Below are 54,989 nucleotides of genomic sequence, written 5' to 3' on the forward strand. Positions count from 1 at the left end.
TCCTCGGGAACGCCGTCGAGGATGGCCGTCTCGACGCGCGCGCCGTCGGCGACGAGGGATTCGACGGCGTCGACGGCCTCCCGTGCGGCGTCGCGGCGCTCCTCGCTCCCGTCGTCGACGACGGAGACGACGTGGACCGCGGCGTCGAACGCGTCCGCGAGGAGGGCGGCGTGTTCGGCCGCGCGGGCGGCGTGCTCGCTGCCGTCCGTCGGCACCAGGATGACGTCGTACATGGTCGTGACCCGACTGGACGTTCGCGCCGGAGCGGCTTATAAGCCGCCGGCGCGTCCCGCGAGCGCACACCACCGGCGCCGCCGACCGCACGCGCCGCCGCCCTGTCGGGTCGACGGCTACCTCGCGAGTCGCGCGACGGTCTCCTCGCCGCGGTCCTCGACCTCCACGAGGCCGTCGTCGGCGAGGTCGCCGAGCAGGCCGCGCAGCCACTCGCGGCCGAACTCGCCGTCGGGCGCGTAGTCGACGCGCACGATGGGGCCGAGGTCGTCGAGCGCCAGTTCGCCGTGCTCGCGGAGCGCGCCGACCGCGCGGCCGCGCTTCTGGCGGCGGCTCCCCTCGAAGGCGGGCTGCTCGGGGACGTCCGGCGCCGAGAAGTCCCCCGACGCGTACGCCGCACACCACTCGCGCCACGGGCAGTCCGCGTCGTCGCAGTCCGGGGTCTTCCCGCAGGCGACGCCGCCGAGCTCCATCACGGCGTTGTTCCAGACCTCGGACTCCCCCTCGGGCATGAGCTCGTTCGCCGCCGCTTCGAACGCGTCGTCGTCGTCCGGCACGTCGAACGCGCGGTAGAGCACGCGCTTGACGTTCGTGTCCACGACGGCGTCCCCGTTGTCGAAGGCGAAGGACGCGACCGCGTTCGCCGTGTACGGGCCGACGCCCATCAGCTCGGAGAGCTCCCCGGGCGACTCCGGGAACTCGCCGCCGTACTCCTCCTCGACCTGCCGGGCGGCCTCGTGGAGGTACTTCGCGCGGTTGTTGTACCCGAGGCTGTGCGCCGACCAGAACCCGACGACGTCGGCGCGGTCGGCGGCGGCGAGGGCGGCCGTCGTCGGCCACTCGTCGAGGAACGCGTGGAAGGCGTCCGCCACCCTGGCGAGCTGGGTCTGCTGGCTCATCACCTCGGAGACGAGGATCTCGTAGGGGTCGTCGGTCCGCCGCCACGGGAAGTCGCGGTGGCCGGCCTCGTACCACGCCACGAGCGCGTCCCGGACGGCGTCGACGTCGTCGGGGAGCGTCCACGCGGACCGTTCGTCCCCGTCAACGGCGCCGTCGGTCATGGACGCGGCTTCGCGGCGAGCGCGCTTAGGGGTGGTGATTCGGCGCCCCAAAGCCGACGTGGGCGGCGTTCACAGCGGCCGCGAAGACCCGAGGGCGTTAAGGTCCCGGGGGCGGAATCCCGGGCACATGCGAGTGACAGCCCTCCGAGCGGCCGCGGTCGCGGCGCTCCTCGTCACGGCGGGGTGCGCCGGCCTGCCCGGCGGCGACGCCGGCGACGGCGACCGCTCCGCCGAACAGTTCGCCGAGGACGTACAGGCAGCGATGAGCGACGTGGACACGTACCGGATGACCATGCAGATGAACGTCTCCGCGGACGGCCAGTCCCTCGAGATGCGCCAGACCGGGGCGTTCGACCGCGAGGCCGAACGGGCCCGCGTGAACGCGACGGCGATGGGCGAGGAGACGACGACGTACATCGACGGCACGACGCTGTACGTGCAGTTCGGCGGCGAGTGGCAGTCCCAGAACCTCTCCGAGACCGACGTCTGGAACGGCAGCGACAGCGCCGCGCGCCAGGGCCAGGTCCTGGCGTCCGGGGACGTCACCGTCGAGGGCGGCGCGACGGTCGACGGCACGGAGACGACGGTGCTGCGGGTCGACGCCGACCCCGAGGAGCTGAAGGAAGCGATCCAGCAGCAGTCGACGAGTCCGGGCGTGGGCAGCCTCGGCATCGAGGAGGCGACCTACCGGATGTACGTCGCGAACGAGACCGACCGCGTGCGGCAGGTCGACCTGTCGATGACGATGTCGGCGAACGACCAGACGATGCGGGCGAACGCGACGATGACGTTCTCGGACTACGGCGCTGACGTCGACGTCGCGGTCCCGGACGCCGCGACGGACGAGAGCGCGCGCGTCGCCGCCCCCGATTCTTCGTCCGTCGCCGCCAGCGCTTCGCCCGTCGTGGCGGCGTAGTGGCCCTCGGCGGCGTGCGGCGAACGGAAAGGCGTATGCCGCCGCCACGGCTTCCAGCAGGTATGAGCCTCGACGACCTGCAGACCGACGTGGAACTGGCCTTCGACGACCTCGAGGGCTACGACTTCCTCGACCGCGAGAGCCGCCAGGAGCTAGCGATGCTGGCCGCGGCGCTGGACGCCGACACGGACGAACTGCTGCGGCGCGCGGTCCACCTGCTGTTCCAGTCGACGACGGACACCGGCCGGCTGGACTTCCACCTGCGGTCGACGTACGACGTCACCTACGACGAGTACCTCTCCGGGATGACCTACGACGAGATGGCCGGCGGCACCGGCTTCCAGCAGGGCGGCGACGACGACCGCCGCTACCAGTTCTGAGCGTCCGGTGTTGTCGGTCCGGTTCTGAGCGTCCGGTGTTGTCGGTTCAGTTCAGTTCGCCCGATTCCGGCGGGGCGCGCGGAAGCCGACCGAGTTAAACCGGTGACGCCCTGACCCCCACGTATGCACCACCGAACGCGACGAGCGGTGCTGTCCGGCACGGCGACTGCGGCGACGCTGGCGCTCGCCGGCTGTCTCGGCGGCGGCGACGGCGACGGCGACGAGGCCGACGACGTCCCCGAGGGAACAGAGGTCGTCCGCGTCGGCCCGGACGGCGACTACGTCTTCGAACCGGAGGAGCTCACCGTCGAGACCGGGACGACGGTGCGGTTCGTCTGGGAGTCCAGCACGCACAACGTCGCGGTGACCAGCCAGCCCGACGACGCCGACTGGGAGGGCCACGAGCCCATCGAGGACGAGGGGTTCTCCTTCGAGCACACCTTCGAGGTGGCGGGCCGCTACGAGTACGTCTGCACGCCCCACCGCGCGCAGGGGATGCGGGGAGCCGTCGTCGTCGAGGAAGCCTGAACCGTCCGCGAGAAAGCCCGCGCTGTTCTCTGGCGCTCCGGCCGCCGTTCAGATGACGTCGTCGCTCGACGTGACCGACGGGCCGGCGTGGCGGACCTTCCGGTCGTCGAGTGCGTCGAGGAAGACGTCCATCGCGACGTCGATCTCGCGCTCCGTGACGTCCAGCGGCGGCAGCAGTCGAACCGTCTTGTAGCCGCAGCCGAGCACGAGCAGGCCGCGCTCGAGGCACGCCTTCACGACGGCCTCGCGGCGGTCCCTCGCGTCGAACTCGACGCCGAGCATCAGGCCGCGGCCGCGCACGTCGACGACGAACTCGGGGGCGTCGTCGGCGAGCACTTCCTTCACCTGGCGGCCGCGCTCGGTGACGTTCTCGAGGAGGCCGTCGCTCGTGATGGCGTCGATGGTGGCGACGCCCTGCGCGGCGGCGACGAGGTCGCCGGCGCCCCACGTCGAGGACAGGCGGCCGGTCTCCTCGGGGAAGAGGTCCTCGCTCGCGACGGTGGCGCCGACGCGCAGGCCCTTCGCGGACGTGATGACGTCCGGGTCGAGGCTGGTGTGGTCGACGCCCCAGAGTTCGCCGGTGCGGCCGAGCCCGGACTGGATCTCGTCGGCGACGACGGGGACGTCGTACTCCTGCTGGATGTCGACGACGTCGTCGACGAAGTCCTCGCTGGGAACGCGGTAGCCGCCCTCGCCCTGCTGTGGTTCGAGGATGATGTACGCGACCTCCTCGGGGTCGACGACGCCGCGCTTGGGGTGGAGTTTGTCTGCGATCACGTTCCCGCCGGGGCCGTTCGTCTTCCAGCCGCAGTCGCAGTCGCCCTCGCAGGCGCAGTAGGGGACGGAGACGACGCCGCCGATCTCGGGGTAGCCCTTCCGGTGGACGGTCTTCGAGCGGTTCAGGGAGAGCGCGCCGAGCGTGCGGCCGTGGAATGCGCCGTCGAACGTGAACGCGCGGTGGCCGCCGTTCGCGTAACAGATCTTGATGGCGTTCTCGACCGCTTCGGCGCCCGTGTTCGAGAGGAAGACCGTGTCGAGTCCGTAGTGTTCGGTGATGTCCGTGAGCCGGTGGAGGAGCTGGCTGGACGTGGGGACGTCCGCGTCCTCGGGCGGCCAGCCGCCGCTCGCGTAGAAGTCCTGGCCGGCGATCTTCGAGGGGTCGACGAGGTCGAACTCCTCGAGTCGGTCCATGATCTTGGGGTTGTTGTACCCGAACGGCGCGGCGGCGACGTGGCTCGTGAAGTCCATGAGGACGTTGCCGTCGACGTCCCGGCAGAACGGGCCGGCGGCGTCCTCGGTGATGTCCCAGACGAACTCGTAGACGTACGTGCTCGGCGCGGCGTGCTCGTGGTGGTACTCGACCCACTGCTCGGCCTTCTCGCCGGGCATCGACCGGACGCTCGGCTCGGCGGTCTCCCTGTCCATGGTAGTAGGTGCCGGGTCGGGCGACAAAAGCGGTTCGTTACGGTCCCGGAAAGACTCGCGGCGCGCGACAGGAATGGTGGGACGGGGGTCCGGTCGGGCCGAGACGGGAGTGGTTGGACGGCCGTCCGGTCAGGCCGAGACGACCGCGGTCGCGACGCCGCCGGCGACGAGCAGCGCGAGGCTGTACGCGGCGACCCGCCGCGCGAACTCGCGGTTCGAGCTCGTCGCTGTGAGCGCGACCTTCACGCCGATGGAACTGGCCGTCGCAAGCAGGACGGCGACCGTCGCGGCCGTCGGCGAGATGCCGCCCGTGCGGTAGAGCACGATGGCCGACGTGGTCGCGCCCGCACTCGACACCAGCCCGGAGACGACCGCCGTGGCGTACAGGCCCGCGGACCCCCACTGGGTCTGCGCGAGGCCGCCGGCGACGACGACCACGAGGAACATCGCGCCGAACCCGAGCGCGTTCCGCATCGAGAACGGGCTCTCGAGGTCCATCTCGACGCGCGTCCCCCAGTCGGCCGTGAGCCCGGCGACGACGACGGAGCCGACGACGATGACCGCCAGCGGCAGGGTCGCCGCGACCAGGACGCCCGCGGACAGCGTGAACACGACGACGATGAGGAGGTTCCGGAGCGCCATCGCGGCGTTCGCCAGCAGCACGCCCGCGACCGCGTACGACGCGGCCTCCGCGCGCTGGCCGACGTGGTCGAGCATCGTCCCGACGACCGCGGTCGAGGACGCCAGCCCGCCGAAGAAGCCCGTGACGGCGACGCCGCGGCCGCCGTACGTCTTCACGATGACGTAGTTCAGGATGCCGATGCCCGCGACGAACACCACCATCAGCCACACCACGCGGGGCTCGATCTCGACGGCGTACTCGCCGGTGCCGAGCGCGACGTTCCCCGGCGGGAGCAGCGGGTAGACGACGAACGCGAGGATGGCGAACTCGAAGGTCGACCGGAGCTCCTCGCGTGACAGCCCCCACGCGAACCCGTGGAGCTCGCGCTTGAACACGAGCAGGAGGCTGCTGGTCACCGCGACGACGGTCGCCGGCAGCACCGCGCCCTCCGCGACGAGCACGCCGACGCCGTACGCGACGAGCATGCTCACCGCGGTCGTGAGGTGGAGGCCCTCGTCCTCGTCGCGCATCCCCGAGACCATCAGCACGCCGGCGACGACGACGACGAACGCGGCGCCGACGCCCGCGAGGTACGGCGGACAGCCGCCGCCCGCCGCGGCGCAGCGCTCCGTGTCCACGATGGTGAACATCGTGCCGAGGACGCTGACGAGCGCGAACGTCCGGATGCCGGCGGCCTTCTGCGACCACTCTCGCTCCAGGCCGAGGAACAGCCCGAGCGCCACCGACAGCGCGAGCTGGACGACGCGGCTGTCCACGGGGGCGTCCACGAGGGAGTCCGCTGGTGGGACCACTCCAGCGGGTTCACCGGCGGCGGTAAAAAAAGGACCGGGCGCACCGTTATGTGGCCGGTGCCCGTTCGTCGAGGTATGCCGAACGTCAGGCGACTCGTCGTCGACCTCATGAAGCCCTACGAGCCCGACGTCGTCGAGTTCGCGCGGGAACTGGCCACGCTGGACGGCGTCGCCGGCGTGAACGCCGCCGTCGTCGAGAACGACCAGGAGGTCCAGACCGTGAAGGTCACCGCGGAGGGCGACGACGTCGACCCGGACGCCCTCGCCGACGTCGTCGGCGACCTCGGCGGGTCCGTGCACTCCGTCGACGAGGTGGTCTGCGGGGACCGGCTGGTCGAGGAGCGACGCACGCCACAGGACTGATGCCCGGCCGGCTCCAGCGGTTCGCGCGCGTCCTCGCCGACCCGCAGACGCGGTCTATCGCCCGCCGGTACTTCGTCTCGAACGGCTTCGACGGCACGCTGACGAGCATCGGGGTCGTGGTCGGCGCGTACCTCTCCGGGGTGACCGACCCGGCGACGGTCGTGAAGATCGGCGTCGGCGCGGCGGTCGGGCTCGCGACGTCCGCGGTCTGGTCGGTCTGGGAGATCGAGCGCGCGGAGACCCGGATGGACGTGTTGCGCCTGGAGCGCGCGATGCTCACCGACCTCGACGACACGCGCATCGAGCGGGCGAAGCGCGGCGAGCGCGTCGCCCACGCGGCGCTCAGCGGCCTCGGTCCGGTCGTCGGCGTGCTCCTCCCGCTGGCGCCGTTCGCGCTGGCGGCCGGCGTCCTCTCGAACCTGGAGGCGACCGTCGCCGGCGTGCTGCTCGGCTCCGGGCTGCTGTTCGGGTTCGGCGCGTACCTCGGGCGGCTCTCCGAGCAGTCGTGGGTCGTCGCGGGCGCCCGGATGGGGCTGGCCGGGCTGGTCGTCGCGGTCGTCAACGTCGCCGTCGGGTGACGCGTCGCTCGCGCGGTCGCCGGCCGGGACGCACCGCCACGTGGTTTTTTGGTGAGCGACGCGACGGAAGACGTAATGTCGCCCTTCGAGTCGATCGAACGGTCGCGGGCAGCGTGGTGGGTCCTCGCCGCGGCGCTGGCGGGCGCCGTCGCGTTCACCGTCTACACGTACGTCGGGACGTTCGTGCTCGGCGTGTTCCTCTACTACGCGACGCGGCCCGTCTACCGTCGGCTGCGGCGGTGGGTGCGGCCGCCGACGGTCGCGGCGCTCGTCGCGTTGCTGACGCTGGCGGTCCCCGCGCTGCTACTGGTCGGGTACACGACGGCCGTCGGCCTCCAGGAGCTGGACGCGGCGCTGGCGGCCCAGGACGTCGACCTCGGGCAGCTCGGCTCGCTGCTGGAGCCGTACATCGACGTCTCCTCGGCCGTCCAGGACCCCGAGTCGCTGCTGAACGAACCGTCGTTCCAGGCCGCCGTCCAGGACTCGCTGTCGAGCGCCATCGGCTACGCGGGCTTCCTCGGCAACCTCCTCGTCCACCTGGTCGCGGTGGTCATCATCGCGTTCTACCTGCTGCGGGACGACCACCGGCTGGCGGCGTGGTTCCGCCGGCGGTTCGCGGACGGGAACGGCGTCACGGTCTCGTACGCGCGGGCCGTCGACCGCGACTTCTCCAGCATCTTCTTCGGGAACATCCTGTTCGCGTTCGCTACCGCCGTCATCGCCGCCGTCTCGTACGGCACGCTGGACGCGTTCGCGCCCGCCGCGGTCGCCATCCCGTACCCCGTCCTGCTCGGGCTGCTGACCGGCGCGGCGAGCCTGATTCCGGTCGTCGGCATCAAGCTCGTGTGGATGCCGCTGGCGGCGTGGCTCGCGTACGGCGCCGTCCAGGCCGGCGACGGCTACGCGTTCGTCGTGCTGTTCGTGGCGGTGGCCGCCGTGGTCGTGGACTTCATCCCGGACTTCCTGCTGCGGCCGTACGTCTCCGGCCGCGACCTCCACCTCGGGCTCGTGATCCTCGCGTACGTGTTCGGGCCACTGCTGTGGGGCTGGTACGGGCTGTTCCTCGGGCCGCTCGTGCTCGTGCTGGTCGTGCACTTCGCGCGGCTCGTGCTGCCGGAGCTGCTGGCGGGCGAACGCATCGCGCCGGACGCTCTGGGCACCGACGTCTGGACGAACGGCCGTCACCGGACGGTCCAGACGTCCGTGGCGTCGTTCGCCGACGGCGAGGCCGGTGGCGGCGTGGATGGCGACGAAGACAGTGACGCGGAGGGCGAGGACCGTGACGGCGTGGCGGGCGACGAGGACAGCAGGGCCGAGTAGCGGTGGTCAGCGGCGGCGCCGTTCGAGCGGCGCGCCGTCCCGCGGACAGTACGCGAACTCGGGGTTCCGCGTCCGGAAGTCGCACTCGGGGCACGCGTAGACGTCCGGTTCGGTTTCGTCGCCGCGCCGCCGGAACAGCAGCGGGACGAAGGGGACGGCGAGGAAGAACAGCGCGACGCCGGTGACTCTCCAGACGACGTAACTGACGAGGAGGCTCGCGACGACCCCCACGGCGGCGGTGGCGACGCGCGAGGAGACCACGCTCAGTCGAGGTCGACGTACTGTTTTTCCCACTCGCGGCGGGCGGCGATCTCGCGGCGGCCGCGTCGGGTCAGCGTGTAGTAGTTGGTGCGCTGGTCGAGCTGGCCCTTGTCGACGAGGCCCTTGTCGACGAGCGTGTCGAGGTTGGGGTAGAGCCGGCCGTGGTGGATCTCGGACTCGTAGTACTGTTCGAGTTCCTCCTTGATGGCGAGGCCGTGCGGTTCGTCCAGTCCGGCGACGACGTAGAGGAGGTCGCGCTGAAAGCCTGTCAGGTCGTACATATGTACTGCACTCGGTACAAGTTCCGTCTCCGAAAGCATAAGTATGGGGGATTGGGGTGTCTGGCTGCCGATTTTAGGCGCTCCTTTATCGATGTGACATGTCCGGTCGGCAACTCCGGGCCCGACTGGACAACGCGCTTATACTGGTGGCGCGCGAACTCCGAGGTATGCCAGAGGAAGTCCTCTTCGAGACCGAACTCCGCCGCTCGCGGGCCGAGGTCGCCGACTACCTGCGCGCCGTCGCAGACAAACTCGACGCGGACGAGCCGGTGACCCTGACCAGCGGGGACGAGTCCGTCACGATGGACCCGCCGGCGTCCGTCGACTTCGAGGTGAAGGCCGAGCGCGAGACGTCCGCGGGCGGCGGCAACGAGGAGCTCAGCATCGAACTCGAACTGGAGTGGAGCGACGCCGACCGGCCGGACGAACTCGACGTCTCGTAGCGGTCCGCGAACTTTTATCAGGGCCGGCGGGAATCACCGCACGATGACGAGCGTCGACGCCCACGACCCGGCCGACGTCTCGCCGCGGGCGTGGCGCCTGCTCCGGGTCGCGGCCGGCTACGGGCAGCGGGACGTCGAGCGCGAACTCGCCGACATCCGCCAGGCCCACGTCTCGATGCTGGAGGGCGGGAGCCGCGGGCTCTCGCGCGGGCGCCGCCGCGAGCTGTTCGCGCTGTACGCCGCCGAGCTCAGCGACGACCAGGTGCGCGTCATCGTCGAACACTTCTAGCCCCGGACACGTCTGGGCGCGTTCCGTTAATCATTAAAGATAGGGCGCGAGACCACCGCGTATCAATGATACAGCTCAACATGCGGTCGCCGCGCGGGCGCCTCGGCGTCTTCGCCGTCGCAATCGCCGTCACTGCCGCCATCGCGCTCGCGCCGACGCCCGCCGGACTGTCCCTCGAAGGCCAGTACGCCATCGCCACCATGGCGTTCGCCGCCATCCTCTGGGTGACCGGCGCGCTCCCGCTCGCGGTCACCGCGCTCTCGATCCCCGTGCTCCTCACGGGTCTCGGCGTGTTCGGCAGCCTCGACGACGCGCTCGCGCCGTTCGCCGACCACCTCATCTTCCTGTTCGTCGCGGGGTTCATGCTCGCGAACGCGCTCCAGAAGTACGACATCGACCGCCGCATCGCGCTGTGGATCATGGCGCGCCTCGGGTCCTCGCCGCGGAAGCTCATCCTCGCCGTGATGCTGGCGACCGCGTTCCTCTCGATGTGGGTCTCGAACACCGCCACGAGCGCGATGATGACTCCCATCGCGGTCGGCGTGCTCGCGCAGGTCGTCGGCCGCGAGGACCTCGCCGAGGCCGGCGACGGCGACCCGACGACGAACATCCAGATCGCCACCCTGCTCGGCACCGCGTACGGCGCCAGCGTCGGCGGCGTCGGAACGCTCATCGGCACGCCCCCGAACGCGGTCGTCGCGGGCGTCCTCAACGACCAGCTCGGCTACGAGATCGGGTTCGCCGACTGGCTGCTCATCGGCCTCCCCATCGTCGCCGTCACGCTCCCCATCGTCTGGTACGTGCTCACCTTCCGCCTGTTCCCCCCGGAGGTCGACGACGTCAGCGACGCGCGCGAGGAGGCCCGCGAGTACCTCCGGCAGGAGGGCGACCTCGGCGCTCGCGGTCGCCGCGTCGCGTACATCTTCGCCACGACCGCGGGGCTGTGGGTGCTCGGCGGCCTCGGCGGCCCCGTCTGGTGGCTGTTCGAGACGGTCGGCCTCGGCGCCGACACCGCGAACGTCCTCCACACCACGCTGTTCGGCGGCGACGGCCGGACGCTGTTCGGCGCCCACGGCGGCTACCAGGGCCTCCTCTACTACGTCATGGTCGGCCTGTACGCCGTCCCGGCCCTCGTGCTCGCCGACACCGCGGAGTGGGAGGACCTCGTGGACATCGACTGGGGGACGATCCTCCTGTTCGGCGGCGGCCTCTCGCTGGCGTCCGCGTTCGCCTCCAGCGGCGCGACGCGGTGGGTCGCGGAGACCGTCTTCGACGGGCTCACCGGGATGCCCATCGTGGTCGTCGTCGCGGCCGTCGTCCTGCTCGTCATCTTCCTCACGGAGATGACCTCGAACACCGCCACCGCCACCATCATCGTGCCCGTGCTCGTCTCTATCGGGAGCGTGCTCGCGGCGACGCTCGGCCTCGCCGAGGAGTCCGCCGCCGTCTTCCTCTCCGTGAGCGGCGCCATCGCCGCCAGCTTCGCGTTCGCGCTCCCCGTCGCGACGCCGCCGAACGCCATCGTGTTCGGCTCGGGCTACCTCGAACAGCGCGACATGATGCGCGCCGGCGTCGTCCTCAACCTCCTGATGACCGCGGTGCTCACCGGCTTCATCTGGCTGCTGTTCCAGTTCGTCTGGCCGACGTTCCTCTGGTAAGCACCGACTAGAGGCGACGCCCGGCGGCGTCGCTGGCCGGCCGTTCGGTGATATTGCTCGGCCGGCCGTTCGCGCCGTCGCCCGCGTCGCTCGGTCTCGAACGCGAGTGACGACTGTCGTCCGGGGAACACCCTGTCGTCGGGACAGCGGCTGCTGTCGCGCGCACTCCGGGTTCTGTTCCGCGTACCCAGTATCTGCGGACGTCGGGGTCTGACGGCGTCGTCTCGGGCCCGGACGCAGCGGTCGCTGGTCGGCTTAGTGCAACGGAAAAGGATGCGAGGCCGGAAAATCCGGCCCCGCAGCCGCCCTGAATTGGTCCCCGCTGACGCTTCGGCCCTCCAAAGCGAAGCGTCACCTGATGCAAAACGCGGCACGATAATAAATCTATCCCCCTCCGAAACGCCTGCCGCTACATGTGTTCCTCTTCGAGCACCCAGCCGAGGGCGCGCCGGTAGTACGTGAACATCTGGCGGACGCCCTCGTGGTTCATCTCCTCGGACTCCAGCTGTTCGACGAGGAACTCGTACTGCTCGCGGACCTCCTCCTCGCTGCGCATGCCCCGCCGTAGTGCCGCCAGCCGTATCAATCACCGCCACCGGCCGCACTTGCCGCCGCCGGCCGCGGGCGCCGCCGACCCACCCGTGCGGCGACGTTCCGGAAGCCGTCGCGGAGACGCGTACTTTCAAGCACCGCCCGTCGGAACCTCCGGGCATGTCCGAGGAACTCCAGCGCGGCCTCGAGGGCGTCACCGTCGCCGAGACGCGGCTCTCCCGGGTCGACGGCGACGCCGGCGAACTCACCATCGCGGGCTTCCCGCTCGCGGAGCTCGCGCCGAACGCGACCTACGAGGAGACGCTGTTCCTGCTCTACGAGGACCGCCTCCCCGACGGGGACGAGCTCGCGTCGTTCCGCGCGGCCCTCGCCGACGAGCGGGCGGCCGCGCCGGAGGCCATCGAGGCGGTCGTCGCGGCCGCCGAACGCGGGCTCCCGCCGATGGACGCCGTCCGGATGGGCGTCGCCGCGGCGTCGCTGGCGCGCGACGGCGACGAGGACCCCCGGACGGACGCCCGCCTCGCGGTCGCACAGCTCCCGACGGTCGCCGCCGCGTACTGGCGCGCCCGCGAGGGCGAGGACCCCGTCGAGCCGCGCCAGGACCTCCGGCACGCCGCCAACTACCTCTACATGCTCGACGGCGAGGAGCCCAGCGCCGAGCGCGTGCGCGGCCTGGAGACCTACCTGAACGCGGTCGTCGACCACGGCCTGAACGCGTCGACGTTCACCGCGCGCACCATCGTCTCCACGGAGTCCGACGTGATCTCCGGGGTCACCGGCGCGGTCGGCGCGCTCAAGGGGCCGCTGCACGGCGGCGCGCCCGGGCCCGTCCTCGACATGCTCCGCGAGGCCGCCGACCGCGACGACCCCGCCGAGCTCGTCCGCGAGAAGCTCGACGCCGGCGAACGCATCATGGGGTTCGGCCACCGCGTCTACGACGTCCGCGACCCGCGCGCCGCCGTCCTGCAGGACGCCGCGGAGTCGTTCTACCGGGGGCGCGACGGGACGGCGTTCTTCGACGCCGCCAGCGAGTTCGAGGACGTGGCCGTCGACGTGCTCGCCGACCACAAGCCCGACCTCACCCTGGAGACGAACGTCGAGTTCTACACCGCGGTCCTCCTGCACGGCGTCGGCGTCCCGAAGGAGCTGTTCACGCCGACGTTCGCCGTCGCGCGCGCCGGCGGCTGGACCGCCCACTGCCTCGAACAGCTCGAGGACAACCGCCTCATCCGGCCGCGGGGCCGGTACGTCGGCGACGAGGGGCGGACGTGGACGCCGGTCGAGGAGCGGTAACGTCGGCCGCCCACCGCGAGCGGACCGACGACCGACCGCGGGGACGCGGCGCCGGTGACGCCGGACCGCCGCTCTCGTCGCTACTTCCGGTCGAGGCGGCTGAGGCCGTGCCAGACGGCGTTCACCAGCCGGTCCTCGCCGTCGCCGTCTGCGTCGTCCCAGCCGCGGGCGAGCGCGTCCTCGAGGGCGTCGAGGTCGTGGTTCTCGAAGTTGTTCACGCCGCGGAAGCCCTCGAGGGCGTCCCGGGCGTCCTCTCCGAACTCGCCGCTCGGCGTGCCCTCGTAGAACCCGAGGTCGGCCAGCGTCGCCTGGACGGCCTCGGCGGTGTCGCCCTCGAGGTCGGCGTACTCCTCTGGGTCCTCGCGCTCGAGGAGGGTGACGTCGTAGACGCGGAACACGCGCTCGAGTTCGTCGATGGGCGCGTCGTGGTCGTCGACGCGCACGTCGATCCAGCGGTCGTTCCCGCCGTCGTAGCCGCCCTCGGGTTTGGCGACGTACAGCGCCGCGGACTGCTCGCCGCGCTGGTCGCCGCCGGCCTCGTTGCCGGCGTGCAGCGCCGCGATCAGCTTCTCCGGGAGGCCGCCGTCGGTCGACTCGAAGGCCTCGGCCATCGCGTCGACGGTCTCGCGGTTCTCCAGGATGTTCCCCTGGACCGTGTAGTGGTCGCCCTGGCGGTCGCTGGCGTGGTCGAAGCACTCCTCGCCAGTGAACGCCGCGACGGAGCCGTCCTGTCCGACGATCCCGACCTGTCGCCGCGGCGCGTCGTCGTCCTCGCCGGTGAGCGCCTCGACGACCTCCCCCGCGCTGTGCCCCTCGCGCAGGAGGTCGAGGCCGTCCGGTCCGTACGCGACGTTCGCGAAGCTCTGCGTGGCGACCGCGCCGGCGTCCGCGCTCGCGAACGGCACCACGGCGCCGACGCCGACGAACTTCGACTGCACGGCGACGCCGACGGCGTCCGTCTCCGGGTCGCGCGCGACGATGGAGAACGTCATACGCGAGGCGTGACCCGCCGCGAGCAAAAGCCTACGGCTCGGTCACCTCCGTTGCCGGCACCTTCTCGGCGGTGAGCGGCTGTCTGGCCGCGAGCCCGCAGGCGAACCCGGGGTGTTCGACGAGGTGCCACAGCACCATGTGGCGGCGGCCCGCCGTCAGCCCGCTCGCCGACAGGTCCTCGGCGGTGAACGTCTCGGGCAGCCGGTCGAAGAGCCGCCGCAGGCACTCGAAGTCCGCGAACACCTTGCGGTTGCCCGCGGAGTCCGCGCCCCGGCGCTCGACCACGTAGCTGCCGTCCGCGCGGTGGACGCCCGCGGTGTTCACGAACGCCTCGCGGGCGGTCAGCGCGTCCTCCAGCGAGTCCCGGAGCCGGGCGGCGTCCTCGCGGGACAGGAGCAGTTCTTCGCCGTCGACGGCGACGGCCACCGCGTCGCCGCGGCGTTCCGCGCTGGGGTTACGCGAGCCGCAGAATTTCTCGACCAGCCGCGTCGCTGCGGCTTCCCCTATCCTCGGCGGCCGGAGTCGGTGAGTGACTCGGCATCGTGGACGCAAGTACCGGCGATACCGCAATAAGTCCAGTGGTGGGACAGACGCCGACTGTCCGACCCGCGTGTCGCCCTCGGACTGCCCCTAGGCGTCCGCGACCTCGCGGATCCAGTCGGCGACATCGGCGACGACGTACCCCTCGGCGTTGTCCGCGAAGTAGAGGTGCGCCATCGTCGTGGGCTCGTGGCCCTCCTGGAAGTAGTGGCCGACGTCCTCGTAGCACTCGACCCGTCCGCGGTCGCCGAGGTCGGCGTCGCGCCACTCCGCGAGCGTCTCCTCGTGGAACTCCACGATGTCGGCCTGCGCCTCGGGGTCGGCGCGGCCGGCCTTCGCGACGAACGCGGGCGCGTCGACTGACTCGAGGCGCGCGACCGGGTCGCAGTCGCGGAGGCTGTCGTGCCACCGGCCGGGTTTCCCGAGGACCTCCTCGCCGGGGTCGTAGTCGCCGGCGGCGACGCGCTCGAACGGCTCGCGCATCGCCTCGAACTGTTCCTCCTGGTCCTCGTCGAGGTCGCCGTCGGGTTCGATGCTGTACCGCAGGAACTCGAAGTCGTCGTCGGGGTCCGGCGTCGGGTCCGGTGAGCCGTCGAGGTTCACGACGCCGGCGACGTCCCCGTGGTAGTCCGCGACCCGGGGCGCCGCCCAGCCGCCCTGGCTGTGGCCGGCGACGAACAGGCTGTCCGCGTCCACCCGGGAGGCCGCCGCGAGCTCGTCGACGGCGGCGACGGCGTCCTCGACGACCACCTCGTCGAAGGTGAAGTTCTCGGGGTCGGGCTCGTGGTCGTTCAGGCGCTTCTCGTAGCGCAGGACGGCGACGCCCTCGCTGGCGAGCCCCCACGCGACGTCCTTGAGGATCTTCGAGTTTCCGGCCGTGCCGTCCGGGTCGTGGAGGCCGGCGCCGTGGACGAGCACGGCCCCCGGGAACGGGCCGTCGCCCTCGGGCACCGCGAGCACGCCGTCGAGTTCGACGTCGCCGGCGTCGACGGTCACGTCGCGCTCGGCGAACGCGTCCGGGTCGGCGTACGCCGGGGGTTCGTACTCGCTCGGCAGCGCGAAGTCGACGACGGCGCCGTCAGCGACCGCGAGCTCGAGGTCGTGGCTGCCGTCCGCGAACCGGAGTTCGACAGTCACGTCGCTGTCGTCCGCAGTGACCTCCCCGACGCCTTCGACGGGGCCGTACTGGCCGTAGAGGCCGTACCGGAACTCCGTCAGGGCGTCCTCGGCGTCCATCTCGCCGCGCCGGAAGCCCTCGGGGAAGGCGTCGACCACCGCGTCGCGGCCGTCCGCGGCGAGCAGCTCGGCGGCGTCCGAGAACGCCTCCTCGAGGAACCGCTCGGCGAACTCGCGTGCCGTACTCGTCGACGCGTCAGCTTCGGCGTCGACGTCAGCGTCTGCTCCGGGGTCGGGGACCATCGTAGCTGGAGATTTTCGAACGCCCTACATATAGCTTCGTGGTCGTGCAGGCCGGCTACTTGCGGCCGGCGACGACTTCGACGGTCGCCGTCTGCGAGAGCGGCGCGTCGAAGTCGGCGAGTCGGTCGCGGACGTCGTCGGCGAACGCCGCCTGTTCGTCGCCGAAGTCGTCGGGCGCGCAGTACGACAGCGAGAACACGTAGCCGACTGCGTCCTCGACCGTCCACTCCCGTTCGAGGTCGAAAGTCCGCGTCTCCACGTCCCGGAAGCCGTGGTCGGCGACCAGTTCGTCCCAGGGGTCGTCGTAGTCCACCGGGCCGGTGCGCTCGGGGACGTCCTCGAGGTGTTCGGTCACTGCGTCGTAGACGGCGTCCTGCCAGGGCTCCGTGCCCCGGACGAGCCACTCCCCGTCCGTGACGATGGCGACGCCGCCCGCGTCGTCGGTGAGCGCGTGCACGTGGTCGAGCGTGCGGCCCTGGTCCATCCAGTGGAACGCGCGGCCCATCGTCGCGAGTCGGACCGTCCCGACGTCGGCCGCGAGGCCGGCGAGGTCCGCGTCCGACCCCGCGAGCCAGCGGACGTTCTCCCGGCCGGCGGCGCCGGCCCGCTCCCGCGCGTGGTCGAGCATCGCCGGGTTCGGGTCGACGCCGACGACTTCGCTGGCGTGGGCGGCCAGCGGGACCGCCAGTTGCCCGGGGCCGCAGCCGAGGTCCAGGGCGCGCTCGCCGGCGAGGTCGAACCGGTCGACGAGGTACCGGACGACGGCGTCGCCGTAGCCCGGTCGGTGGGCGGCGTAGTACGACTCGGTGCTCTCGAACCGCACTGCGGGGGGCTCGGGCGGCATCGTGGGTCCGGAGGGACGCGGGCGCGCTCAATCAGTGCTTCGGTGGGCGCGGCGAGCCGCGGTCCGGTGGCGCGGCGAGTCCGGGGAGTTTTGCCCGCCCGCGCACAACCCACGCGCATGGACGTTCGCGGCGAGCGCGAGTGCAAGGCCTGCGGGACGCGGTGGTCGTACTTCGAGACGGGGAGCGTCGAGTGCCCCGAGTGCGGCAGCCTGCGCAGCGTCGGCGTCGGCGAGCGCAGCAAGCACACGGACGGCGACGCGACGCTGGACCTCTCGGCGGCACAGCGGGCGGCCGCGGACGGCGACCTCCGGGGCGCGCTCGACCCGGCGGTCGACGCCTGCCGGGAGTACTGCCAGTCCCGGGGGTTCGTCGCGGCGGGCGACCTCCTCGACATCGACGACACGTACCTCGCCGCACAGGAACTCAAGCGCGCCGCGGTCCTGCTGGGGGACGCGCTGCGCGTGGACGAGGCGGAAGAACGGTACGTGCTCGCGCTGCTGCGCGGCGCGCCGGACGGCGACCGGCCCGCGCCCGGCGACGTCCCGGCGTCGCTGCGGGCAGTCCGCGGCCTCGCGTACGCCGCCGCCGTGGACGCCTACCGGTCGGACGTCCGCGCGTACTGCGACGGCGACGTCCCCTCGCCGGAGGGCGGCCTGCTGGAACGCCTCCGCGAGCACGGCAAGCGCGTCCGCGCACTCGACGGCGAGGTCGACCCGGCGAACGCCGAACGCCTCGTCGAGGCGGCGCGGGCGGTCGGCGACGCGCTCCGCGGCGACGACTCGGGAGTCGAGCGCGCGCGGACGCACCTCGACGCGCTCGACCGCGTCTGAGACGCTACGACCGCAGGGCGTAGAACGCGGCGCCGACGACGCCGACGGTCACCGCGGAGACGGCGACCTGGACGAAGCCGCCGCCGGCGCCCGCCGTCGCGCCGGCGGCCGCCGTGCCGGTGCCGACGCCCGCGGCCGCCGCGGGCGCGAACAGACAGCAGAGGCTGAGTGCGCCGCCGAACCCGAGCAGCGACCAGTTCGGTCCGTCGTCGCAGTCGGTGTCGGCGTCGGTGGCCATGCGTCACGGTGCGTCGCGGACGCCGTTCAACGTTGGGGTTCCGGCGGTCGGCCGTGGAGGGCCTCGCGGAGGTCCGCGGCGAACTGGGCGAGGACCTCGCGGCCGCTCCGGGTGTCGACGGGGTCGGCGACCATGCTCGCGACGCCGTGGATCAGGTCCTCGTAGTGGCGGTGCGTGACGGGGACGCCGGCGGCTTCGAGGGCGTCGACGTACGCCAGCCCCTCGTCGCGCAGCGGGTCGAACCCGCAGGTGACGACGGTCGCCGGCGGCAGGTCGGCGTGGCTGGCGGCCGCGACCGGGCTCAGGTAGGGGTTCGCCCGGTGGACCCACGAGTCGACGTAGTGGTCGTCGAACCACGCCATCCCCGCCGCCTCGAGGAAGTAGCCGGTGGCGTTCTCCTCGTGGGAGGGGTAGCCGTCCTCGCGGTAGTCCAGCACGGGGTACGCCAGCGCCTGGTGGGCGACGTCGGGGCCGTCGCGGTCCCGCGCCGCCAGCGACACCGCCGCGGCGAGGTTGCCGCCCGCGGAGTCGCCGGCGACGGCCACGCGGTCCGGGTCGCCGCCGACCGCGCCGGCGTTCGCCGCCACCCACTCTGTCGCGGCGTACGCGTCCTCGACGGCCGCCGGGAACGGGTGTTCTGGGGCGAGCCGGTACGCGACGCTGACGACGACGCACTCGGCGTCGGTGGCGAGCGTCCGACAGATGGGGTCGCGGCTGTCCAGCGTCCCGAGCACGAAGCCGCCGCCGTGGAAGTAGACGACGACGGGGTGTGGGCCGTCGGCGTCCGGCCGGTAGACGCGCACCGGAATCTCCAGGCCCGGGCCGGGCACCGTGCGGTCCGCCGCGTCGGCGCTCGCGTCCGCGCCGTCGTCGTCGAAGAAGCCGCGCCGGAGGTCCCTGGCCTCGGGCGCGGTGAGTTCGTGGTAGTCGGGGGCGTCCATCGCCTCGATGGCGTCCAGGACCGCCTGGACGTCTGCGGCCGGTTCGTCTGGCATGCGTTCACGCGCGGCGCGCGAGGAGAAGAAACTGGGGGTGGCGGAACCGGTGGCGGCGACGGCAGCGCGTCGCCGACCGCTCGTCCGTGGTCGGCCGCGTCACTCGTAGCGGAGGGTGTTCGTGGTCGGCCGCGTCACTCGTAGCGGAGGGTGTTCGTGGTCGGCCGCGTCACTCGTAGAGGGGGTGCTCGTGGCAGAGGTCCTCGACGGTCGCCGCGACGTCCGCGTACACCTCGGCGTCGCCGACGTTGTCCACGACCTCCGCGATGCAATCGGCGACCGTCTCCATCGCCGCCTCGTCGAAGCCGCGGGTCGTCAGCCCGGGCGTGCCGGCGCGGATGCCAGACGGGTCGAACGGCGACCGCGTCTCGTCGGGGACCGTGTTCCCGTTCAGGACGATGCCGACCTCCTCGAGGGCGTCCTCGGCGTCGCCGCCGGAGACGTCTGGGTGGGAGTCCCGGAGGTCGACGAGCACGAGGTGGGTGTCGGTGCCGCCCGAGACCAGCGAGAAGCCGTGGTCCTGGAGGCGCTCGCCGAGCGCCTTCGCGTTCTCGACGACCTGCGCGGCGTACTCCTCGAAGTCGGGCTGGAGCGCCTCCTTGAAGCCGACCGCCTTCCCGGCGATGTTGTGCATCAGGGGGCCGCCCTGCGCGCCCGGGAACACCGCGGCGTCGACGTCGTCGGCGTACTCCTCGTCGCACATGATGATGCCGCCGCGGCCCGCGCGGATGGTCTTGTGCGTCGACCCGGTCACGAAGTCCGCGACGCCGACCGGCGACGGGTGCTCGCCGGCCGCGACGAGGCCCGTGATGTGCGCGATGTCCGCCAGGTGGTAGGCGTCGACGGCGTCGGCGGCCGCCTGGATCCGTTCCCACTCGACCTCGCGCGGGTACGCGGAGAACCCGGACACGACGATGTCAGGGTCGAACGCCTCGGCCGTCTCCCGCAGCGACTCGTAGTCCAGGCGGCCCGTCCCCGGGTCGACCTCGTAGTGCTCGACGTCGTAGAGCTGGCCGGCGAAGTTCGCGCTGTGGCCGTGGCTCAGGTGGCCGCCGTGCGTGAGGTCCAGCGAGAGGATCCGGTCGCCGGGCTCGAGCACGGAGAAGTACACGCCCATGTTCGCGGACGAGCCGGAGTGCGGCTGGACGTTCGCGTGCTCGGCGCCGAACAGCTCCTTCGCGCGCTCGATGGCGAGCTCCTCGACGTCGTCGGCGAACTCGCAGCCGCCGTAGTAGCGCTTGCCGGGGTAGCCCTCGGCGTACTTGTTCGTGAGTTCGCTCGACTGGGCCTCCATCACGGCCTCGCTGACGTGGTTCTCGCTGGCGATCATCGCCAGCGTCTCTTCTTGCCGGTGGCGCTCGCCGACGAGCGCGTCCGCGACCGCCGGGTCGACCTCCCGGACGTCCTCGTAGCTCATGTCTAGATGGGCCGCTGCCCGTTTCATAAGTCTACCGAGGGCGGTCAATTGCGCCTAATTGCCGGGCGGCGACGACAGAAATATATGCCTGCTGGCAGTACACGTCACTCGCGTGATCGGGTGGGAACAGCGCAATTCCGGAGTGAGGGTCGCTGACGCCAGGGGCAACGAGGTCGAGGTGCGCGTACGCGACTGGCAGCCGACAGGTTGTGGAACGACGCTCGCCGCGCCCGTCGACGCCCGCGCCGCCGGCGTCGCGACGCAGGTCACCGTCCCCGCCGCCACCGGCACCCTCCACGCGCGGGACGGCGACGGCGTGACGAGCCTGGAGGGCCGGTTCCGCCGCACCCTCGAGGACGGCTCGTACCGCCTGGAGGTCGACGCCGCGCTCGACGTGCTCGTGGCCTTCGACGGCCCGGCCGTCGTCGAGGTCACCGACCGCGTCGCGGTCCGGTTCGACGACCCGACGCCGGTCGCGCTCGGCGCCCGCCGGTCCCCGAGCGGGCCGACGGAGACGGTCACCGTCCCGGAGACGCCGGACGGCGTCGCGACGGCCGTGACGCACGCGGCGGCCGCCCACCGCACCACCGCCCCGGACCGGTCGGCCGCCCGGTTCCGCCGCCACCCGCCCCGGTTCGCGTTCGCCGACCGCGTCGACGTCCCCGACCCCGTCGCCGCGGCCACGCCCGAGACGGGCATCGAAGTCGCGGTGCCGCGGTCGCTGCGCGCGCTGTTCGTCGCCGCGCCGCTGGCGTACTACCTCGGCGCCGCGGTCGCCGTCGAGGACGGCGCGACGCCGCGGCTGCGGGCGCCGGACGCCGGCGTCGACTACGCGCTCGACGAACTGGAACGGGACGCGCCGGCGACGCTGGCGCGGGCGTTCTGGCTGGACTGCCTGGTCCGGGAAGCCAGTTCGCCGCACGCCCCGCCGCCGCAGGCCGCCCGCGCGAGCGCGGACGGCCCGCTCGTGGAGCGCGACGTCCTCGCCGACCTCGGCGTCGACCCGGACGCGGCCTACGACGCGACGCCCGCCGAGCGACTCGCGACGTACCTCGAGGCGCCGTTCGAGCGGGTCGCCGACCGGCTGCCGGAGTGGCACCTCTCGATGCACGTCGCGCCGACCCTCGAGCACGTCCGCGCGCTCCCGTTCCTGCTCGACCGGCTGGCGTTCGTCTTCCCGCCGGAGACCGCGGCGCTCGAGCGCCGGGAGCTGCTGGAGCGCTCGCTGGACGACTTCTACCGCGGGCCGCCCGGGCCGGTGGCGACCGTGGAGATGCTGAAGCCGCGGTCCCGCCAGGGCCGCTGGCAGGGCTGGCTCGCGGAGGGCACGCCCATCGACGTGTTCAAGACGCGGCCGGAGGCGTACCGGAACCACCTCGAGTACCGCCGCCGGGACCGGACGGACCTCTCCGTGGCGGTGGTGTTGAACGACCGCAGCATGAGCGGCGAGCACGAGGCCGTCGCGGACGTCTACGAGCGCCGCGCGGACTCGCTGCCGATGGCGGTCGACTTCTACGAGGACCTCACGCGCGCGGAGCTCGCGGACGTCCTCGGCGACCACTACGAGTTCCTCCACTACATCGGCCACTGCGAGGTGGAGGGCCTGCGGTGCGCGGACGGCAACCTCGCGGTCGCGTCCCTCGAGGAGACGAACGTGGAGACGTTCTTCCTGAACGCCTGCGGCTCCTACTACGAGGGCCTGGACCTCGTGGAGCGCGGGAGCGTCGCGGGCGCGGTGACGCTGCGGAAGGTCCTCGACGAGCAGGCGGCGAAGGTCGGCACGGCGTTCGCGCGCCTGCTCGTCCACGGCTTCCCCATCGAGACGGCGCTGCGGCTCGCGCGCCGCCGCATCCGCATGGGGAAAGACTACGCCGTCGTCGGCGACGGCACGCAGACGCTGTCCCGGACGAGCGGCGACGCCGCGACCGTCGCGCACGTCGAACGCGCCGACGGCGGCTGCGAGGTGCGCTACGAGCGGCTCTCCGTCGACGACCACGGCTGCGCGTACGCGCCGCCCGTCGACGCCGTCGAGGGACCGCGGCTCTGCGGGAACCCGGCGGAGTTCGAGCTGCCGGCGGACGCGCTGGCGGGAGTCCTCGAGGACGCCGACCACCCGGTCATCGTGGACGGCGAGTTCTACTGGTCGGACGAGGCGGCCGCCCTGCTCGCGGACGCTCGCCCGACCGCGAAATAAACCCGTTCGCGGCGGCGCTAGCCGGTAAACGGTCGTTTTCCTGTTGCTGGCTCCGGTAAAATTAAATACGGCGTTCCCCAATACCCACGCAGAGATGTCACAGAATCTACTGGGGACGAGGGTGGAGGACGTGGTCCGGGCGGTGCTGGACGCGGAGCCCGCCGAGGTGTTCGTCGTGAACCCCTCCGGCGAGACCGTCCAGGAGTTCGTCGACGTCGCCAACGGCTTCGAGGGGACCCTCCCCGAGATCCGACTGCTCGGCGACGAGCGCACGCTCAGGGACGTCATGGACGACTTCATCGTCGCGTCCAGCGCGGCGAACCTCGTCGAGGAGGGCGCCCTCGAACTGCGCGTCCTCGACGACGACTCCCGGAGTTCGATGCTCGTTACCGACGACCGCACGGTCGCGCTCGTGGAGGCCGGCGGCCTCGTCGGCGGCCTCACGACCGACGACCGCGAGTTCACCGAGACGGCCTACGACGCCGTCACCGAGGACTGGGCCGACGCCGGCGAGTTCACGCTCCGCACGCCCGCCATCGACCGCGTGCGCCAGAGCCTCGACGACGACATCGGCCCGGACGTCGAGGACGACTTCGAGCACGTCCTCGAGTCCCTGGAGACCGCGCGCGGCGACGGCGACGGCCTCGACGAGGTCACCATCAGCCTGCTCGTCGCGGCGAAAAACCGCGTGCTCCTCTACGACATCAGCAAGTGGGGCGAGGACGTCGGCATCGCGTCGAAGGCGACGTTCTCCCGCACGAAGACCAAACTCGAGGACCTCGGGCTCATCGACACGGAGAAGGTGCCCATCGACGTCGGCCGGCCGCGCCTCCGCCTGAAGCTCGCCGACGACCGCCTCGAGGACGCGCCGCCGTCCGAGCTCGCGAACGTCGCGCAGTCCGTCCTCTCGTAGGCGCCGTCCGTCCTTTCGTCACCGCCGTCCACTCTCTTCTGTCGCCGTCCGCTCGTACCGGCCGTCGCTCCCGTCACCCCCCATCTCCCCCCGCCGCCCGCCGAATCCCGTACTGTTTTCCCGCGCTCGCACCACCTGGTAGCTATGCCACAGGAGGAGTCGCGGTGACCGTCGCCGTCGTGGGCGAGGGCGCCGCAGCGGACGCGGTGCGCGGCGCGCTCGCCGCGGTCGACGTCCCCGTCGAATCGACCGGCGTCGCGGCCGTCGCGGACGCGGAGCTCGCCGTCGTGGTCGGCGTCGCCGGCAGCGAGGGCTTCCGGACGGCGAACGAGCGCGCCCGAGAGGGGGACACGCCGCTCGTGACCGTCGAGGTCGGCGGCCTCGGCGGTCGGCCGCTCGCGGACGTCGACGCGGGCGTCGCGTACCTCGCGCCGGGGGGGCCGTGTTTCGAGTGTTTGGCGGCGCGCGCGACCGCGACCGGCCAGGAGCCGGCCGACGCGCCGAGCGCCGACCGCGGAGCCGTCCACGTGGCGGGCGCGCAGGCGGGCCGCCTCGCTGCGGACGCGCTGCGCGGGACCGCCGCACCGGGGGCGGTCCTGGAGGTCCCGCACGCCGAACGCCGCCTCGCCGCCGTCCCGCACTGCGACTGCGAGGCGGAGCGGCCGAGTCGCGCCCTCGACCGGGACGACGACGGTCGCTCGCTGGACGACGCGCTCGCCGCCGCGGAACCGCTCGTCGACGACCGCGTCGGCCTCGTCACGGCGGTCGGCGAGCGCGAGTCGTTCCCGGCGCCGTACTACCTCGCGATGAACGCCGACACCACGGGGTTCAGCGACGCGGAGGCCGCCGGCCAGGCCGCCGGCGTCGCCGCCGACTGGAACGAGGCGTACATGAAGGCCGTCGGCGAGGCCTTCGAGCGGTACGCGGCCGGCGTCTACCGCGCCGGTGACTTCGAGACCGCGCCCGTCGACCGCGAGGACGCGGTGCCGCCGACCGCGTTCGTGCGGCCGGACGACGCCAGCGACGCGAGTGGCGCGAGCGACGCCGACCGAGACACCGACGGCCAGATCGACTGGGTCCGTGGCGAACACCTCGGCACCGGCGCCGACGCGCTCCTCCCGGCGGACCGCGTCGTCTTCCCGCCGCCCGAGGACGCCGGCGGCCCCTCCATCACCACGGGTCTCGGCCTCGGCAACGCCACCGTGGACGCCCTGCTCTCGGGGCTCTACGAGACGGTCGAGCGGGACGCCACGATGCTTTCGTGGTACTCCACGTTCGAGCCGCTCGGCCTCGCCGTCGACGGCGACCCGCGGGGCGGCCAGGACCAGTCGGCCGGCGAGGCGCCGCGAGGCGACGGGTTCGCGGACCTCGAGAAGCGCGCCCGCGGCGAGGGCCTCTCGGTCAATGCGCTCCTGTGCACGCAGGACGTCGACGTCCCGGTCGTCGCGGTCGCCGTCCACCGCGAGGACTGGCCGCGGTTCGCGGTCGGATCGGCCGCCGACCTCGACCCCGCCGCGGCCGCGCGGGACGCGCTCTGCGAGGCCCTCCAGAACTGGATGGAGCTCCGCGCCATGGGGCCCGAGGAGGCCGGCGAGGTCGACGGCGCCATCGGCGAGTACGCGGACTTCCCGCGCGAGGTCCGGGACTTCGTCGACCCCGACACCACCGTCCACGTCGACGACGTCGGGCCCGCGGACCCGCCCACGGGCGCGGCCGAACTCGACGCCGTCCTCGACGCCATCGCGGCCGCTGACCTGGACGCGTACGCCGCCCGCCTGACGACGCGGGACCTCGACGCCGCGGGCTTCGAGGCCGTCCGCGTGCTCGTCCCCGGCGCCCAGCCGCTGTTCGTCGACGACCCCTTCTTCGGCGAGCGCGCCCGGACCGTGCCCCGCGAACTCGGCTTCCAGCCGCGGCTCGACCGGCCGTTCCACCCGTTCCCGTAGGCCGCCGCGTCGACGCCTAGGTTTTTTCGTCGCCTCCCCGTCTGTCCGCGCATGGCCGCCGAGGAGACCTGCGAGCGACACGCCTGGGCGTCGGTCGGCGTGGTCGCCCGGGACGGGGGCGTACAGCGGATCTGGGAGTGCGAGCACTGCCCGGTCTGGACCGCCGAGCAGTTCGACGCCGCCCACGAGCAGCCGTGGGACGAGACCTGGCTGGCCGAGCGCTGACATGGCGGTCTCGGGCGAGCTGGTGTCCCTGGTCTCGGTGGGTGCAGTGGCGCTGTACACGCTCGTGACCGCGGCGAGCCGCGCCATCGACCGCGTGCTGGCGCTCGCGGAGCACTACGACGTCGCCGAGGTGCTCGTCGGCCTGACCGTCGTCGCCGTGGGGACGAGCCTGCCGGAGCTCAGCTCGCACGTCGTCGCCTCGCTGGGCATCCTCTCGGGCGTCTTCGACTACGAGGCGACCTCCGCCGTCGTCATCGGCGGGAACACCGGCTCCTCGACCGTCCAGCAGCTCCTGCTCGTCGGCGTCCTCCTCATCGGCTACGGCAGCCTCGACCTCAGGGGGGCGTTCGTCCGCGACGTCTACCTGCCGATGCTCGCCGCGTTCGCCGTCACGCTCGCGCTCGCGTGGGACGGGACGATCGGCCGGCTCGACGGCGTGCTGTTGCTGGCGCTGTACGTCGCGTACGTCGCGGTCAGCATCCGGCGACGGGAGCGAACGCAGACGCTCCGGGAGCCGCCGAGCGTCGACCCGCGCCGGGACGCCCTCGCCGCGGCGGGCCTGCTCGTGCTCGTGGTGCTCGCCGCGTCGCTGCTGCTCTCGGTCGCCGAAGTGGTCGTCGAGCGCCTCGCCCTCGGCGGATCGACCGTCGGCGTCGTCACCATCGGCGTGGCCGCCGCGCTGCCGGAGCTGACGGCCGTGACGGACGCCGTCCGCCGCCGGTCGCCGAACGTCGCGCTCGGCACCCTCGTCGGGAGCAACGTCGTGAACCTGCTCGTCGGGCTCGGCCTCGGCGGCGTCATCTCCACGTACTACGTCCCGCCGGTCGTCGTCCTCTGGGACCTCCCGTTCAAGTTCGCCGCCGGTGCGGGACTGCTCGCGTGGGCGCTGTACGCGAACGACGGCGAGCTCTCGCGGGGCGCGGGCGCGACCCTGATGGGGCTGTACTTCCTGTTCGTGGTCGGTCGGCTGCTGTTGTTCCCGGGCCAGTGACGCGGCACGGCGCGAGCGCGGCCACCAAACGACCAAGAGGCAGGCGAGTGAACGTCTACCAGTGGCCGAAGCACCGCCCAGTCAGCCGGTCGACTCGGTCCTGTCGGCCCACGACGCGACGACCGAGGGGCTGTCCCGGGAGGAGGCCGAGCGCCGCCTCGCGACGCACGGCGAGAACGACGTCGTCCAGGTGAGCGAGCGGACGCCGCTTTCCATCCTCGTCGCGCAGTTCGACAGCGTCCTCATCTGGGTGCTCGTGGCCGCGGCGGCGCTCTCCGTCTGGGCGGGGCACGCCGTCGACGCGGTCCTCATCGTCGTCATCGTCGTCGCCAACGGCGCGTTCGGCTTCGTGCAGGACTACCGGGCCGAGCGGAGCCTCGAGGCCCTCCGGGAGCTGACCGCGCCGACGGCGACGGTCCGGCGCGGCGGCCGGACCGTCGAGGTCGACGCGACGGACGTCGTCCCCGGCGACGTCCTCGAACTCGAGAGCGGGGACGTCGTCCCGGCGGACGGACGCGTCGTCGCGGAGACGGACCTCGAGGTCGACGAGGCGGCGCTCACGGGCGAGAGCGCGCCGGTCTCGAAGTCCACGGAGCCCGTCGACCCGGACGCGCCGCTCGCCGAGCACGCGAGCATGGTGTACAAGGGGACGAACGTCACGCGCGGGAAGGCCGCGGCCGTCGTCACGGCGACCGGCATGGACACCGAGGTCGGCGCCATCGCCCGGGAGCTGGCGGCCACCGAGGAGACGCGGACGCCGCTCCAGCAGGAACTCGACCGGCTCGGCCGCCGGCTCGGCGTCGGCGTGTTCGCGCTGGCAGCGCTCGTCGTGCCGCTGCTGTTGCTCCGCGGGACGCCGCTGGTCCAGGCGGGCCTCACTGCGGTGTCGCTGGCGGTCGCCGCCGTCCCCGAGGGGCTCCCGGCGGTGGTGACGCTGACGCTCGCGCTCGGCGTGCGGCGGATGGCCGAGGAGAACGCGCTCGTCCGCCGGCTGCCCGCAGTGGAGGCCCTGGGCGCCGTCGACGTCGTCTGCACGGACAAGACCGGGACGCTCACCGAGGGCCGGATGACCGTCAGCGACGTGTGGGTGAACGACGCGGTCGTCGACCTCGACGACGTCGATGCGGACGCGGTCGTCGACCGCGGGGCGAGCGAGGGCGACGCGGTCGTCGACCTCGACGACGACGGTGACGCGGTCGAGGAACGCCTGGGCCTGCTGTTGCGGGCGGGCGCGCTCTGCAACGACGCCACCAGCGAGGACGGCGACCCGACGGAGCGGGCGCTGGTCCAGGCCGCCGAGGCCCACGGCGTCGACGTCGAGGCGCTCCGCGAGCGCCACCCGCGCACCGACGAGGTTCCGTTCTCCTCCGAGCGGAAGTGGATGGGGACGGTCCACGGCGACGTCGGGTACGTGAAGGGCGCGCCAGAGGTCGTCCTCTCGAAGTCCTCGCGCGTAGCGACCGCGGACGGACCGGCGCCGCTCACGCCGGAGGCGGCCGAGCGCGTCCGCAGCCAGGTCGAGGCGTTCGCCGACGACGCGCTCCGCGTGCTCGCCGTCGCGTACGCCGAGGAGCCCGGCGACGTCGAGGGCGACCTCGTGTTCCTCGGCCTGGTCGGGCTGATCGACCCGCCGCGGGCGGAGGTCGCCGACGCCCTCGCGGCGACCGAGCGCGCCGGCATCGCCGTGAAGATGGTGACCGGGGACAACGTCCGGACGGCCGCCGCCATCGCCGAGTCGCTGGGGATGGGCCAGACCGTCATGGAGGGCCGGGCGGTCGAGGCGATGGACGACGACGAGCTCCGCGAGCGCGTCGAGGACGTCGACGTGTTCGCGCGGACCTCCCCCGAGCACAAGGTCCGCATCCTGCGCGCGCTCAGGGCCAACGGCCACGTCGTCGCGATGACGGGCGACGGCGTCAACGACGCGCCAGCATTGAAGAACGCGGACGTCGGCGTCGCGATGGGCGTCCGCGGGACCGACGTCTCCAAGCACGCCAGCGACGTGGTGTTGCTGGACGACAACTACGCGACCATCGAGCGGGCGGTCGAGCGCGGGCGGGCGATCTTCGACAACGTCTGGAAGTTCGTCGCCTACCTGCTCAGCGCGAACGTCGCCGAGGTCGCCATCGTGTTCCTCGCGTCGCTGTTCGGCTACCTCGTGCTGCCGGCCGTCCAGTTGCTCTGGATCAACCTCCTCACGGACGGGCTGCCCGCGCTGGCGCTCGGCGCGGACCCGAAGAGCGGCGACGTGATGGAGCGGCCGCCGCGGGACCCCGACCGCGGCATCGTCGACTCGCGGATGCTGGCGCTGGTCGGCGGCGCTGGCACGGTCTCGACGGTCGTCATGCTCGCGTTGATGTTCTACGCGCTCGACGGCGCGGCGGCGGTCACGCCGTACGCGATGACGATGGTGTTCACGGGGTTCGTCGCCCTCGAGTTCGAGAAGCTGTACGTCATCCGGTGGCTCCGGGACACGCCGACGTTCTCGAACCCGTGGCTGGCCGTCGCGGTCGGGGCGTCCCTGGCGCTCCAGCTCGCGGTCCTGTACACGCCGCTCCGGGAGTACTTCGGGACGGTGCCGCTGGCGCTCGCCGACTGGGCGGTCCTCGGCGCCGTCCTCGCCGTCGCGCTCCCCGGCTACCTCGCCGTCGTCGCGGCGATCCGGCGGTACGTCCCGCTCGCGACGGCAGGCGGAAACGTCCCCGAGGGGACCGAGAACGGGCACGAGGGGGCCGGTGCCGGGCCCGGGGAGGCCGGTGCCGGACCCGGGGAGGCCGGTGCCGGACCCGGGGAGGCTGGCGACGGACCCGAGTGAGCCGTCGGCGCCCGCTCGCGCGGTGGCGCCGACGTCGGGTCCTCAGTGGTACATCATCTCGTAGGTCGACTCGGTGAGGCCGTCCCCGTCCGTGAGCTGTCTGAACTGGGCAGCGGTCCGCTGGTAGTTCTCCCGGATCGACTCCGCGCGCTCGGCGAGCGGCGCCGTGTCGATCGAGAAGTCGACGAGGGGTTCGAGGGCGTCGTCGATGAGCGCCTTCGCGCCCAGGGGGTCCGGGACGAACGGGTCCACGTCGGTCTTGACGAGCAGGACGGCGGTCGGGACGCCCGCGTGGTAGAAGGCGCTCGCCAGCGCGCCGGTCGGGCCGACGATCAGCCCCGCGTCCGCCTCGACCGGGACCGCGGCGTCCTCGAAGGAGGACCGGAGCGCCGGCGTGGACCCGACCGCGGAGACGACGGTTTCCCCCGGGGGGCCGACCGTCGGCACCTCCACGAGGAAGACGGCCAGCGAGAGGCTGTCCGCGAGCGCGTCCACCAGGGTCCGGCCGAGGTCGGCGAACGCGGCCGGCGGGACCGCGGTGTCGCTCACCAGCCCGACCACCGATGTCGAGTCGCGGGCGTACACCCGGACCGGGTCCCGGACGCCGCCGTCCTCGTAGGAGAGCACGGGGAAGTGCGCGGCCGATTCGACGCTCCCGACGTGGGACAGCCCCAGCTGGTCGACGATCTCCTCGACGGCGATGGAGGCGACGAGCCCGTGGCCGGGGAGCCCCTCGACGAGCGTCAGGCCGTCGGTCGGCAGGTCGCCGTGTTCCGCGTACCGCATCGAGTCAGTCGGTGGAGCCATACGCCACGTACGCGCGCCAGGACACTAACCCGTGTGGGAGAGAATCACATTCGCGCGTGAGGTCGGACTCGTCCCACTGCCGGAGCGGGACGTGCGAGGACGGGGCGTCGGCCGGCTACAGCAGACCGCCGGGCGTCGCGCCGTCGGCGACGGTGTGGGGGACGGTGAGGGGGGTGACGCTGACCTCGTTGTCGACGCAGGCGCGGCGGTCGGTGCCGGCGGGGTCGGGGACGTCGCGGTCGAGGAAGTCGTGCCAGAGCTGGTCCTCGATGTTGACGAGGCCGTCGTTGATGGTGGCCTGGAGTTCGTACTCCTCGGTGGGGCGGGTGACGCGCTTGACGGGGTTCGTGGCGTACTCGGTGGCGGGGGCGTTGATGGAGAGGTAGTCGGCCGTGGGGAGGAGTTCGCCGGCGACGAACCCGGGGAGGACGTCGGTGACGGCGTCGGCGGAGGTGTGGAACTTGTCGTACGTGGGCTCCCAGCCGCCCGCCGGGTCGAACTCCCAGTCGTACATGGAGGCGGCGACCGCGGGGAGGCCGAGGAAGGAGGCCTCCATCGCGGCGCCGACGGTGCCGGAGCGCGCGAGGATGTGCGCGCCGAGGTTCGGGCCGTCGTTGCAGCCGGAGACGACGACGTCGACGGGGTCCTCGATGGCGGCGACGCCGAACGCGACGCAGTCCGCGGGCGTGCCGTGGACGGCGTAGCCGCCGTCGCGTTCCTCGAAGTCGATGCGTTCGAACGTCCGGGTCTGGCCGCTGCCGGACTGCTCGTTTGCGGGCGCGACCACGGTGACGTCGTGGCCGTCGTCGGCGAGGTAGTCCCCGAGGGCGCGGATGCCCGGGGCGTCGATGCCGTCGTCGTTGGTGAGGAGGACGGAGAGCGACTCGGTCATTGACTGGGGTTGCGACTCGGTGGTCCTATTGGTTGCGGTCCCGGACCCGTCGGTGGCGAACGCCCGCCGCGACTGGTCGACGGCCGGGCTCGAGTGGTCTGTGGCCCCGGCTGGACGACGGCAGGGCTCGAGTGGGCTGCGTCCGGTGCGGAGCCGAATTTAAGACCGGGGCGCGCGACGACGGGAGTATGCTGGAGGAGTGGTTCCTCGGCTTCGTCGGCGCGGACCCCCTCGTGCAGGCGCTCGTCGGGGGGCTCGTCATCGCGGGGATGAACCTCGCGGGGGCCTCGCTGGTGCTCGTCTGGCGGAACCCCAGCCAGCACGCCCTGGACGGCGCGCTCGGGTTCGCGGCGGGCGTGATGCTCGCGGCGAGTTTCACGAGCCTCATCCTGCCGGGCATCGAGTTCGGCGGCCGGAACGGGCTCTTCGAGGTCGTCGCGGGCATCGTCCTGGGCGTCGCGTTGCTGGACCGCGCGGACCGCTGGGTGCCACACGTCCACGTGCTCATCACGGGCCGCGCGCGCAGCGACCAGACCGTCTCGCAGGCGGACCTCGCGCCGATTCTGCTGTTCATCGTCGCCATCACCATCCACAACATGCCGGAGGGGCTGGCGGTCGGCGTCGGGTTCGGCAGCGGGAACGTCTCGGAGGGCCTCTCGCTGATGCTCGCCATCGGCATGCAGAACGTCCCGGAGGGGATGGCGGTGTCCGTGGCGGCGGTGAACGCGGGGTTCGACCGGTCGTCGTACGCGGTGCTCACGGGCGCCCGGGCGGGCCTCGTGGAGGTGCCGATGGTGCTGCTGGGGGCGTGGGCGGTGACGGTGTCTGGCATGATACTGCCGTACGCGATGGGGTTCGCGGCGGGCGGGATGCTGTTCGTCATCAGCGACGAGATCGTGCCGGAGACGCACGCGCACGGCAACGAGCGCGTCGCGACCCTGGGCCTGATGGCGGGCGTCGTCGTGATGTTGTCCCTGGACGTGGCGCTCGCCTGAGAGACGACAGCCGCGACCGCGTCAGACGACGCCGAAGCCGAACAGGGGACCGTACGCCAGGTGGAGGCCGACGCCGACGACGAGCGCGGGCAGCGTGGTGTAGATGGTGGCGACGACGGCGGCGGTCTTGTCGACGGCGAGCAGTGGGAACAGCGCGTCGCCGTCCTGGCTGACGGCGTTCGCGGCGAGCGCGGAGAACGGGATGGCGCCCTCGCTGTACGCGGTCGCGAGCACGATCTGGGGACCGCAGCCGGGGATGAGGCCGACGACGGCGCCGCCGACTGGCGCGAGCAGGCCGGCGGCCGCGGCGGCCGCCTGGATCTCGACGCCGGAGGCGACGACGCCGTACTCGTAGACGAGGTAGCCGGCGACCACCCAGACGGTGACGAAACTCGTCTCGAAGGCGGCGTGCCGGAACGCGGCGCCGCGGCTGCCGGCGGTGCCGCCGCGGCCGGGCGGCGAGCTCGGGACGAACCGGCGGCCGACGAAGTAGAGGTACAGCGAGACGAGCGTGCCGGCGACGCCGACGACCGTGAACAGCCCGTCGAAGCCGACGCCGACCTCGAACGCGACCTCGGGGGCGCCGCGGAGGAGGTAGGTGGCGCCGAGCGCGAGCGCCGCGAGCGCGAGCACCCACCAGGCGGCGAGGAGGGCGTTCGTCAGGGGGGTGAGCAGGCGGTGGTCGCGGCCCGGCGTGACTGTGCAGGCGTCCGCCCGGACGGTGCCGCCGTCGGGCTGGGGGTCGAGGCGGGCGACCGCGCGGTTGACGCGGGAGACGCCGACGCCGAACTCGTCGATGGCGTAGCCGGTGAGGACCGCCGAGACGAACGCGAGTCCGTACGCGTACACCGCGGCCTCGGGCGCGAGTGCGAGGATGACGAACGCGGAGTCGCCGGCGGTGGCGGCGAGCGTCGCGACGACGGTGCCGAACGAGACGCTGCCGCGGACGTACAGCGGCATGACGACGATGGCGCCGCCGCAGCCGGGCGTGAGCCCGAGCAGCGCGCCGACCAGCGGCTGGAGGCGCTCGTTCGCCTCGAGGCGCGCGAGCAGCGCGCCCTGCGAGTAGTACTGGAGGAGGCCGAACGCGACGACGGTGACCGCGACGAACGCGCTCACCTGCACGTAGGCGTCCCGCACGGAGACGAGGAAGATGTCCGCGAGTTCCGGGAGCATGATTAGACGAGTCTAATCTACACATTCGCCCACTGCAATTTATAGGTTTGGTTGCGGTCAGCCGGTCGCCCTGAGCGACGCAACCGCACGGCCGTCACGACCGCTCGCCTGCTGCAAAGCAACCGCACGGCCGTCACGCCGGCCCGCCTACCGCGAGGACGCCTCCCGCAGGACGTGCAGCGACGTGGGGACGTTCGCCACGACCAGCCCGAAAACGCCACCGATCAGGGGTTCCACCCCGACCGACGGCCCGAGCAGGTACCCCAACCCGAACCCGAGCGGGTCGAAGACCGCCGCCAGCACGATGAGCTGCTGTTCGAAGGACAACGCCTCGAACCGCCGCGCGAGTTTGCTCGCCATGAGTGCCGGTCGCGGATTCCCCCGCCGATTACCTAACTTGCCGTGCGCGGTCGCAGCCACGGAGAAACCCCACTGTCGCAGGGCGAGTGCGCTCCCTTTGGTCGGCAACGCCGCTCGCGGTCCCCCCGGTCGCCGTTCGCTGTAACGTACCCACACTTCGTTCGGCACCGCCGACCGTAAGGCAGAGGGCCGCCCCACCCGAAGCCCGCCCATGGACCAGAAGCGGGAGCTGACGAGCGTCGACCTCGTCGCCCTCACGGCGGAGCTCAACCGGCTCCAGGGGGCGAAAGTCGACAAGGCCTACCTCTACGGCGACGACCTCCTGCGCCTCAAGATGCGGGACTTCGACCGCGGACGCGTCGAACTGCTCGTGGAAGTGGGGGAGACGAAGCGCGCGCACACCGCCGCGCCGGAACACGTCCCGGACGCGCCGGGGCGGCCGCCGAACTTCGCGAAGATGCTGCGGAACCGGCTGTCGGGCGCGGACTTCCACGAGGTCCGCCAGCACGGCTTCGATCGCATCCTCGAGTTCGAGTTCCGGCGCGAGGACCAGGACACCACCGTCGTCGCGGAGTTGTTCGGCGAGGGGAACGTCGCGGTCGTCGACCAGAACGGCGAGGTCGTCGACTCCCTGGACACCGTCCGCCTGCAGTCCCGGACCGTCGCGCCGGGCGCCCAGTACGGCTTCCCGTCCGCTCGCGTCAACCCCCTCGAGCTCGACTACGAGGAGTTCGCCGCGAAGATGCGCGACTCGGACACGGACCTCGTGCGCACGCTCGCGACCCAGCTGAACTACGGCGGCCTCTACGCCGAGGAGCTCTGCACGCGCGCCGGCGTCGAGAAGACGAAGGCCATCGCGGACGCCGGCGACGAGGAGTTCCGCGCGCTCTACGACGCGAGCGAGCGCCTGCTCGACGCCGTGCGGTCAGGCGACCTCGACCCGCGCGTGTACTTCGAGCGCGCCGACGGCGAGACCGGGGACGGCGAGGCGGAACGCGGCCGGCGCGTCGACGTCACGCCGCTCGCCCTCGAGGAGCGCAGCGACCTGCCGTCGGACGCCTTCGAGACGTTCAACGAGGCCCTCGACGACTACTTCACGAACCTCGACACCACCGAGGAGGAGGAGAGCGGCGAGACCGTCCAGCGCCCCGACTTCGAGGCCGAGATCGAGAAACAGCAGCGCATCATCGAGCAACAGGAGCAGGCCATCGAGGACTTCGCCGAGCAGGCCGCCGCAGAGCGCGAGAAGGCCGAGTTGCTGTACGCGAACTACGACCTCGTCGACGACATCCTCTCGACGGTCCGGGACGCCAGGGAGGCGGGCCACGGCTGGCGGGACATCGCCGAGACGTTCGAGGACGCCGCCGGCGACGTCCCGGGCGCGGACGCGTTCGCGGGCGTGAACGAGTCCGACGGGACGGTCCGGGTCCGCCTCGACGACTACACGGTCGAGGTCGACCCCGGGGCCGGCGTGGAGAAGAACGCCGACGAGCACTACAAGGAGGCCAAGCGCATCGAGGAGAAACAGGCGGGCGCCCGGCAGGCCATCGAGAACACGCGCGAGGACCTCGAAGCCGTCAGGCGGCGCCGCGAGGAGTGGGAGGCAGAACCGGAGGACAGCGGTGCGGACGACGACGAGGCCGAGCAGGACGTCGACTGGCTGTCCCGGTCGTCCGTCCCGGTCCGCAAACAGGAGCAGTGGTACGAGCGCTTCCGGTGGTTCCGCACGTCCGAGGGCTTCCTGGTGCTCGGCGGCCGGGACGCCGACCAGAACGAGGAGCTCGTGAAGAAGTACATGGACCGCTACGACCGCTTCTTCCACTCGCAGGCCCACGGCGGCCCCATCACGGTGCTGAAGACGTCCGCGCCGAGCGAGCCCGCGAAGGACATCGAGGTTCCGGACGCGAGCAAGCGCCAGGCCGCCCAGTTCGCGGTCTGCTGTTCGTCGGTCTGGAAGGACGGCCGGGGCGCCGGCGACGCGTACATGGTGACCCCCGACCAGGTGTCGAAGACGCCGGAATCGGGCGAGTACCTCGAGAAGGGCGGGTTCGCCATCAGGGGGGACCGCACGTACTTCCGGGACCTGCCCGCGGAGTGGGCGGTGGGCATCGCCTGCGAGCCGCACACGCGCGTGCTCGGCGGCCCCGTCGACGCCGTCGCCGACCAGGTGGAGACGATGGTCGAGATCGAGCCCGGCCGGTACGCGCAGGGCGACGCCGCCAAGCGCATCTACCGGGAGTTCCGCGAGCGCTTCGCCGACCAGTCGTTCGTCCGGAAGGTCGCCAGTCCCGGCGAGATCCAGAAGTACATGCCGCCCGGCGGCAGTCGCATCCGGGACTGAGTACGGCGAGAGCCGGGTGGCAGCCGCATCCGGGACTGAGCACGGTGAGAGCCCGGCGGCAGCCGCATCCGGGACTGAGCACGGTGAGAGCCCGGCGGCAGCCGTATCCGGGACCCGAGCGGCGACCGCCGCGCCGACCGGACGGCCCTCGGAGTAGCAGGACACTAATGCGTCGCCCGTCTCGGTCGACGTATGCAACTGAAGGAGCGCCGGACCGTCGAGGGCGGCGCCGAGCGCATCACGCTCGTCCCAGAGAGCCTCGACGACCTCTGGCACCTCGCGTACGTCCTCGAGCCCGGCGACCTCGTCGCGGGCGACACCCACCGCCGCATCCAGCGCGACGACGACCAGATGCGGGACACGGGCGGCGAGCGCGAGCACATGCACGTGACCATCGACGTCGAGGACGTCGAGTTCCACAAGTTCTCGAACCGCCTCCGCGTGGCGGGCACTATCGCGGACTGCTCCCGGGAGGACCAGCTCGGCCTCCACCACACGCTGAACGTCGAGGCCCGCGAGGAGATCGAGGTCGAGAAACACTGGAAACCCGACCAGCTCCAGCGACTGAACGAGGCCGTCGAGGCCACCGACCAGCCCGACGTCGCCATCGCGACCGTCGAGGAGGGGGAAGCCTACGTCCACGTCGTCCAGCAGTACGGCGTCGACGAGTACGGCTCCTTCAGGGGGACGACCGGGAAGGGCGAGTACGCGCGCAGCCGGGACGAGCTCTTCGAGAACGTCGCGAGCGCGCTCTCCCACCTGGACGCGGACGCCGTCATCCTCGCCGGCCCGGGGTTCACGAAGCAGGACGCCCTCGACTACATCCGCGAGGAGTACCCCGAGGTCGCGGAGACGGTGACGACCGTGGACACGAGCGCGGTCGGCGGCCGCGGCGTCCACGAGGTGCTGAAGCGGGGCGCCGTCGAGGACGTCCAGCAGGAGACCCGCATCGCCGAGGAGTCCGAGCTCATCGACGAGCTCACCGAGCAGATCGCGACCGAGGGGAAGGCCGCCTACGGCATCGACGAGGTCGAGAAGGCCGTGGAGTTCGGCGCGGTGGAGACGCTGCTGATCCTCGACGAGCGCCTGCGGAAGGAGCGCGCCGGCGAGGGCGACTGGGACGTCGACGTCAACGACCTCGTCACGCAGGTCGAACGGCAGGGCGGGGACGTCACCGTGTTCAGCCACGAGTTCGCGCCCGGCGAACAGCTCCGGAACCTCGGCGGCGTCGCCGCCGTCCTCCGGTACCGGCTGGATTGAGCACTGCGGTCGGCAGTCTCGTCGCTCGCCGTCGCGGTACGCGGTCCCGTCGAGTGACGCCGCGGCGGAAAGTCTCAAATCTTGTAATCGCGGCAAACGCCTAAGTGAGCCGTCTCGAAACCGCGGGACGAATGGCCGCTGACAACCCGCCCCGGGTGACCGAAGCCGTCCGGGGCGACCTCGACGGAGCGGAGCTCGCAGACCGGATCGGACTGGACGACGAGGAGGTGGCGTGGCGCAAGGAGTTCACGGGCCTCACCGAGGAGGACGCCGCGTCGCTGGCGTCGGAGACGCCGCTGTTCGAGCGCGTCGCGGACGACCTCGTCGAGGACTTCTACGACCACCTCCGGGCGTACGAGCGCACTCGCGACATCTTCGACCGGTCGACGAAGACGGTCGACCAGCTCAAGGAGACCCAGACGGAGTACCTGCTCGGCCTCGGGCGGGGCGACTACGGCAGCGAGTACGTCGCCCAGCGCGCCCGCGTCGGGAAGGTCCACGACGTGCTGGACCTCGGCCCGGAGGTGTACCTGGGCGCGTACGCGACCTACTACGAGGGCCTGCTCGACGCGCTCGCCGACGACGTCACCGGCGACGCCGGCGAGGAAGCCGAGGACGCGGTCTCGGAGCTCGTCGACCGCTTCCTGCCGATGCTGAAGCTGTTGACGTTCGACCAGCAGGTCGCGATGGACACGTACGTCGACTCGTACGCCCAGCGCCTCCAGTCGGAGGCCGAGCGGCGCCGCGAGCTCGCGACCGCCGTCGCGGAGGACGTGGCGGCGCCGCTCGGCGAACTCTCGACGGCCGCGGGCGAGGTCGCCGAGCACGCCGAGGACATCCAGGCGGTGACCGACGAGCAGACCGACCGCATGGACGAGGTGGCTCGCGAGGTCGCGTCGGTGTCGGCGAGCATCGAGGAGGTGGCCGCGACGGCCGCGGACGTCGAGGACACCAGCGAGGACGCCGCCGAGCTCGCCGAGCGCGGCGAGGCGGCCGCCGAGGACGCGCTGACCGTGATGGCGGACATGGAGGAGGCGACGGGTGGCGTCGCCGAGGACGTCGAGCAGCTCCGGGAGCGCGCCGTCGACGTCGAGGAGGTCACCGCGGTCATCGACGACATCGCCGAGCAGACGAACCTCCTGGCGCTGAACGCGAGCATCGAGGCTGCGCGGGCGGGCGAGGCCGGCGACGGGTTCGCGGTGGTCGCCGACGAGGTGAAGGCGCTCGCGGAGGAGTCCCGCGAGCAGTCCACGCGCGTGGAGGAACTGGTCGAGCGCATGCAGGCCGACACGGAGCAGACGGTCGAGCGCCTCGACGAGATGAACGAGCGCGTCGCCGCGGGCGTCGACCGCGTCGAGGACGCGATGGCCACGCTCCGGGAGATCACCGACGCCGTGACGGCGGCCGCGACGGGCGTCGAGGAGGTGTCGGACGCGACCGACGAGCAGGCCCAGAGCGTCGAGGAGGTCGCGGGGATGGTCGACGACGTCGACGAGCGCGCGGGCGAGATCGCGGCCGCCGTGGAGGACGTCGCTGCGGCCGCCGAACAGCAGCGCGCTGCGGTCGAGGACGTCCGCGAGTCCGTCTCGCGGCTGTCCTGACCGGGGTCACCGAGCGCGGCCTGCCCGCCGTCGGGCGCGCCGGCGGCCGGTCACGCCTCGATTTCGACGGCGAGGCCGTCGCGCGCGAACGCGACGTGGCCGTCGAAGTGCTCCTCGATCGCGGCCTGCATCTCGCGGTGCTTGCCGTCCGTGTGGGGGTAGAGGTGCGTGAGGTAGAGGTCGTCGACGTCGACTCCGGACAGCGACTCCCCGAGCTGCGTGGGCGTGGGGTGGTTCGAGACGTCGACCTCGTCGGGGAACGAGCAGTCGTGGACGAGCACCGGACAGCCGTCCGCGAACTCGGCCATCCCCCGGAAGGCCTCGGTGTCGCCGCTGAACGCGAGCGCGTCGTCGAACCTGTACGCGAGGCCGTGCATCGAGTGTCGCGTCTCGACGGCGTCCACGTCGAATCCCGCCACGTCGAAGCTCCCGGCGTCCACGTCCCGGAGCGTCAGGTCGACGCGGCCCTCGAGGTAGTCGTGGACCGCGAGCAGGTCGCTCACGAGGTCGGCTGTGCCAGTGGGCCCGACGACGGTCAGGGTCTCCTCGCCGGCGAGCCAGCGCGCCTTCAGCAGCGCGAGGAGGTCGCTGACGTGGTCGACGTGGTGGTGGGTCAGGAGGACGGTGTCGACGCCCTCGTAGCCGACGTCGGTGCGCGCGAGCGTGTGGAGGACGCCGCTCCCGCAGTCCACGAGCAGGCGGTCGTCGCCGTCCCGCTCGCGGACGTCCCGCCCGCTCGCACCGTCCGCGGCGGTTCCCGTCGCGCGCTCGAGGAGCAAGCCGGTCTGCATGCGGTCGCCGGTCGGCATCGCCGACCCCGTGCCGAGGAACGTCAGTCGCATACCCGGCCCGAGGGCGGCCGGCGTGGTACGCGTTTTGGGTGCGGGACTCGCTGTCGCCCGGCGACCGGCGTCAGACACTTGACGCACGGGGGCCAACCGTGGAAGCGATGGGTCCGGAGTCGGCGGCGGCGACCGAGTCGGCGGCCAGCCGCGCGGCCGCCGACAGCGGGGTGCTGGACCGCCTCGACCCGGCCGTCCGCGAGTGGTGGGTCGACCGGTTCGGGCCGCCCGACCAGGACGGCGGCTGCCTGACGCCCCCGCAGCGCGAGGCGATCCCCCTGATCCACGAGGGGGAGAACGCGCTCATCGCGGCGCCCACGGGCTCGGGGAAGACGCTGGCGTCGTTCACGGCGATCCTGAACGAGCTGTTCGCCCGGGAGCGCGAGGGCGGCCTCGAGAACGAGGTCTACTGCGTGTACGTGTCGCCGCTGAAGTCGCTGGCGAACGACATCGAGCGCAACCTCGCGGAGCCCCTGGCCGGCATCGCCGACCGCCTCGCGGACCGCGGCGTCGAGACGGACGTCCGGCAGGCGATCCGGCACGGCGATACGTCCAGCTACGACCGCCAGCGGATGCTCGCGGAGACGCCGCACATCCTCAACACGACCCCGGAGACGCTGGCGATCCTCCTGAACTCGCCGAAGTTCCGCGAGAAGCTCCGGAGCGTCGAGTACGTCGTGGTCGACGAGATCCACAGCCTCGCGGACTCCAAACGGGGCACCCACCTCTCGGTGAGCCTCGAGCGCCTCCAGCGGCTCGCCGGCGACTTCGCGCGCGTCGGCTGTTCGGCGACGGTCGAACCGCTGGCGGACATCGCGCGGTTCCTCGTCGGCTACGAGGACGCCGGCGACGGCGCCGACGGCCGCCGGCCCCGGGACTGCGAGGTCGTGGACGCGCGGTTCAGCCGCGACTACGACCTGGAGCTGACGTGTCCGACGCCCGACCTCGTGAACGCCTCCGACGGGGCGGTCACCGACGCGTTCTACGACGAACTCGCCGACCTGCTCGACGGCGCGGAGAACGCGCTCGTGTTCACGAACACGCGGTCGGGCGCCGAGCGCGTGCTCGAGGGGCTCCGCGAGCGCGGCGTGGTCGGCGAGGAGGCGTCCGCCTGCCACCACGGCAGCCTCTCGAAGAACCGCCGGCAGGACGTCGAGAAGCGACTCAAGGAGGGGTCGCTGCGGGTCACGACCACGTCGACGAGCCTGGAACTCGGCATCGACATGCCACACGTCGACCTCGTGGTGCAGGTCGGATCGCCGAAGTCGGTCGCGAGCCTCCTGCAGCGCGTCGGGCGCGCCGGCCACCGCCCCGGCCGCACGGTCACCGGCCGCGTCGTCGCGCTCGACCGCGACGAGCTCGTGGAGTGTGCGGTCATGCTGAGGCAGGCGGAAGCCGGGTTCGTCGACCGCGTGCACGTCCCCGAGCGCGCCCACGACGTCGCCGTCCAGCACGTCTACGGGATGGCCATCGCCGGTCCGGTCCCCGAGCGCGAGGTCCGCGAGACCGTCCGCTCGGCGTACCCGTACCGCGGGTACGGCGACGAGGACTTCGAGGACCTCTTCCGGTACCTCACCGCGGACTACGACGGCCTCGAGGACCGGAACGTGTACGCGAAGGTCTGGCGCGACGAGAACGACCCGCCCGGAGGAGACGACGGGGACCCCGACGACCCGACGACGGGCACGCACCACTACCCGGAGTTCGACGTCGGCGAACCCCTGGTCGGCAAGCGGGGCCGGCTCGCGCGCCCCATCCTCCTCCAGAACCTCGGGACGATCCCGGACTCGTTCACGGTGAACGTCTACGTGCGCGGCGACGACGAGTGGGTCGGCCAGCTCGACGAGGACTACCTCGACACGCTCGAGCCCGGGGACGTGTTCGTGCTCGGCGGCGACCGGTTCGCGTACCGCTACCGGCGGGGGTCGAAGGTGTACGTCGACCGCACGAGCGAGCGCGCGACCGTGCCGTCGTGGTACTCCGAGCGACTCCCCCTCTCTTACGACCTCGGCCGCGAGATCGCGCGCTTCCAGGGCGACCTGCTCGACCGCTACGAGGAGGGCGGCGCGGCCGCGGTGCGGCGGTGGCTCCGCGAGTTCCCGGTCGGCCCGAACGCGGTGCGCGCGCTCGCCCGGATGTACGACGACCAGCTCCGGTACGCCGGCCCGGAGAGCGTCTCGACGCTCGACCGGGTCGCCGTCGAGGAAGTGAAAAACCGCGACGAGTACCGCCGCCGCTACCACGTCCGCACGCCGTACGGCCGGCGGTTCAACGACGGTCTCTCCCGGCTGCTGGCGTACCGCTGTGCGAACGAGGCGAACGCGAACGTCGCGGTCTCGGTCGCGGACAACGGCTTCACGCTCGCGATGCCGCTCAACCGCAAGGTCGACGTCGCCGAACTGCTCCGCCAGACCGATCCCGAGTCGGCCCGCGAGACCCTGCGGGACGCCCTCGACGGCACCGACCTCCTGCAGCGGTACTTCCGCATCAACGCGACGCGCGCGCTCCTCGTCCTGAAGCGCTACAAGGGCCACGAGAAGTCCGCGAGCAGACAGCAGGTCGCCAGCGAGATGCTGCTCGGGTTCGCGGGAGACCTCGAGGACTTCGTGGTGCTCGAGGAGACGTACCGCGAACTGGTCGAGGACAAACTCGACCTCGCGGGCGTCCGCGAGGTGCTGGCGGCCATCCGGGACGGCGACGTCGACGTGGCGGAGACGACGCTCCAGTCGCCGTCGCCGCTGTCGTTCGGCCTCGCGACGCTGTCCGCCAGCGACGTGGTGCTCGCGGAGGACGAGGACGCGGTGCTGCGCGCGTTCCACGAGCGCGTCCGCGAGCAGGTCGACGACTGACGCTCGCGCGTGTCGGTGCGGTCGACGTTCCGGGGCCCGTGCGGTCGGCGCGCCCTGTGACTGGTCCGGGTCCCCGGCCGGCGTCACCCGTGCCGACTGAAGTGGTAGACGACCCCCCAGAGGAACGAGAGCCCGACCATCACCACGAGCGACCCGGCGAACTCCTCGGTGACGGGAATCGACGCGCCGGTCGTCGACTGGAGGGCGCGGACGACGAGCAGGGACACCTCGCCGAGCGGCGGCATCAGGTCCCAGACGAACTTCGAGAGCGTGGTGCCGACCATGAGCGTGACGAACGCCGCGACGCCGTGGGACGCGCCGGTTTTCGCTGGCATACGTGCCGCCTGCACGACCTATCACAAAACTATTACGCACCGGTCGGCCTGTGACGCCTCACGCGTCCGCGCTCTGACACCGGTCCGCGATGCTACCCGGGCAACGGACCCAGTCAGTCCATCGCCGCCCAGTCGACCATCCGGTCGTACAGCGGCTCGGAGCGGAGCGCTCGCTCGTCGCCGACCAGGACGAGGCTCTTCTTCGCGCGCGAGAGCGCGACGTTCACGCGCCGGTGGTCCTCGAAGATGGGGCCGTCGAGGCCGCCGGTGGCGACGAAGGAGACGACGACGACTTCCTTCGAGGAGCCCTGGAAGCGGTCGACGGTGTCGACGGCGACGCCGTCCGGGACGAAGCGGCCGATCTCCGCGACCTGCGCGCGGAACGGCGCGATGACGCCGACGTCGCCCGGGTCGACGCCCGCCTCGACGAACTCGGTGACGACGCTGCCGACGTGCTCGGCCTCCACGGGGTCGACGTGCGCGTCGCTGGTGCCCGCGACGTCGTGGAAGGACACACCGTTCTGGACGGCGCCGCCCGTCTCGACGCCGAGGTCCGCGAGCGTCTGCCCGGCCACCTCGGCCGTCGCGGGGCGGAGCCGGCCGTCGTAGAACTCCCGGCTGGAGAACGCCTGGATGCGCTGGCTCATCCGGTACTGCTGGTCGAGCATGACCGAGGCCTCGGGGTGGGTGTCGTGGAGGCGCTCGAACAGCGACGTGGCGAGCCGGCCGCCCGACCGCACCACTGGCGGCAGCTGCTCGTGGTCGCCGACGAGCACGAACCGGTCGCCGCGGTTGACCGCGGCGAGGGCGTCCGGCTCCGTGAGCTGGCTGGCCTCGTCGACGAGCACCACGTCGAAGTCCTGCTCGCGAATCACCCGCGAGCCGCAGGTCGCGGTGGTCGCCGCGACGACGTCCGCGGTCTGGAGGGCTCGCGCGCACTCCGCGGGGTCGCCGGCCCGGTCCAGCCGGAGGTCCTGCATGTCCTCGCGGACGCCCGTCGACGTCCCGACGCGGGCGACGTCAGTGAACCCCTGCTCGCGGAGCGCCTCGAGCGCGTTGTCGACGGCCCGGTTCGTGAACGCGGACAGCAGCACGCGGTCGCCGCGGTCGACGAACGCCCGGATCAGCGTCGCGATGGTGTACGTCTTCCCCGTGCCGGGCGGGCCGTGGACGAGCGCGAAGTCCTCGGCGTTCAGCGCCCTGCTCACGGCCTCGTTCTGCGCGTCGTTGTTGTCGACGACCTCGTGGGTCTCGTCGCGGAACTCGGGGCTCGCGCGGTCGAACAGCACGTCCTTGCGGCGCCGGTCGCCCTTGAGGAGCGCGTCGTGGAGCGCGGTGAGCATCCGGTCGACGCTCAGCTCGGAGGGGTAGACGTCGAGCCGGCGGAGGTCGACGGGCTCGTCCGCGGTGACGGCGACGCGGTCGGGCGCCAGCGTCTCCACGCGCGCCATCTCCGCGGTCCCCTGGACTGGGTCGCCGTCGCTGGCGAGCACGCGGTCGCCCTCGCGGATCTTCGAGGCGGCTGCCGTCGGTCGCTCCGCGGTCAGCCGCCACCGGCCGTCCGGGAGCTCCTCGCGGCCCGCCGGCCGCAGGTCGACGACGGCGCGGTCGTCGTCAGCGCGCTCCGCGGGCGTCTGCTCCCAGAGCTTGCGGTACTCGTCGTGGACCGCGCGGCGCTCGGCCTCCACGGCGTCGTAGAGCTCGCGGAAGTACGCGCGCTCCTCCTCGGGGATCGGGTCGCCGAGCCGGCCGGCCTTCGACTCCTGGTCGAGGCGGCCGGAGACCACCATGCAGGTGTCCTGCTCGAAGCAGTACTCGCAGGTCGCGTCCGCCTCGAAGCCCGTCGGCGGCTCCCCGTTCGCCTCGATGGCCGCGAGGTGGTTGCGCTGGCGGACCACGAACTCCAGGAACCCCTTCGAGATGGAGAACTCCTTGGCGGGCGAGAGGTCGCCGCCTTCCTCGCCGCGGTCGACCGCGGCGTTCTTCGTGTACAGCAGCGTCCCCGTGTCGACGTCGACGCCGCGCTCGTCGAGCATCAGTGCGTAGCAGGCGGCCTGGACCTTGTCGTGGAACCGCGGCTCGCGGTTCGTGTTCTTCCCGGTCTTCAGTTCGACGGGCGTCCCGCGCCGGACGGCGTCGCAGCGGCCCTTCAGGCCGAACGTCTCCGAGATGAGCGTGTACTCCGACCGCCAGTCGTCGCCGGCCTGCCAGCCGTCTCCGGTCGCGGCGTCGCCGTCGGCCGCGGGCGCACCGCCGTCGCTGGAGAAGTGGCCCTGCTGGAGCCAGCCCTCGATGGCCGACGCGTTCGCGCGCACGTCCGCCTCCACCTCGTCGCGGTCCCGCCCCAGGAGGCCGAGTTCGAGGCCGGCGTCGTCGACGCGCTCCGCGACCGCCTCCTCGAGGTCCCGGCCCCTGAGGAGGTCGCCGAACACCTCGTGGACGATGGTCCCCTTCGTCACCGGGTACTTCAGCGGCAGGCCCTGGAGCTTGTTCAGGTAGTACATCCGTGGGCACTGCACGAACGACCGGACGTTCGTCACGTCCACGAGGAAGTCCGGCTCCACGACGACGTACGACGCCTTGCTCGTCGCGTACTGGACCTCGCCGTTCCACTCGTCCTCGTCGGCGTCGGTCACCAGCAGCTCCATCCCCGGGTCGAGGTAGTCGGCCGTCTCCGTCCACTTCCCCCACAGCGTCACGCGAACCGTCCCCTCGGGGGCGTCGCACAGGACGGCGTCGTCGCTGCCGTCGCCCGGCCGCACTCGCACGTCGAGGACGTCCCGGTCGCCGTACCGCGTGCTCACCGACCGCACGTCGCCGACGTCCGTGACCTCGCCCCGTACGTTCACGAGTGTGGGTGTGGCGCGCACCGCGAAAAACCCTGTCGCTCGCCCGTCGCCGCGAGCACTCGCGTGTGGGCACACGGGGCCCGGGACGCGGCCGGCCGACTCACAATACCTAACTCGCCGCCGCGAGTCGGCCCGTACATGCCCAGCGAGGACGCGGTCCGCGTGTGGCTGGTCGAACGCACGTACTCCGACGACGAGCAGAACATCGTCATCCTCACGTACGCGACGCCGGACGGCCGGCGGTACTTCCGGAAGGAGCGCGCGCTCACCAGCTTCTCGGACACCCGGGACACGACCGCCGCCGTCGACGCCGACCCCGAGAACCTCGGCGCCGTCTCTGACCCCGACCAGCGCGAGCAGTACGCCGCCGAGGCCCAGCGGATGCGCGAGGCCCACGACCCGGACGACGTCATCTGAGGCCGCGGCCGAACCCTCGAACGAACAGACCTAACTCGCGGGCCGCCGTCGCCTCCCGCATGAGCGACGACGACCAGCGCTTCGAGACGCGCGCCATCCACGCCGGCCAGGACCCCGACGCGGAGACGGGCGCGCTGATGACGCCCATCTACGCGAACTCCACGTACGCCCAGGACGCGCCCGGCGACCACCGCGGCTACGAGTACTCGCGGACGGGCAACCCGACGCGCACCGACCTGGAGGCGAACCTCGCGAGCCTCGAGGGCGGCGAGTACGGCCGCGCGTTCGCTTCGGGGATGGGCGCCATCAACACCGTCCTGAACCTCCTCGACGCGGGCGACCACGTCGTCGCCGGCAACGACGTCTACGGCGGCACTCACCGCATCTTCACGCAGGTGTACGAGGACTACGACCTCGAGTTCGACTTCGTGGACACCACCGACCACGACGCGGTGCGGGCGGCGATGCGCGAGTCGACCGAACTCGTCTGGGTGGAGACGCCGACGAACCCCCTGATGAACGTCAACGACGTGGACGCGCTCGCGGACATCGCCCACGAGCACGGCGCGCTCTGCGCGGTCGACAACACGTTCGCGACGCCGTACCTCCAGCGCCCGCTCGAGTACGGCGCGGACGTCGTCTGCCACAGCCTCACGAAGTACCTCGGCGGCCACAGCGACCTCGTCGCCGGCGCCCTGGTCACCGACGACGAGGCCCTCGACGAGCGGCTGGCGTTCTACCAGAACTCCGTGGGCGCGACGCCGAGTCCCTTCGACTGCTTTCTCGTGTTGCGCGGGACGAAGAGCCTCGGCGTGCGCATGGACCGTCACTGCCGGAACGCGCGGGAGCTCGCCGAGTGGCTGGACGGCCACGACGGCGTCGACGAGGTCTACTACCCGGGCCTGGAGAGCCACCCCGACCACGACCTCGCCGCCGAGCAGATGGACGACTTCGGCGGGATGCTCTCGTTCGAACTCGACGCCACGCTCGAGGAGGCCAGCGAGTTCGTCACCGAGACGGAGGTCTTCACGCTCGCCGAGAGCCTCGGCGGCGTCGAGTCGCTCATCGAGCAGCCGGCCGCGATGACCCACGCCGCGATTCCGAGAGAGGAGCGGGAGGCCGCCGGCCTCACCGACCCGCTCATCCGCGCGAGCGTCGGCATCGAGCACGTCGACGACCTGAAGGCCGACCTCCGTCGGGCGATGGCCGTCGTCTCGTAATCCCCCGTCCCGGGGTCGAGCAGCGCTCAAACTGTTATTTGAGTCCGGAGAAAGCGTTTACGTAACCCGTCCGTCCGTCCCCACATGGACCGACGCGCCCTCCTCGCGACGGCGGCGGCGACGGCGACCGCGCTGGTCGCGGGCTGTACCGGTCGAGGCGCCGGCGACGACCCGAACGACGACGGGACCACGACCGGCGGGGAACCCACGAGCGACGAGCCGACCGACGCCACCACGGACGGCGGCGGCGGCCGCTTCCCGTACACCGCCCGCGTCGCGGACGCCGGCGACCCGCCGACCGAGGACGTCACCGTCGACGCCGCGGTCACCGAGGACTTCTCGAGGGAGGCGCCCGCTCGGCTCCGCGTCTCGTTCACGAACGACGCCGACGAGGCCCGCGAGTTCACGTTCGGGTCGCTGGTCCCCTGGGACACGATTCTCGGCGAGCAGCGGGACGGCGACGCCAGTCTCCTGCTCGCGCCCTCGGACGACGTCGTCCCGGACGGACCCACGGACGACTGCTGGCAGGCCACCGACGGCGTCGCGCTCCCCGCCGTGATGCGCTCGGAGACCCTCGACGCCGGCGAGACGGCGTCCGCCACCTTCTCCCTCCTCGCCGCCCACGACAGCGGGGACTGCCACCCGCCCGGAACGTACCGCTTCGCGGACGAGAACTACGTCGACGGCGGCTGGTGGTTCGACGTCGAGGTCGCGCCGGTCGCCGAGGACTGAACGCCCGCCCCGGACCACATCCGGCCGCCGAGCGACTCGGCGAGCCCGGGACGGCGGATCCACTGCGCGAGCGGCGAGGCCGCGAGTGCAGGCCGACGACCGGGCGGACCGCTCGTAGCGCGGGACGCGAAAGAGGAGTGGTTCTAGTTCGCCGAGGGGCGCTCCGCGCGCCCGCAGCGCACAACGCGGCTAGATACGACCGACTTCCTCGACGCTGACGGACTCGACGTCCTCGACGCCCGCGAAGGCGTCCTCGACGGCCTCGGTGCCGCCGGCGTCGTCGGGGACGATGACGGTGGTGAGCAGCGCGGTGAGGCCGAACGCGACCTCCTCGGTCTCGACGCCGTTGATCTTCGCGCCCTCCGGCAGGGACTCCGAGAGGCGCTCCTCGAGGGCGTCGAGGTCGACGTCCGGGCTCTCCGGCATGACCTTGAGGACGGCGGCGACTTTCCCCATCGTTACGGCCCCCGGAACCCGCAGTCGGGACACTCGTAGAGGTTGCTCTGCTTGCGGCACTTCGAGCACCGGTAGATCTGGTGGCCGCAGTCCGGACACTTGAACGCGGCGGCGGTGGTGCCGGAGATGTTGATGCCACAGGACACGCACTTGCGCGCCCGTTTGGCTTCGGTCTCGGTCTCGCTCATACCATCGTTTTGCGTCCGGACGCGTTTTAACCATTGTCTTTCGGCGACGCGAACCGGCCCCGCGACCCCTCGACGCGAACCGTCCCCGCGAATCGGCCGCAGGTCCTCCCCCGGGTCGCGCCCGCTAGCTCCCGGGGAGGATGTCGCCGAGCGCGCCGCCGATGGCCATCGGCACGAGCGCGACGGCGACAGTCGAGGCCGCGACCCAGGGGTCCGTCCAGGTGACCCGCCCCCAGCCGGTGAACAGCAGCGTCGCGGTGACCGCCGACGCGCCGAGCACGCCGGCGAGCCGCCGCGGGACGAGGCCGAGGATGCGGTTGGCGACGCGGACGTCCTGGATCTCCGCGACGTAGAGGACGCCGTAGACGATGGCGACCGTCGCGGCGAAGCTCGCGGCGAGTAGGAGCGGGTGGGTGGCGAGAAACGAGCCCGCCTCGTTGGTGCCGCCCTCGACGGCCATCGGGATGCCGAACAGGAGTGCGCCCAGGGTCGCCTCCGCGAGGTCGTGGACGTCGAACCCGTAGATGACCCGGCCGAACGTCGCGTTCTCGTCCTGGATGTCGGTCGCGAGCTCCTTCACCTCGCGGAGCTGCTCGCGGGCCTCCTCGTCGGCGACGTGGTCGTCGAGGTCCTCGAGTTCGTCGAAGAGGTCCGAGAAGTCCCGGCGCTCGTCGGGTCCGCCTGGCGCGCTCATGGGCGGTCGCACGCCCGCCGCCCCCTTAAAGGGGTCCTGCCGGCCGCAGCCTCGGTGGTCCTCTCAGTCGCCGTCCCGAACGAGGTCCGGCCCGGTTGCCGGCCACCACTGTCTTCGGGCGGGCGACCCACGCCTCGCGTATGTCGGACCGGGAGCCTCCCGAGTACCCGCAACCGGACGAACTCCGGACGGGACTGTACGTGGTAGTCGAACAGGGCCACGGGAACGACCCCATCGAGGGCGAGATCGGCGCGGTCCTCGGCGCGGCGGACCCCGAAGGAGCGCGCGTGAAACTGACGTCCGGCGTCGAGGGCGTCGTCCGGCGCATCGAGCCGGACGAGGGCGGCGGCCCGGAGCCGACGTGACGTGCGCTCGCGGGCCAACACTTAACAGCGCGTCACACGCCGTTCACCTATGGGAGTCGCGGCGGTCCCGACCGGGGCGCTCGTGGTGTACGCGGTCGTGCTCGCGGCGCTCGTGCTGTTCGTCTCCGAACTGATTCCGAACGACGTCACCGCCATCGGCGTCATCGCCGCGCTGGTCGTCCTGGAACCGTGGACGGGCGTCGACGCCGAGACCGCCATCTCGGGGTTCGCGAACCCCGCGACGGTCACCATCGTCGCGATGTACATGCTGAGCGCCGGCGTCCAGAACACGGGCGTCGTGGCGCGCCTCGGCGTCGTGCTCGCGGACCTCACGCGCGGCAGCGAGTTCCGCGCGCTCGCCGCGACGGTCGCCACCACCGGCCCCATCGCGGGCGTCGTGAACAACACGCCCGTGGTCGCCGTGTTCATCCCGATGGTCACGGACCTCGCCGAGCAGAGCCGCGTGTCGCCGTCGAAGCTCCTCCTGCCGCTGTCGTACGCGGCCATCCTCGGCGGCACGCTGACGCTCGTCGGGACCGCGACGAACATCCTCGCCAGCGACTTCGCGCGCGAACTGATCCCTGGCCGCGACGGCATCGGCATGTTCGAGTTCACGCCGCTCGGCGTCGTCGTCCTGCTCGTCGGGGCGGCGTACCTCCTGACCGTGGGGCGGCGGCTGACGCCCGCGCGCATCCCCGTGGACGCCGACCTCGTCGAGGAGTTCGACCTCGACGACAACCTCGCGGTGCTGCGCGTCCGCGAGGACTCGCCGGTCGTCGGCGTCCCGGTGGCGGCGTTCGACGAAGCCCACGCCGGCGAGGTGACCGTCCTCCAGCTCCGGCGTGACGGCGAGGCGTACAGCGTGCCCGACACCGACCAGCGCGTCGAACCCGGCGACGAGCTCGTCGTCAACGGGACGCTGCAGGCCATCAACCAGCTCGCGACCGAAGAGGCGCTCGCGCAGCGCCCGCGCGAGGACGTCACCGAGGGGACGTTCGCGGACGCCCCGACAGAGGGCACGCTCGCGAAGGCCGTCGTCCCGGAGGACTCGCAGTACGTCGGCGAGACGGTCGAGGAGACGCGGCTGCGCGCCCACCACCGGACGACCGTCCTCGCGATCCGCCGCGGCGGCGACCTGCTGCGGACGGACGTCGACGCGCGGACCCTCGAGCCCGGGGACGTCCTGCTCGTGCGGACGACGCCCGACGCGGTGGCGTTCTTCCACGACTCCCGGGAGCTGCTGGTCGCCGACGAGTCCGCCTACGACCGCCTCGTCTCGGGGGACGTCGCCGAGATCGCGCCGCTGTCCCCGAAGACGCCGATCGCGCTCGGCGTGCTGGCCGGAGTGGTCGGCGTCGCCGCCCTCGACGTGCTGTCGCTCGCCGTCGCCGCGCTCGCCGGCGTGTTCGTGATGGTCGTCACCGGCTGCCTGTCGTCGGCGGACGCCTACGACGCCGTCTCGTGGAACGTCGTGTTCCTGCTGGCGGGCGTCATCCCGCTCGGGTTCGCGATGGAGACGACCGGCGGCGCGGCGGTGCTCGCGGAGGCGCTGGTCGCGACCGAGCGCGTGCTGCCGCTGGTCGGCGTCCTCTTCCTGTTCGCGGTCGTCACGGGCCTCCTCGCGAGCGTCATCACGCCGGTCGCCACCGTCGTGTTGATGATCCCGGTGGCGGTCGACGCCGCCCGCAGCCTCGGCGCCAACGAGTTCGCGTTCCTGCTCGCCGTGATGTTCGCGTCGGCGACCTCCCTGATGACGCCCGTCGGCTACCAGACGAACCTCATGGTGTACGGTCCCGGCGGCTACGAGTTCACGGACTTCGTGCGCGTCGGCGCGCCGCTGCAGTTGCTGCTCGCGGTCGTCACCACGCTGGGCATCGCGGTGATGTGGGGGGTCGGCGGCGCGTGAGGGCGGCCGCAGCGGCGGTCGGGAACGCATATACGAGGCGAGGGCGAACCACGGGGCGATGACCGACACGCGCGACAGCCGCGACGCGGCCTGGTTCGCGGGCGTCGACCCCGGGGACGCCGACGCCGCCGCCGAGGCGGTGCGCGAGGGGGCCGCCGACGCGCCCGCCGACTGGCCGACGCTCGCGGTCGAGACCGGGTTCGCCGGCGACACCGACGAGTACTACGAGCGCCTCCGCGGGGCGACGCTGCGCGCGACCCGCGCGGCCGTCCGCGAGCGAGAGGGCGCGGACGACCAGCAGCTCATCCACGCCGTCCGGGCCGCCGCGGACCTCGCGGACGCCGCGAACGAGCTCGCCGAACGCGGCACGGAGTGGGCGGGCAGCGTCTTCGACGACGTCGAGGGCGGCGTCGAGGGCGCGCGCGCCGTCGCCGAGCGCGAGCCGGAGACTGCCACCCAGGAGCGAGCGGTCGGCGTCTGCCGGCGCGCCGCGGCCCTCGCGGACGAGCGGGACGCGGTCCGCGAGTACGTCGCCCAGCAGGCGCCGGCCGTCGCGCCGAACCTCGCGAACCTCGCCGGCCCGATGCTCGCCGCCCGGCTCATCGCGCTCGCGGGCGGCCTCGGTGACCTCGCGAAGCAGCCGAGCGGCACGGTGCAGGTGCTCGGCGCGGAGGACGCGCTGTTCGCGCACCTCCGCGGGCACGCGCCCTCGCCGAAGCACGGCGTCATCTACACGCACGACTACGTCCGCGAGACCCGCCCCGAGCACCGGGGGTCGGCGGCGCGCGCGCTCGCCGGGAAGCTGACCATCGCGGCGCGCGTCGACCACTACTCGGGCGACCTGCGGCCGGAGCTCGCAGCGGAACTCGACGACCGCATCGAGCGCATCCGCGCTCGTGGTGCCGAGTGACCCTCCCCGAGGGCGTCCGGCGGCGCGAGTTCGACGGCGGCGAGGAGCTCGCGACGCGCGGCGAGCCGGCGTACGGCGAGCCCGTCGTCGACGGCTGGCGGCGCTGGGACCCCCACCGGTCGAAGCTCGGCGCGACGCTCGAACTCGGCCTGGACACCGGGCTGTCGGGCGGCGACCGCGTGCTCTACCTCGGCGCGGCGAACGGCACGACGGTCAGCCACGTCGCCGACTTCGCCGGGCCGACGTACGCCGTGGAGTTCGCGCCGCGGCCGACGCGTGACCTCCTGTCGGTCGCCGAGGCTCGCGAGAACCTCTTCCCCCTGCTGAAGGACGCCCGGAAGCCCGAGACGTACGCGCACGTCGTGGAGAGCGGGCTGGACGCCGTCGTGCAGGACGTCGCGACGCGCGGACAGGCCGACGTCGCGCTCGCGAACCGCCAGTTCCTCCGCGAGGACGGCCGGTTCGTCGGCGCGGTCAAGGCGCGCAGCGAGGACGTGACGGCCGACCCCGGGGACGTGTTCGACGACGTCCTCGACGCGCTCCGCGAGGGGTACGAGGTGCTGGCGACCGGGCGCCTGGAGCCCTACCACGACGACCACCTCGCGGTGGTCGCGACGCCGCGCTGACGGGACGCGTCCCGGGCGGGCGCGCGAACCCCGGCATCCCCGCCGACTTCCAGAACTATTTACGGCCACCGGGGGAAACCTCCGGCAGCATGGACGTGGGTTCGCGGGAGGCGTTCACCGAACTCGGGACGCTCGGCGTCGAGGAGGAGTTCTTCGTGGTCGGCGACGACGGCGTCCCGACGGCGGGGACCGACGAGCTGGTGTACGAGACGGAGCCGCCCGCGCTCCTCGAGGACCGCCTCGACCACGAGCTGTTCAAGTTCGTCGTGGAGACCCAGACGCCGCGGCTCGGCGACGTGAGCGAGGCCGCCGAGGCCGTGCGTGACGTGCGCGCGGCGCTGGTCGACCACGCGGCGGCGAGCGGCTTCCGCGTCGCGGCGGCGGGCCTCCACCCGGGCGCGCGGTGGCGCGAGCACGAGCACGCCGAGAAGCCGCGGTACCGCTCCCAGCTCGAGCGCATCCAGTACCCCCAGCACCGGAACACGACCGCGGGCCTGCACGTCCACGTCGGCGTCGACGATCCGGACAAGGCCGTGTGGGTCGCGAACCAGCTGCGCTGGCACGTGCCGGTGATGCTCGCGCTGTCGGCGAACTCGCCGTTCTGGAACGGCTTCGACACGGGGCTGGCGTCCGCCCGGGCGAAGATCTTCGAGGGCCTCCCGAACACGGGGATGCCGACGGCGTTCGACTCCTACGAGGCGTTCGACCGCTTCGAGCGCCTGATGGTCGAGTCAGGCAGCATCGAGGACCGGGGCGAGCTCTGGTACGACGTCCGCCCGCACTCCGGCCACGGCACCGTGGAGGTCCGCGCGCCCGACGCCCAGGCCGACCCGGCGGTGGTCCTGGCGTTCGTCGAGTACACGCACGCCCTCGTGATGGATTACGCCGAGCGCTACGAGGACGCCGCCGACCCGGGCGTCCCGGGCGTGTTCGGGGACAGCGACGCGTCGACGGGGCTCCGGCGGGAGGTCCTCGACGAGAACAAGTGGCGGGCGACCCGGCACGGCCACGACGCGGCGTTCGTCCGCCGGGACGCCAGCGGCGAACTCGGCCTCGGGGAGGTCGTCGACCGCGAGTGCGAGCGCCTCGGCGTCTCGGGCATCCGGGACGTCTACGACGCCGAGTCGGGCGCGCGGCGGCAGCGCCGCGTCCTCGAGGCGTCCGGGGAGGCGGCGCTGTACGAGTCGCTGGTGCTGTGAGGGGTCTGTCCGAGTCCCTCTGAACGTGGGTGGACCGCGCGTCCGGCCGGCGAAGGGTTTTTGCGTCGCTCGGGCTTTTGACCTGAACGAGACAACGCTATGTCCGAGGAACCCACAGACGACACGGACGGCGAGCAGCGGTCCGCTCGCGACCGACTCGGCGAGGAGAAAGACCGCGCCGTCGCCGGCTTCGACCAGGGCGTCGTCGACATCCTCTCGTGGGTGCTCGACACCGAGACGCGCGCCCGCATCTACGTCTACCTCCGCCAGCACCCCTGGAGCACCAGCGAGGAGGTCGCCGACGGCACCGGCCTCTACCCGTCGACCGTGCGCGAGGCGCTCGCCGAACTCGCCGACGAGGACGTCGTCGAGCGCCGCAAGCGCCAGAGCGAGGGCGCCGGCAACAACCCCTACGAGTACACGGCCATCGCGCCCAGCGACCTCGTCGGCGGCGTCGTCGGCCGCGTGCAGGACGAACTGAACACCGTGTTCAACCTCGACGCCCACCTCGGCCGCGACGAGGGCGGCGACACCGGCAGCGAACCCGTCCGCATCGAGGTCGAGGACGGCACCAGCGTCGAGGCCGAGGTCGGCG

The 54,989-nt window shown here is 72.3% G+C and carries 54 protein-coding genes and 1 pseudogene (2 of these 55 only partly in view); 31 read left to right on the plus strand and 24 right to left on the minus strand.

What is annotated here, in order from left to right:
* A protein-coding gene (locus tag U5911_RS15685; RefSeq protein ID WP_336037997.1) for a universal stress protein crosses the window boundary here: on the minus strand, window positions 1-233 show its start. 613 nt of this gene lie to the left of the window's left edge; 233 of the gene's 846 nt are visible here — the first part of the coding sequence; it begins with the start codon at window positions 231-233; its stop codon lies off the left edge, out of view.
* A gap of 117 nt (window positions 234-350) precedes the next feature.
* Window positions 351-1,292 carry an HhH-GPD family protein gene (locus tag U5911_RS15690; protein ID WP_336037998.1) on the minus strand — a complete coding sequence of 314 codons (942 nt, stop codon included), beginning with the start codon at window positions 1,290-1,292 and terminating at the stop codon, window positions 351-353.
* A 127-nt stretch (window positions 1,293-1,419) separates the two neighbouring features.
* Here U5911_RS15690 and U5911_RS15695 point away from each other — a divergent pair, with 127 nt between their 5' ends.
* The 3 genes from U5911_RS15695 to U5911_RS15705 all read left to right on the plus strand — a co-directional run bounded on the left by U5911_RS15695 (window position 1,420) and on the right by U5911_RS15705 (window position 3,116).
* Window positions 1,420-2,208 (plus strand): DUF6612 family protein, encoded by a 789-nt coding sequence (locus U5911_RS15695; protein ID WP_336037999.1) that lies wholly within the window; start codon window positions 1,420-1,422, stop codon window positions 2,206-2,208.
* 62 nt (window positions 2,209-2,270) lie between these two features.
* A complete protein-coding gene (locus U5911_RS15700; RefSeq protein ID WP_336038000.1) occupies window positions 2,271-2,588 on the plus strand; it encodes a ribbon-helix-helix protein in 318 nt (105 codons plus the stop codon).
* A 123-nt stretch (window positions 2,589-2,711) separates the two neighbouring features.
* On the plus strand, window positions 2,712-3,116 hold the full coding sequence (locus U5911_RS15705) for a plastocyanin/azurin family copper-binding protein (RefSeq protein WP_336038001.1): 405 nt from the start codon (window positions 2,712-2,714) through the stop codon (window positions 3,114-3,116).
* A gap of 48 nt (window positions 3,117-3,164) precedes the next feature.
* Here U5911_RS15705 and U5911_RS15710 read toward each other — a convergent pair whose 3' ends face one another.
* A complete protein-coding gene (locus tag U5911_RS15710; protein ID WP_336038002.1) occupies window positions 3,165-4,541 on the minus strand; it encodes a class-III pyridoxal-phosphate-dependent aminotransferase in 1,377 nt (458 codons plus the stop codon).
* A 129-nt stretch (window positions 4,542-4,670) separates the two neighbouring features.
* Complete coding sequence (locus U5911_RS15715) at window positions 4,671-5,975, minus strand: MgtC/SapB family protein (RefSeq protein WP_336038003.1); 1,305 nt, start codon at window positions 5,973-5,975, stop codon at window positions 4,671-4,673.
* Window positions 5,976-6,050: 75 nt separating this feature from the next.
* On the opposite strand from U5911_RS15715, the gene U5911_RS15720 reads away from it, so the two are divergent.
* The 3 genes from U5911_RS15720 to U5911_RS15730 all read left to right on the plus strand — a co-directional run bounded on the left by U5911_RS15720 (window position 6,051) and on the right by U5911_RS15730 (window position 8,236).
* Entirely contained in the window at window positions 6,051-6,338 is a 288-nt protein-coding gene (locus U5911_RS15720) for a DUF211 domain-containing protein (protein WP_336038004.1), read from the plus strand.
* Window positions 6,338-6,916, plus strand: coding sequence for a VIT1/CCC1 transporter family protein (locus U5911_RS15725; RefSeq protein ID WP_336038005.1), 579 nt, complete (start codon window positions 6,338-6,340; stop codon window positions 6,914-6,916). Before U5911_RS15720 ends, U5911_RS15725 begins: the two co-directional genes overlap by 1 nt.
* Before the next feature lie 75 nt (window positions 6,917-6,991).
* Window positions 6,992-8,236: an AI-2E family transporter gene (locus U5911_RS15730; protein WP_336038006.1), complete on the plus strand. Its 1,245-nt coding sequence runs from the start codon at window positions 6,992-6,994 to the stop codon at window positions 8,234-8,236.
* A gap of 6 nt (window positions 8,237-8,242) precedes the next feature.
* On the opposite strand, the gene U5911_RS15735 is transcribed toward U5911_RS15730, so the two are convergent.
* Complete coding sequence (locus tag U5911_RS15735; protein WP_336038007.1) at window positions 8,243-8,497, minus strand: hypothetical protein; 255 nt, start codon at window positions 8,495-8,497, stop codon at window positions 8,243-8,245.
* 2 nt (window positions 8,498-8,499) lie between these two features.
* Window positions 8,500-8,778, minus strand: coding sequence for a PadR family transcriptional regulator (locus tag U5911_RS15740; protein ID WP_336038008.1), 279 nt, complete (start codon window positions 8,776-8,778; stop codon window positions 8,500-8,502).
* A 167-nt stretch (window positions 8,779-8,945) separates the two neighbouring features.
* Between U5911_RS15740 and U5911_RS15745 the strand changes: the two genes are divergently transcribed.
* From U5911_RS15745 to U5911_RS15755, 3 genes are all read left to right on the plus strand, one after another.
* Window positions 8,946-9,221, plus strand: a complete 276-nt coding sequence (locus tag U5911_RS15745) for an amphi-Trp domain-containing protein (RefSeq protein WP_336038009.1) — start codon at window positions 8,946-8,948, stop codon at window positions 9,219-9,221.
* A 43-nt stretch (window positions 9,222-9,264) separates the two neighbouring features.
* The gene (locus U5911_RS15750) at window positions 9,265-9,510 is read left to right on the plus strand and encodes a hypothetical protein (RefSeq protein WP_336038010.1); all 246 of its coding nucleotides are present in this window, start codon (window positions 9,265-9,267) and stop codon (window positions 9,508-9,510) included.
* A 65-nt stretch (window positions 9,511-9,575) separates the two neighbouring features.
* Window positions 9,576-11,168, plus strand: a complete 1,593-nt coding sequence (locus tag U5911_RS15755; RefSeq protein WP_336038011.1) for an SLC13 family permease — start codon at window positions 9,576-9,578, stop codon at window positions 11,166-11,168.
* 409 nt (window positions 11,169-11,577) lie between these two features.
* Here U5911_RS15755 and U5911_RS15760 read toward each other — a convergent pair whose 3' ends face one another.
* Window positions 11,578-11,724, minus strand: a complete 147-nt coding sequence (locus tag U5911_RS15760) for a hypothetical protein (RefSeq protein WP_336038012.1) — start codon at window positions 11,722-11,724, stop codon at window positions 11,578-11,580.
* A 155-nt stretch (window positions 11,725-11,879) separates the two neighbouring features.
* Here U5911_RS15760 and U5911_RS15765 point away from each other — a divergent pair, with 155 nt between their 5' ends.
* Complete coding sequence (locus U5911_RS15765) at window positions 11,880-13,013, plus strand: citrate synthase (RefSeq protein WP_336038013.1); 1,134 nt, start codon at window positions 11,880-11,882, stop codon at window positions 13,011-13,013.
* Window positions 13,014-13,093: 80 nt separating this feature from the next.
* On the opposite strand, the gene U5911_RS15770 is transcribed toward U5911_RS15765, so the two are convergent.
* From U5911_RS15770 to U5911_RS15785, 4 genes are all read right to left on the minus strand, one after another.
* Complete coding sequence (locus U5911_RS15770) at window positions 13,094-14,005, minus strand: DUF1028 domain-containing protein (protein ID WP_336038014.1); 912 nt, start codon at window positions 14,003-14,005, stop codon at window positions 13,094-13,096.
* A 31-nt stretch (window positions 14,006-14,036) separates the two neighbouring features.
* Window positions 14,037-14,432, minus strand: a complete 396-nt coding sequence (locus U5911_RS15775; protein ID WP_336038015.1) for a DUF7528 family protein — start codon at window positions 14,430-14,432, stop codon at window positions 14,037-14,039.
* A gap of 204 nt (window positions 14,433-14,636) precedes the next feature.
* Window positions 14,637-15,965, minus strand: coding sequence for an alpha/beta hydrolase family protein (locus U5911_RS15780; RefSeq protein WP_336038016.1), 1,329 nt, complete (start codon window positions 15,963-15,965; stop codon window positions 14,637-14,639).
* 55 nt (window positions 15,966-16,020) lie between these two features.
* Window positions 16,021-16,809 carry a class I SAM-dependent methyltransferase gene (locus U5911_RS15785; RefSeq protein WP_336038017.1) on the minus strand — a complete coding sequence of 263 codons (789 nt, stop codon included), beginning with the start codon at window positions 16,807-16,809 and terminating at the stop codon, window positions 16,021-16,023.
* 117 nt (window positions 16,810-16,926) lie between these two features.
* Between U5911_RS15785 and U5911_RS15790 the strand changes: the two genes are divergently transcribed.
* Window positions 16,927-17,640, plus strand: coding sequence for a DUF7117 family protein (locus U5911_RS15790; protein ID WP_336038018.1), 714 nt, complete (start codon window positions 16,927-16,929; stop codon window positions 17,638-17,640).
* A 4-nt stretch (window positions 17,641-17,644) separates the two neighbouring features.
* Here the strand turns inward: U5911_RS15790 and U5911_RS15795 are convergent, their stop codons facing one another.
* From U5911_RS15795 to glyA, 3 genes are all read right to left on the minus strand, one after another.
* Window positions 17,645-17,878, minus strand: a complete 234-nt coding sequence (locus U5911_RS15795) for a hypothetical protein (protein ID WP_336038019.1) — start codon at window positions 17,876-17,878, stop codon at window positions 17,645-17,647.
* A 26-nt stretch (window positions 17,879-17,904) separates the two neighbouring features.
* Entirely contained in the window at window positions 17,905-18,873 is a 969-nt protein-coding gene (locus U5911_RS15800) for an alpha/beta hydrolase (protein WP_336038020.1), read from the minus strand.
* A gap of 169 nt (window positions 18,874-19,042) precedes the next feature.
* Entirely contained in the window at window positions 19,043-20,290 is a 1,248-nt protein-coding gene (gene glyA, locus U5911_RS15805) for a serine hydroxymethyltransferase (protein WP_336038021.1), read from the minus strand.
* Window positions 20,291-20,468: 178 nt separating this feature from the next.
* On the opposite strand from glyA, the gene U5911_RS15810 reads away from it, so the two are divergent.
* The 6 genes and pseudogenes from U5911_RS15810 to U5911_RS15835 all read left to right on the plus strand — a co-directional run.
* Entirely contained in the window at window positions 20,469-22,484 is a 2,016-nt protein-coding gene (locus tag U5911_RS15810; RefSeq protein WP_336038022.1) for a hypothetical protein, read from the plus strand.
* 94 nt (window positions 22,485-22,578) lie between these two features.
* Window positions 22,579-23,397: a transcriptional regulator TbsP gene (gene tbsP, locus U5911_RS15815; RefSeq protein WP_336038023.1), complete on the plus strand. Its 819-nt coding sequence runs from the start codon at window positions 22,579-22,581 to the stop codon at window positions 23,395-23,397.
* A 164-nt stretch (window positions 23,398-23,561) separates the two neighbouring features.
* Window positions 23,562-25,343: a YcaO-like family protein gene (locus U5911_RS15820; protein WP_336038024.1), complete on the plus strand. Its 1,782-nt coding sequence runs from the start codon at window positions 23,562-23,564 to the stop codon at window positions 25,341-25,343.
* A 51-nt stretch (window positions 25,344-25,394) separates the two neighbouring features.
* Window positions 25,395-25,568, plus strand: coding sequence for a hypothetical protein (locus tag U5911_RS15825; RefSeq protein WP_336038025.1), 174 nt, complete (start codon window positions 25,395-25,397; stop codon window positions 25,566-25,568).
* 1 nt (window position 25,569) lies between these two features.
* Window positions 25,570-26,559: a sodium:calcium antiporter gene (locus U5911_RS15830; RefSeq protein WP_336038026.1), complete on the plus strand. Its 990-nt coding sequence runs from the start codon at window positions 25,570-25,572 to the stop codon at window positions 26,557-26,559.
* 61 nt (window positions 26,560-26,620) lie between these two features.
* A pseudogene (locus tag U5911_RS15835) lies at window positions 26,621-29,227 on the plus strand (cation-translocating P-type ATPase); the annotation flags it as partial.
* Between the two features lie 189 nt (window positions 29,228-29,416).
* Here the strand turns inward: U5911_RS15835 and U5911_RS15840 are convergent.
* The gene (locus tag U5911_RS15840) at window positions 29,417-30,181 is read right to left on the minus strand and encodes a proteasome assembly chaperone family protein (RefSeq protein ID WP_336038028.1); all 765 of its coding nucleotides are present in this window, start codon (window positions 30,179-30,181) and stop codon (window positions 29,417-29,419) included.
* A gap of 115 nt (window positions 30,182-30,296) precedes the next feature.
* Window positions 30,297-31,073 carry a 5'/3'-nucleotidase SurE gene (gene surE / locus U5911_RS15845; RefSeq protein ID WP_336038029.1) on the minus strand — a complete coding sequence of 259 codons (777 nt, stop codon included), beginning with the start codon at window positions 31,071-31,073 and terminating at the stop codon, window positions 30,297-30,299.
* Between the two features lie 188 nt (window positions 31,074-31,261).
* On the opposite strand from surE, the gene U5911_RS15850 reads away from it, so the two are divergent.
* Window positions 31,262-32,068 carry a ZIP family metal transporter gene (locus U5911_RS15850; protein WP_336038030.1) on the plus strand — a complete coding sequence of 269 codons (807 nt, stop codon included), beginning with the start codon at window positions 31,262-31,264 and terminating at the stop codon, window positions 32,066-32,068.
* A gap of 21 nt (window positions 32,069-32,089) precedes the next feature.
* Here the strand turns inward: U5911_RS15850 and U5911_RS15855 are convergent, their stop codons facing one another.
* Together U5911_RS15855 and U5911_RS15860 are read right to left on the minus strand one after the other, a co-directional pair.
* Window positions 32,090-33,244: a putative manganese transporter gene (locus U5911_RS15855; protein ID WP_336038031.1), complete on the minus strand. Its 1,155-nt coding sequence runs from the start codon at window positions 33,242-33,244 to the stop codon at window positions 32,090-32,092.
* Between the two features lie 147 nt (window positions 33,245-33,391).
* The gene (locus U5911_RS15860; protein WP_336038032.1) at window positions 33,392-33,604 is read right to left on the minus strand and encodes a DUF8141 family membrane protein; all 213 of its coding nucleotides are present in this window, start codon (window positions 33,602-33,604) and stop codon (window positions 33,392-33,394) included.
* A gap of 211 nt (window positions 33,605-33,815) precedes the next feature.
* Between U5911_RS15860 and rqcH the strand changes: the two genes are divergently transcribed.
* From rqcH to U5911_RS15875, 3 genes are all read left to right on the plus strand, one after another.
* A complete protein-coding gene (gene rqcH / locus U5911_RS15865; RefSeq protein ID WP_336038033.1) occupies window positions 33,816-35,945 on the plus strand; it encodes a ribosome rescue protein RqcH in 2,130 nt (709 codons plus the stop codon).
* 192 nt (window positions 35,946-36,137) lie between these two features.
* Window positions 36,138-37,205 carry an mRNA surveillance protein pelota gene (locus U5911_RS15870; protein ID WP_336038034.1) on the plus strand — a complete coding sequence of 356 codons (1,068 nt, stop codon included), beginning with the start codon at window positions 36,138-36,140 and terminating at the stop codon, window positions 37,203-37,205.
* Window positions 37,206-37,336: 131 nt separating this feature from the next.
* On the plus strand, window positions 37,337-38,806 hold the full coding sequence (locus U5911_RS15875; protein ID WP_336038035.1) for a globin-coupled sensor protein: 1,470 nt from the start codon (window positions 37,337-37,339) through the stop codon (window positions 38,804-38,806).
* A gap of 50 nt (window positions 38,807-38,856) precedes the next feature.
* Here the strand turns inward: U5911_RS15875 and U5911_RS15880 are convergent, their stop codons facing one another.
* Window positions 38,857-39,648: an MBL fold metallo-hydrolase gene (locus tag U5911_RS15880; protein WP_336038036.1), complete on the minus strand. Its 792-nt coding sequence runs from the start codon at window positions 39,646-39,648 to the stop codon at window positions 38,857-38,859.
* A gap of 107 nt (window positions 39,649-39,755) precedes the next feature.
* Between U5911_RS15880 and U5911_RS15885 the strand changes: the two genes are divergently transcribed.
* On the plus strand, window positions 39,756-42,497 hold the full coding sequence (locus tag U5911_RS15885) for an ATP-dependent helicase (protein ID WP_336038037.1): 2,742 nt from the start codon (window positions 39,756-39,758) through the stop codon (window positions 42,495-42,497).
* Between the two features lie 83 nt (window positions 42,498-42,580).
* Here the strand turns inward: U5911_RS15885 and U5911_RS15890 are convergent, their stop codons facing one another.
* The gene (locus U5911_RS15890; protein WP_336038038.1) at window positions 42,581-42,832 is read right to left on the minus strand and encodes a hypothetical protein; all 252 of its coding nucleotides are present in this window, start codon (window positions 42,830-42,832) and stop codon (window positions 42,581-42,583) included.
* A gap of 113 nt (window positions 42,833-42,945) precedes the next feature.
* Window positions 42,946-45,681: an AAA domain-containing protein gene (locus U5911_RS15895; protein ID WP_336038039.1), complete on the minus strand. Its 2,736-nt coding sequence runs from the start codon at window positions 45,679-45,681 to the stop codon at window positions 42,946-42,948.
* Between the two features lie 138 nt (window positions 45,682-45,819).
* Here U5911_RS15895 and U5911_RS15900 point away from each other — a divergent pair, with 138 nt between their 5' ends.
* The 3 genes from U5911_RS15900 to U5911_RS15910 all read left to right on the plus strand — a co-directional run bounded on the left by U5911_RS15900 (window position 45,820) and on the right by U5911_RS15910 (window position 48,050).
* Entirely contained in the window at window positions 45,820-46,098 is a 279-nt protein-coding gene (locus U5911_RS15900; protein ID WP_336038040.1) for a DUF7967 family protein, read from the plus strand.
* Between the two features lie 59 nt (window positions 46,099-46,157).
* Window positions 46,158-47,318, plus strand: a complete 1,161-nt coding sequence (locus U5911_RS15905) for a cystathionine gamma-synthase (protein ID WP_336038041.1) — start codon at window positions 46,158-46,160, stop codon at window positions 47,316-47,318.
* Window positions 47,319-47,402: 84 nt separating this feature from the next.
* Window positions 47,403-48,050 (plus strand): hypothetical protein, encoded by a 648-nt coding sequence (locus U5911_RS15910; protein WP_336038042.1) that lies wholly within the window; start codon window positions 47,403-47,405, stop codon window positions 48,048-48,050.
* 189 nt (window positions 48,051-48,239) lie between these two features.
* Here U5911_RS15910 and U5911_RS15915 read toward each other — a convergent pair whose 3' ends face one another.
* The 3 genes from U5911_RS15915 to U5911_RS15925 all read right to left on the minus strand — a co-directional run bounded on the left by U5911_RS15915 (window position 48,240) and on the right by U5911_RS15925 (window position 49,388).
* The gene (locus U5911_RS15915; protein ID WP_336038043.1) at window positions 48,240-48,506 is read right to left on the minus strand and encodes an elongation factor 1-beta; all 267 of its coding nucleotides are present in this window, start codon (window positions 48,504-48,506) and stop codon (window positions 48,240-48,242) included.
* 2 nt (window positions 48,507-48,508) lie between these two features.
* Complete coding sequence (locus U5911_RS15920; protein WP_336038044.1) at window positions 48,509-48,694, minus strand: HVO_2753 family zinc finger protein; 186 nt, start codon at window positions 48,692-48,694, stop codon at window positions 48,509-48,511.
* Window positions 48,695-48,818: 124 nt separating this feature from the next.
* Window positions 48,819-49,388, minus strand: coding sequence for a DUF2391 domain-containing protein (locus U5911_RS15925; protein ID WP_336038045.1), 570 nt, complete (start codon window positions 49,386-49,388; stop codon window positions 48,819-48,821).
* 140 nt (window positions 49,389-49,528) lie between these two features.
* Between U5911_RS15925 and U5911_RS15930 the strand changes: the two genes are divergently transcribed.
* From U5911_RS15930 to U5911_RS15955, 6 genes are all read left to right on the plus strand, one after another.
* Complete coding sequence (locus U5911_RS15930; protein WP_336038046.1) at window positions 49,529-49,753, plus strand: hypothetical protein; 225 nt, start codon at window positions 49,529-49,531, stop codon at window positions 49,751-49,753.
* A gap of 49 nt (window positions 49,754-49,802) precedes the next feature.
* Window positions 49,803-51,659 carry an SLC13 family permease gene (locus U5911_RS15935; protein WP_336038047.1) on the plus strand — a complete coding sequence of 619 codons (1,857 nt, stop codon included), beginning with the start codon at window positions 49,803-49,805 and terminating at the stop codon, window positions 51,657-51,659.
* Window positions 51,660-51,717: 58 nt separating this feature from the next.
* Entirely contained in the window at window positions 51,718-52,569 is an 852-nt protein-coding gene (locus U5911_RS15940) for an NOP5/NOP56 family protein (protein ID WP_336038048.1), read from the plus strand.
* Complete coding sequence (locus tag U5911_RS15945) at window positions 52,566-53,195, plus strand: fibrillarin-like rRNA/tRNA 2'-O-methyltransferase (protein ID WP_336038049.1); 630 nt, start codon at window positions 52,566-52,568, stop codon at window positions 53,193-53,195. Before U5911_RS15940 ends, U5911_RS15945 begins: the two co-directional genes overlap by 4 nt.
* 89 nt (window positions 53,196-53,284) lie before the next feature.
* The gene (locus tag U5911_RS15950; RefSeq protein ID WP_336038050.1) at window positions 53,285-54,394 is read left to right on the plus strand and encodes a glutamate--cysteine ligase; all 1,110 of its coding nucleotides are present in this window, start codon (window positions 53,285-53,287) and stop codon (window positions 54,392-54,394) included.
* A gap of 99 nt (window positions 54,395-54,493) precedes the next feature.
* A protein-coding gene (locus U5911_RS15955; protein WP_336038051.1) for a winged helix-turn-helix domain-containing protein crosses the window boundary here: on the plus strand, window positions 54,494-54,989 show its 5' portion. Its footprint extends 227 nt past the window's final position; only the first 496 of its 723 coding nucleotides appear in the window; its start codon is at window positions 54,494-54,496; its stop codon lies off the right edge, out of view.

This window comes from Halobacterium yunchengense (genome assembly GCF_037031165.1).
In the GTDB taxonomy this organism is placed as follows: Archaea; Halobacteriota; Halobacteria; order Halobacteriales; family Halobacteriaceae; genus Halobacterium; species Halobacterium yunchengense.

What these genes read in the sequence shown, in the direction of transcription:
- U5911_RS15875 (WP_336038035.1), top strand. Translation starts at nt 37,337, where the DNA reads ATGGCCGCTGACAACCCGCCCCGGGTGACCGAAGCCGTCCGGGGCGAC.
- U5911_RS15755 (WP_336038011.1), top strand. Translation starts at nt 9,576, where the DNA reads ATGATACAGCTCAACATGCGGTCGCCGCGCGGGCGCCTCGGCGTCTTC.
- U5911_RS15900 (WP_336038040.1), top strand. Translation starts at nt 45,820, where the DNA reads ATGCCCAGCGAGGACGCGGTCCGCGTGTGGCTGGTCGAACGCACGTAC.
- U5911_RS15830 (WP_336038026.1), top strand. Translation starts at nt 25,570, where the DNA reads ATGGCGGTCTCGGGCGAGCTGGTGTCCCTGGTCTCGGTGGGTGCAGTG.
- U5911_RS15855 (WP_336038031.1), bottom strand. Translation starts at nt 33,244, where the DNA reads ATGCTCCCGGAACTCGCGGACATCTTCCTCGTCTCCGTGCGGGACGCC.
- U5911_RS15880 (WP_336038036.1), bottom strand. Translation starts at nt 39,648, where the DNA reads ATGCGACTGACGTTCCTCGGCACGGGGTCGGCGATGCCGACCGGCGAC.
- U5911_RS15725 (WP_336038005.1), top strand. Translation starts at nt 6,338, where the DNA reads ATGCCCGGCCGGCTCCAGCGGTTCGCGCGCGTCCTCGCCGACCCGCAG.
- U5911_RS15890 (WP_336038038.1), bottom strand. Translation starts at nt 42,832, where the DNA reads ATGCCAGCGAAAACCGGCGCGTCCCACGGCGTCGCGGCGTTCGTCACG.
- U5911_RS15730 (WP_336038006.1), top strand. Translation starts at nt 6,992, where the DNA reads ATGTCGCCCTTCGAGTCGATCGAACGGTCGCGGGCAGCGTGGTGGGTC.
- U5911_RS15740 (WP_336038008.1), bottom strand. Translation starts at nt 8,778, where the DNA reads ATGTACGACCTGACAGGCTTTCAGCGCGACCTCCTCTACGTCGTCGCC.
- U5911_RS15840 (WP_336038028.1), bottom strand. Translation starts at nt 30,181, where the DNA reads ATGGCTCCACCGACTGACTCGATGCGGTACGCGGAACACGGCGACCTG.
- U5911_RS15710 (WP_336038002.1), bottom strand. Translation starts at nt 4,541, where the DNA reads ATGGACAGGGAGACCGCCGAGCCGAGCGTCCGGTCGATGCCCGGCGAG.
- U5911_RS15910 (WP_336038042.1), top strand. Translation starts at nt 47,403, where the DNA reads ATGGACCGACGCGCCCTCCTCGCGACGGCGGCGGCGACGGCGACCGCG.
- U5911_RS15705 (WP_336038001.1), top strand. Translation starts at nt 2,712, where the DNA reads ATGCACCACCGAACGCGACGAGCGGTGCTGTCCGGCACGGCGACTGCG.
- U5911_RS15690 (WP_336037998.1), bottom strand. Translation starts at nt 1,292, where the DNA reads ATGACCGACGGCGCCGTTGACGGGGACGAACGGTCCGCGTGGACGCTC.
- U5911_RS15695 (WP_336037999.1), top strand. Translation starts at nt 1,420, where the DNA reads ATGCGAGTGACAGCCCTCCGAGCGGCCGCGGTCGCGGCGCTCCTCGTC.
- U5911_RS15920 (WP_336038044.1), bottom strand. Translation starts at nt 48,694, where the DNA reads ATGAGCGAGACCGAGACCGAAGCCAAACGGGCGCGCAAGTGCGTGTCC.
- U5911_RS15825 (WP_336038025.1), top strand. Translation starts at nt 25,395, where the DNA reads ATGGCCGCCGAGGAGACCTGCGAGCGACACGCCTGGGCGTCGGTCGGC.
- U5911_RS15700 (WP_336038000.1), top strand. Translation starts at nt 2,271, where the DNA reads ATGAGCCTCGACGACCTGCAGACCGACGTGGAACTGGCCTTCGACGAC.
- U5911_RS15800 (WP_336038020.1), bottom strand. Translation starts at nt 18,873, where the DNA reads ATGCCAGACGAACCGGCCGCAGACGTCCAGGCGGTCCTGGACGCCATC.
- U5911_RS15925 (WP_336038045.1), bottom strand. Translation starts at nt 49,388, where the DNA reads ATGAGCGCGCCAGGCGGACCCGACGAGCGCCGGGACTTCTCGGACCTC.
- U5911_RS15935 (WP_336038047.1), top strand. Translation starts at nt 49,803, where the DNA reads ATGGGAGTCGCGGCGGTCCCGACCGGGGCGCTCGTGGTGTACGCGGTC.
- tbsP (WP_336038023.1), top strand. Translation starts at nt 22,579, where the DNA reads ATGTCACAGAATCTACTGGGGACGAGGGTGGAGGACGTGGTCCGGGCG.
- surE (WP_336038029.1), bottom strand. Translation starts at nt 31,073, where the DNA reads ATGACCGAGTCGCTCTCCGTCCTCCTCACCAACGACGACGGCATCGAC.
- rqcH (WP_336038033.1), top strand. Translation starts at nt 33,816, where the DNA reads ATGGACCAGAAGCGGGAGCTGACGAGCGTCGACCTCGTCGCCCTCACG.
- U5911_RS15750 (WP_336038010.1), top strand. Translation starts at nt 9,265, where the DNA reads ATGACGAGCGTCGACGCCCACGACCCGGCCGACGTCTCGCCGCGGGCG.
- U5911_RS15780 (WP_336038016.1), bottom strand. Translation starts at nt 15,965, where the DNA reads ATGGTCCCCGACCCCGGAGCAGACGCTGACGTCGACGCCGAAGCTGAC.
- U5911_RS15885 (WP_336038037.1), top strand. Translation starts at nt 39,756, where the DNA reads ATGGGTCCGGAGTCGGCGGCGGCGACCGAGTCGGCGGCCAGCCGCGCG.
- U5911_RS15915 (WP_336038043.1), bottom strand. Translation starts at nt 48,506, where the DNA reads ATGGGGAAAGTCGCCGCCGTCCTCAAGGTCATGCCGGAGAGCCCGGAC.
- U5911_RS15795 (WP_336038019.1), bottom strand. Translation starts at nt 17,878, where the DNA reads ATGGCCACCGACGCCGACACCGACTGCGACGACGGACCGAACTGGTCG.
- U5911_RS15940 (WP_336038048.1), top strand. Translation starts at nt 51,718, where the DNA reads ATGACCGACACGCGCGACAGCCGCGACGCGGCCTGGTTCGCGGGCGTC.
- U5911_RS15760 (WP_336038012.1), bottom strand. Translation starts at nt 11,724, where the DNA reads ATGCGCAGCGAGGAGGAGGTCCGCGAGCAGTACGAGTTCCTCGTCGAA.
- U5911_RS15905 (WP_336038041.1), top strand. Translation starts at nt 46,158, where the DNA reads ATGAGCGACGACGACCAGCGCTTCGAGACGCGCGCCATCCACGCCGGC.
- U5911_RS15720 (WP_336038004.1), top strand. Translation starts at nt 6,051, where the DNA reads ATGCCGAACGTCAGGCGACTCGTCGTCGACCTCATGAAGCCCTACGAG.
- U5911_RS15745 (WP_336038009.1), top strand. Translation starts at nt 8,946, where the DNA reads ATGCCAGAGGAAGTCCTCTTCGAGACCGAACTCCGCCGCTCGCGGGCC.
- U5911_RS15930 (WP_336038046.1), top strand. Translation starts at nt 49,529, where the DNA reads ATGTCGGACCGGGAGCCTCCCGAGTACCCGCAACCGGACGAACTCCGG.
- U5911_RS15790 (WP_336038018.1), top strand. Translation starts at nt 16,927, where the DNA reads ATGGACGTTCGCGGCGAGCGCGAGTGCAAGGCCTGCGGGACGCGGTGG.
- U5911_RS15765 (WP_336038013.1), top strand. Translation starts at nt 11,880, where the DNA reads ATGTCCGAGGAACTCCAGCGCGGCCTCGAGGGCGTCACCGTCGCCGAG.
- U5911_RS15950 (WP_336038050.1), top strand. Translation starts at nt 53,285, where the DNA reads ATGGACGTGGGTTCGCGGGAGGCGTTCACCGAACTCGGGACGCTCGGC.
- U5911_RS15860 (WP_336038032.1), bottom strand. Translation starts at nt 33,604, where the DNA reads ATGGCGAGCAAACTCGCGCGGCGGTTCGAGGCGTTGTCCTTCGAACAG.
- U5911_RS15850 (WP_336038030.1), top strand. Translation starts at nt 31,262, where the DNA reads ATGCTGGAGGAGTGGTTCCTCGGCTTCGTCGGCGCGGACCCCCTCGTG.
- U5911_RS15870 (WP_336038034.1), top strand. Translation starts at nt 36,138, where the DNA reads ATGCAACTGAAGGAGCGCCGGACCGTCGAGGGCGGCGCCGAGCGCATC.
- U5911_RS15785 (WP_336038017.1), bottom strand. Translation starts at nt 16,809, where the DNA reads ATGCCGCCCGAGCCCCCCGCAGTGCGGTTCGAGAGCACCGAGTCGTAC.
- U5911_RS15770 (WP_336038014.1), bottom strand. Translation starts at nt 14,005, where the DNA reads ATGACGTTCTCCATCGTCGCGCGCGACCCGGAGACGGACGCCGTCGGC.
- glyA (WP_336038021.1), bottom strand. Translation starts at nt 20,290, where the DNA reads ATGAGCTACGAGGACGTCCGGGAGGTCGACCCGGCGGTCGCGGACGCG.